This is a genomic window from Streptomyces prasinopilosus (assembly GCF_001419695.1).
Taxonomy (GTDB): domain Bacteria; phylum Actinomycetota; class Actinomycetes; order Streptomycetales; family Streptomycetaceae; genus Streptomyces; species Streptomyces prasinopilosus.
The window spans coordinates 1-45,895 of record NZ_LIRG01000007.1; the positions used below are offsets into that span (position 1 = coordinate 1).

Sequence of the window (45,895 nt, forward strand, 5' to 3'; positions counted from 1 at the left end):
GGGACGCGGAACGAGCCCTGGCTGCCACAACCCGCGGACTGGGCCTTCTATGCGGTCGACCGGCAAAGCGGTGACCCGGGTTCGATGCTCACTCTCTACCGTCAGGCCCTGCGCCTGCGCCGTACCGAGCCTGGCTTCGGCGACGGTCCCATGACATGGCTGGCCACCGGGGAGGATGTCCTCGCCTTCCGCCGGGACCATGACTTGGTCTGTGTCGTCAACCTCTCCGAAACACCTGCCACCCTACCGCCGCACGAGCGGCTGCTCCTCGCCAGCGGCCCGCTGCACGCCGACGGAACGCTGCCGAAGGACACGACCGTGTGGCTGCGTGCCTGATTCGCCCGCTGCCTCTCACCCTTGTCCGCGCCAGGCGACGCGGACAAGGCGACGCATGTCCGAGCGGCCTCCCGACCCACACACGTGCCTCCCCCTCCCGCACGGCCTTCCCCACCCGAGACAGGAGCGAGCCCCGATGTCCCTCGCGATGCGCACGCTCAGGACGCTCCTCGTCCCGGACAAGCGACTACGAGCGGTGTGAACCGGTGCCCCTGAAGTGGTTGGCCGAGTGGCTTGCGCCCGCTTGCGTACGGAGAACGATGCGTCTGGGCCAGGTCCGGTTCGACCAGTGACCGGAAAGAAGACAGGAACAGAGAGAGAAGCTGCAACAGCTTGCGGATTTTGCGTTACTCTTGCATGCATGACGCGACGACTGGCCCAGGTGGCGAAGAAGGTGGGGGTCAGCGAGGCCACGGTGAGCCGTGTCCTCAATGGCAAGCCCGGTGTCTCCGACGCGACGCGACAGTCCGTTCTCACCGCCCTGGACGTGCTCGGATACGAGCGTCCGACGCAGCTGCGGGGAGAGCGCGCCCGGCTGGTCGGCCTGGTCCTGCCGGAACTGCAGAACCCGATCTTCCCTGCTTTCGCCGAGGTCATCGGGGGCGCGCTCGCGCAGCAGGGGCTCACGCCCGTGCTGTGCACGCAGACCAAGGGAGGCGTGGCCGAGGCGGATTACGTGGACCTGCTGCTCCAGCAGCAGGTCTCCGGGGTGATCTTCGCCGGTGGCCTCTTCGCCCAGGCCGACGCCCCCCACGAGCACTACCGCCTGCTGGCGGAGCGCAAGGTGCCGGTCGTCCTCGTCAATGCTCCGATCGAGGGCCTCGACTTTCCGTGTGTCGCGTGTGACGACGCGGTCGCCATCGAGCAGGCGTGGCGCCACCTGGCGTCGCTCGGACACGAACGCATCGGCCTGGTCATCGGTCCTGCCGACCACATCCCCTCTCGCCGCAAGCTCGAGGCCGCCCGGACCACGGCCCGGTCTGCCGGAATGAGCTTGCCGGACGAGTTCGTGCAGCGGTCCATTTTTTCGCTGGAAGGCGGTCAGGCCGCGACCGCGCGGCTCCTGGAGCAGGGCGTCACCGGCATCGTCTGCGGCAGCGATCCTCTTGCTCTCGGTGCCATCAGGGCTGCCCGCCGGCGCGGACTCTCCGTTCCGGCGGACGTGTCGGTCGTGGGCTTCGACGACTCGGCCTTCATGACCTGCACGGAGCCGCCCCTGTCGACCGTGCGCCAGCCCATCGAAGCGATGGGTCGCGCGGCGGTCGACCTCCTGCGCGCTCAGATCGAGGGCTCCCATTCCCCTCTCGGTGAGCTGTTGTTCGAGCCCGAACTCGTCGTCCGCGGCTCCACGGCGCCGCCCTCGGCGCGCTGAGCGCTCGCACCTGATCACACCCGCCGGCTGACCTCCCACTCCTGCTCCCCACCCCGACGGCACCGGTATCNNGATACCGGTGCCGTCGGGGTTTCCGGGCGATGTCGTCTGTCAAGTTCTCGACTGAACCATTGACAGATGCTTCATGCAGTAGAAACCTCTCACCTCAGCGATGCAAGCAAGTCACAGCGTTGCTTAAGAAATTGGCTTGATGCCGTTGTTCCTTGTCGGAGTCATGTTGGGCTCCCGGCGTGTGATTCCGCTGCCTTCCTCACCGGGCCCCTCAGGACTGCCGGCCCCGGCCGAAGGAGAGGCCAAAGGCGGGTCACGTGCAGCGCCCACATCGCGGAAAGGCCACCATGAGAGGTACACACATCAGCAGGCGATGGGGGGTCGGTCTGCTGGCAGCGGGCCTGGCCACCATCGGACTGCTTCCCGCCCCCGCACATGCTGCGGACGACGATCCCAACCTCGCACTTGGCAGACCGGCAACGGCCGGCGGAGTCCACGGCAACTACCCGGCGACGAACGTCACCGACGGAAGCCAGGCTTCGTACTGGGAGGGCCCGGCAGGCTCCTTCCCGCAGTGGGTGCAGGTCGATCTGGGCTCGCAAGTCCCCCTGGACCGCGTAGCGCTGAAACTGCCCACCGGTTGGGAAGGGCGCTCCCAGTCCCTGTCCCTCCTCGGCAGTTCCGACGGCAGCTCCTTCAACACCCTCGTCGGCGCGCAGGCCCGCGTGTTCGCCCCCTCCGAGGCGAACACCGTGAACATCGACCTGCCTTCTGCCACCGTTCGATTCGTCCGGGTGCAGGTAGCCTCCAACTCGGGCTGGAACGCCGCACAGCTGTCCGAACTGGAGATCTACGGAGAAGGCGGTGAAGATCCCGTAGACCCGCCCCTCGAGGGCACCAACCTGGCGCGGAACAAGCCGATCGAGGCAACGTCCACGACGCAGAGCTATGTGGCGACGAATGCCAACGACGACAATCTCAACACCTACTGGGAGTCAGCGGGATTCCCGTCGGACCTGACCGTGAAGCTCGGTGCCGACGCGGACGTCGAAGCCGTGGTCGTCAAGCTGAACCCGGATCAGGTATGGGCAGCACGCAAGCAGTCCCTGGAGGTCCTCGGGCGCGCTCAGGGGGCTTCCGCTTTCACCACGCTGAAGGCCCGGGCCGACTACTCCTTCAGCCCGTCGTCGGGTCAGAACTCCGTTGTCATCCCGGTGAAGGGCCGTGTCGCGGACGCCAGACTGGCCTTCCACTCCAACACCGGCGCTCCCGGTGCCCAGGTCGCTGAACTTCAAGTGATCGGCAAGGCGGCGCCGCATCCGGACTTCGTCGTCACCGACCTGACATGGTCTCCAGCTTCCCCGTCCGAAAGGGACGAGGTGACGGTCGACGCCACCGTGCGCAACGCCGGAACCGCCACCGCCCCCGCGACGACGGTGAACGTCAGTGTCGAGGGTGCCGTCGCAGGCTCTGCTCCGGTCGCCTCCCTGTCGGCCGGATCGTCCGCCACCGTCTCCCTCCCCGTCGGCAGGCGCCCGACCGGCTCCTACACCGTTTCCGCCGCCGTCGACCCGATGGACACCGTCGCCGAGCTGGACAACAGCAACAACAGCCGGACCGCGGACAAGAAGCTGACCGTCTCCCAGAGCCCGGGCCCGGACCTGCGGGTCACCGGCATCATCAGCAACCCGGCCTCACCTGCGGTCGGTTCCTCCGTTTCGTTCACCGTGACGGTCAACAACCGCGGTACCACCGCCGTCCCCGCCGGCACCATCACCCGCCTCACCGTCGGCGGGACCACCCTTCAGGGCACAACGGGAACCATCGCCGCCGGTGACACGGCCACCGTCGCCATCGAAGGCACCTGGAAGGCCACGAACGGTGGTGCCACCCTCACCGCGACCGCTGACGCCACCGCGAAGGTCGACGAGACCGACGAGAACAACAACGTCTTCGCCCGCTCCCTCGTCGTCGGACGCGGCGCCGCTGTGCCGTACACCGAATACGAGGCCGAAGACGCCCGCTACGACGGTACCCTCCTCAACGCGGACAAGCAGCGTACTTTCGGGCACACCAACTTCGCCACCGAATCCTCGGGGCGCAAGTCGGTGCGGCTCGACGACACCGGAGACCATGTGGAGTTCACCTCCACCCACGCCGCGAACTCCGTGGTCGTGCGCAACTCGATCCCGGACTCCGCCGCGGGCGGCGGACGCGAGGCCACGCTCAGCCTCTACGCGGACGGAAAGTTCGTCCGGAAGCTGACGCTCTCGTCCAAGCACAGCTGGCTCTATGGCAGCACCGACGACCCGGAGGGTCTGACCAACACTCCCGGCGGTGACGCGCGCCGGTTGTTCGACGAGTCCCACGCGCTGCTGACCGAGACCTACCCGGCGGGCACGAAGTTCCGTCTTCAGCGCGACGCGAGCGACTCGGCGGCCTTCTACATCGTCGACCTGATCGACCTGGAGCAGGTCGCCCCGGCGGCCCCCAAGCCCGCTTCCTGCACGTCGATCACCGAGTACGGGGCCGTGCCCAACGACGGCATCGATGACGCGGACGCCCTCCAGCGGGCGGTCACAGCCGACCAGAAGGGCGAGATCGACTGTGTGTGGATCCCGCCCGGCCAGTGGCGGCAGGAGAAGAAGATCCTCACCGACGACCCCCAGAACCGGGGCCAGCACAACCAGGTCGGCATCCGTGACGTCACCGTGCGCGGCGCCGGCATGTGGCACTCCCAGCTGTACTCGCTGACCCCGCCGCACCAGGCGGGCGGCATCAACCACCCGCACGAGGGGAACTTCGGCTTCGACATCGACCACAACACCAAGATCTCGGACATCGCCGTCTTCGGCTCCGGCACCATCCGGGGCGGCGACGGCGGAGCCGAGGGCGGGGTCGCGCTCAACGGCCGTTTCGGCAAGGGCACGAAGATCACCAACGTGTGGATCGAGCACGCCAACGTAGGTGCCTGGGTCGGTCGCGACTACTCCAACATCCCCGAGCTGTGGGGTCCCGGGGACGGCGTCGAGTTCACCGGCGTCCGCATCCGCAACACCTACGCCGACGGAGTCAACTTCGCCAACGGCACCCACAACTCCACCGTCTACAACTCCTCCTTCCGTAACACCGGCGACGACGCCCTCGCGGTGTGGGCCAGCAAGTATGTGAAGGACACCTCGGTCGACATCGGCCACGACAACCACTTCCGCAACAACACCGTCCAACTGCCCTGGCGCGCCAACGGCATCGCCGTCTACGGCGGTTACGGCAACACCATTGAGAACAACCTGGTCTCCGACACGATGAACTACCCGGGGATCATGCTGGCCACCGACCACGACCCGCTGCCCTTCTCCGGGCAGACCCTGATCGCGGGCAACGGTCTGTACCGCACCGGCGGAGCGTTCTGGAACGAGGACCAGGAGTTCGGCGCCATCACGCTTTTCGCGCAGGGACCGAGCATCCCCGGCGTCACCATCCGTGACACCGACATCCATGACTCCACCTACGACGGCATTCAGTTCAAGACCGGCGGCGGCGCGATACCGGACGTGAAGATCACCAACGTCCGCATCGACAAGTCGGTCAACGGCTGCGGCATCCTCGCGATGAGCGGGGCACGGGGCAGCGTGACGCTGACGGACGTGCACATCACCGACTCGGCGGAAAGCGACGTCTGCATCGAACCCGGTTCACAATTCGTCATCAACCGCAACTGACGCGCGCGGGCACCGGTACGGCGGCCCGATCCCCGGGCCGCCGCATCGGCATGCCCGCGCACCGGTTTGCTCGTGGATGTTCACGAGGAATGACAGCACTGCTGTGACAGATCGTGTGTCGTCTTGCCCATGCCAATATGACGCATTTCGGTGGCTCGAGTTCGGTCAGCAGCGGCAGGGAGGGATCGATGTCGTTCCATCGCAAATCCAGCTTCTCCAGCGATGGAAGCAGGGTGAGCCGGCCCGGCAACCAGCTGAGGTGGTTGCTCTGCAGGTCGATCTGACGCAGCCGCGGCAGGCCGGCCAGTGACGGCGGCAGTTCCGCCACGGAGTTCTCACGCAGATCCAGGTGACGAAGTTCGTGCAGTTCAGCGGTCGACGGCGGCAAACCCTCGATCGTGTTACCTCGGAGCCAGAGCTCACGCAGGTTGCGCCGCCGGCCGATCGAATCGGGCAACGTGGTCAACTGGTTGTGCTGTGCCCTGAACTCGATGAGGCTGGTCATTCTCCCCATGGCTTCGGGGAGGGCCGTGAGGATGTTCTCGCTGATGTTGAGGTAGCACAGTCCGGTCGGATTTCCCACGGCGTCCGGGATTCGTGACAGCTGATCATCGTGCAAGTGGAGGCAGTCGCTGAGCTCCGTCAGCCTGCCCAGCGCGTCGGGAATCGACGTGAGCGCGTTGTGGCCCAGGTCCAGGGTCATCAGCCGGTGCAGTCGTCCGATCCCTGGTGGGAGGGCCGTGAGTCCGTGATTCTCACCCGGAGTTCCGGGACAGGCAGCCAGTTCGGAACGAGATCGGCCAGCCTCGGCATGTCCAGTGCATGCGCGTGGAGCTTCCCCTGGGAGGTGAAGTGAGCCCTCGCCGCTGGGCCCACATCTCCGACAGCCGCACCGACTTCGGCGTCAACGGATCTGCCAGGTGCTCGGGGAGTCCCGGGCCGGCCACTACCGGTGCTTGGCCACCAAGCAGGCCCGCGTCGAGCGCCGGGCCGAGGAGAAGCGGACCGCGAGCGAGATCCGCGCCCTTCACACCGAGCGCCATGGCGTCCACGGTGTCCCGCGCGTCCATGCCAAGCTGTGGGCGGGATGGCGCAGGGCCAACCAACCGCAAGCGCGTCACCCGGTTGATGTGTGGATCAACCACATCGTCGGTCGGCACCTGCGGACGAAGAAGCGGACGACGATGGCGGACAGGACCGCGCCGGACCCGGTGATGCGCGGCTTCACCGCGGACGCCTCGAACACCGGGTAGTGCGGCGCCATCACCTCCATAGTTGTCGGCCCGTGCTGGCTCTCCCTCGCCACGGTGATCGACCTCTGCTCGAGGAAGGTCGTGGGCCGGCCGATCGCCGGCCACATGCACACCGCGCTGGCCACCGACGCGATCGAGATGGCCGTGGCCGCCCGCTCGGTGCCGCGGCGGACGGTGCGACGCAGGCGGTTTCGGGGAAGGTGAGCCGGTCGTCGATGCAAGGCATAACGCGGTTTGCCGATCGTCATACCGGACCCAGATCCTGGTCAAGGGTGTTCTCTCCGGGGAAGAGTGCGCGGACGGGATGCCACACCTGGGCAAGTAGCAGGCATCGAGTGCGGCGGATCCCACTCGACCCAGGCTCCTACCTTCCGGGCCGGTCCCGGTTCTGACCCTGTCATGCTCCCGAGGCCTCCCCCTCCGACTTCGTGACGGAGAGCGGGGTGGCGATGTCCTCCAGGGAGCGGCGTTCCGCGTTCACCGCGAGGAAGGCGGCCACGATGCCGGCCGCGCACATCAGGCCGGCGCCGATCTGGAAGGCGAGGACCGTGTCGCCGACCACGCCCGTGTTCGTGAGATCGGCGAAGATCAGGGGGCCGCTGATGCCGCCGGTGGCGGTGCCGATGGCGTAGAAGAAGGCGATGGCCATGGCCCGGGTCTCCATCGGGAAGATTTCGGAGACCGTGAGGTAGGCGCTGGAGGCGCCGGTCGAGGCGAAGAACAGCACCACGCACCAGCAGGCCGTCATCGTGCTCGCGTTCAGCGAGCCCTGGTCGAACAGCCAGGCCGTACCGAACAGCAGCACGCCGGAGAGCAGGTACGTCCCGGAGATCATGATGCGGCGGCCGACCGTGTCGAACAGTTTGCCGAGCAGCAGCGGGCCCAGGAAGTTGCCGGCCGCGATGACGGCGAAGTAGTAGCCGGTGTGGCCGGACGGGACGTCGAAGAACTGGATGAGGATCGCGCCGTAGCCGAAGGTGATGGCGTTGTAGAGGAACGCTTGGCCGACGAAGAGGGCGAAGCTGAGGGTCGAGCGCCGGCGGTACTGGGCGAAGACCGTCCGGGCGATCTCGGTGAAGGTGGTGCGCCTGCGCTGGTGGATGGTCATCTGGCCCTCGGCACGGGGCAGCGGCTTGTCCGTCTCGGCCATGACCTGCTGCTCGACGCCGTTCACGATCCGTTCGGCCTCCTCTTCCCGGCCGTGGATCAGCAGCCAGCGCGGGCTTTCGGGGACGTGACGGCGGACCAGGAGGATCACCAGGGCGAGGACGGCGCCCAGGGCGAAGGTCAGCCGCCAGCCGACGTTCGCTGGGAAGATCGACGTGTCCAGCGCGACGATCGACAGCAGGGAGCCACCGACCGCGCCCAGCCAGTAGCTGCCGTTGATCACCAGGTTGACGCGCCCGCGGTAGTACGCCGGGATCAGCTCGTCGATCGCGGAGTTGATGGCCGCGTACTCGCCCCCGATGCCGAAGCCGGTGAGGAACCGGAAGAGGAAGAACCACCAGGTCTCAAAGGCGAGCGCGGTCAGGGCGGTGGCGCCGAGATAGACCGCGAGGGTGATCAGGAAGAGCTTCTTGCGGCCATAGATGTCGGTCAGCCGGCCCCAGAACAGGGCGCCCGAGCAGGCGCCGGCCACGTAGAGGGCGGCGGCGATGCCGGTGACCTCACCGGAGGTGATGGGCAGACCGCTACCGGGCTCGGAGAGCCGGCCGGCGACGTTGCCGACGATCGTCACCTCCATGCCGTCGAGGATCCACACAGTCCCCAGACCGATGATGATCGACCAGTGCCAGCGCGACCAGGGCAGCTGGTCCAGGCGTGCGGGAATACTGGTGGTGACGGTACGTCCGGCCTCGGATCGAGCGGTCCCCATGGTCAGCCTTCCTTGAGGAAGTGAACCCCCGCTCATTCTCCTCCGCGCACCGGTTCCACGCCCCTGGTGCCTGTGACGGCGTGGAGATCACCGGACCGGCCAGTCTCCGGTCGTTGTCGTGGGTCGGGACCGTCGAGCGGTGCGTGCAAGGGGTCAGGACCTCAGTCAGCTGGACGCGGAGAGCCGGCTCCCCGGGACCTTGGGGTGAAGATGCGCGCGGTCAGGACGTCGGGGATCAGTCGCTGAGTCCTCCGATCTGCCCCGCGGGACGAGGGGGCCGAGAGGGCCGGTGCGGGGTCCACCGTGAACCGGCTCTCGAACGCCGGGGTGAGCCTGCTCCTCCTGCCCCTCAGCCCGCTCGCCGGGCAGGGCCGCCCGGCAGCGAGTCCGCCACCGCCCGGGCCGCACCGGCGCCCCCGGCGGTGAAGGACGCCCCTCGCCACCGCGGCCAGGCATCTCCGAGGCTGCTATGTCATGTCAAGCCGCTTGAGGAAGCTCTTCTGCGTCCGGTTGACTCCTTTGTTCGATGATCTCGAAGGGCTGGCGGCAGATGGTGCGCTTGAGGCACCGTCGCGCGTCTCGGGGTTCTTGCCCTCGCCGGTACGGCGGGCGCCGGTAGACCGCGGGCGCGGATGGTCATGCGGTGCTTGGCGGAGAGCGCGGGGCGGTCGCGGAGGCCGGTGCAGCGTGGGACCTGTTGCGGTCGGCTGAGGCGTCGCAGTCCGGCGTGGAGGTCGTCCGGTGCGGAGACGATCAGAGTCCTGAGCCGGCTGATGGCTGCGGTGGAGGCGAGCTCGGCGCGGGTCGGCTCGGCACGCTCGGCGTTGGGCCGGGCGCCGGTATCCCTCGTCCGAGGCGAACGGGGGGTGCGGGGCCCCGGCCTTGTCAGTGCCGTCCGGGTCGGGCCGTTGGATCCGGGACGACTGACCGCTTCGGACCTGCTGAGGGTCCGCATCCCTGAGAGGATCGAGATGTGACACGTCCGTCCGCGGTACCGGCGTCCGATGTCGGTCAAGGCAGCGAGGGAACCATGCGGAGCCCGCAGGTCGTGGTGGTCATGGAGGTCACAGGCACCGGCAAGACCACCATCGGTGTCCTGCTGGCGGCCAGGCTCCGGGTCCCGTACGCCGAGGGCGACGACTTTCATCCGCAGGCCAACATCGCCAGGATGTCGGCCGGAGTGGCGCTCACCGACGAGGACCGAAGGCCCTGGCTGGACGCGATCGGCGCCTGGGCGCGCAAGCGGACGGGGCTCGGCGGGGTGATCAGCGGCTCGGCGCTGAGGAGGGCCTACCGCGACCGGGTGCGGGCCACGGCTCCCGGCATCGTGTTCGTGCACCTCACGGGTGACCGCGCGCTCATCGAGGAGCGGCTGGCCCGTCGGCAGGGGCACTTCATGCCCACGGCACTGCTCGCCTCCCAGCTCGCCTCGCTCCAGCCGCTGGAGCCGGACGAGGCGGGGGTCACGGTGGACGTGTCGGGCGATCCCGAGGAGATCACCGTTCGCGTCGTGGACGCACTGCGCGAGCTGGAGCGGTCCTCCGCCGAGCAGTAGGGCTCACTGCCCGGGCCGCCCGGCGCCGCTTGTCGTCCACCGCCCACTCCTGGGACAGGAACAGTTCCCACTCCCATGGGCAGGACGCGGCATCGGTGGCCGCGTGCACGCTGACCGCGACCTGGCAGTCCGCCCGCTTGCCCAGCGCCCCGCAGTACTGGCGGGCCACCCCGGCCGACGCGATGCCGCACTGGGGAAACGACACGTCGTCGATGACCCGCACCTCCGGCTGGGTCGCCTCGCACAGCCGCCCGGCGAACCGCCGGCGCACCGGCGTCCACTCCCACGGTGACTGGTTCACGAACTGCTGCAGGGCCTGCATGTTCCCGTCCGGCAGCCGCTCGGCCATCGGCTGGATCGACTTGCGCCGCCCCTCCAGCATCAGGCCCCGCAGACAACATTCGCCCCATCACCGCTGGTCCCGCCGTGGCAGTGAGCCGGACACATCGGCAACGAACTCCGATAACTCACCCCGGAGCCGTTCCACCTCCCCGAGCTTCACATCCGACAGAATGCCCGTCACCAGGAAAGATCACTCAAGGTGACGAATCGCCACTAGGTGTGCTGTCCCGGGGTGTTGATGACGCGCGTACTGCGTGCTTGAACGGGCGAGGGTCTTCCGGGTCCGGTGCGGACTGCGACATCTACGCCCGACCGCAGGAGGCCCTCGTGTTCCACCGTAATGCTCCGCTGACGCGGACCGGCAGGCTGCGTCCGGCCCGGTGTGTCGTGGAGGACGGCCGGCCGTTGCGGCGGGCCGCGGGACGCTTCCAGGGCAGCCACACCACCGCCGCCCGCCGAGCCAGCCGCTACCGACCCCCGGGTGACGGGGGCATGCACGACCGTGCCGGCCGCCCGCACCGACGCACCGCGCCGGTGCGACACCCCCCGGGCGCCTGTTCGACGGGCGTCCCGCGCCGCGACCGGGCGGAACGCCGGTCCGGCCGGACGTCCGCGACGGGCCCCCGCCGCATCGCCCGCGGGAGCGCGGGAAGGCGGGGACGGCGATGGGCCGTGGCGTTCACGCGCCGCGACCGGGCCCCCGAGCGGTGTCCAGCGGTCGGCGCAGGAACGGCGCGAGGAGGTTGCGGTAGCCGCTGGTGGGCACCAGGCCCAGTTCGTCGCGCAGTTGCCGGCGGTAGGTGCCGTAGAACCGCAGGGCGTCGGCGATGTTCCCCTCGGCGAGGTGGATCTCGCTCACGCAGCGGTGGGCGCTCTCGCGCAGGGGGTCCGCCTCCAGTGCGGCCATGGCGAACTCCATGGCCGCGTCCATGTGCCCGGACGCGCGCAGTCGTTTGCTGCAGGCCTCCAGGGCGTGCAGCCGCGTCTGACGGAAGTGTTCGCGCGCCACGAACAGCCAGCTCTCGCTCCAGTCGGGCAGGAGGTCCTGGCGCAGGTGGCCCGGCACCGCCGGCGGCTGGACGGCGCACCGGTCGGTGGTGAGGTCGCGCACGATGTCGTGGGCGGTGTGCAGATCGACCCGGACGTTCCGGTCCAGCCGGAGGTGTTCGCTGTCGCTGACGACGACCTGGCAGGTCCCGCCGGCACGGGACAGGCGCCACAGGGCGGAGCGCAGGCTGGCGGCGGAGCGCCGGTCGGGCAGGTGCGGCCAGAGCAGTGCGGCCGCGCTGCTGCGGGCCAGGCCCTGTGCGTGGATCGCCAGCAGCACCAGCACCTTCTGCGTGGTGGGCGCCAGGTAGACGTGTCCGTGGGGGAGACGGAGCGCGAAGTGGCCGAGCAGGGACACGTCCGCCCAGGGCCGGGGCGGATGATTGCGGTCGGCAGGGGGGAGGGGCATGCCGAGTTCTCCACATGGTTTCCAGGAGACGAACAAGAATGTCCGAGTTGCCTTGCATGGGGAGTTTCATGCATGCCCCGGTCGCCGACCCCCCGTCGCCGGGTGCCCCGCCGAGTGATTCCCGGCCCCGCGCGTAGGGATGGCGTCACCGGTGACTTACCGCGACGTCGTCCCGCGGTTCTCGCCGCGCGGGCCGGCCGCCGGGCGAGGACCGGCGGCCGCCGGTACGGCCGTGCGACGCGGTGGGGCGATCGCTGGTAGGCGCACGGACACATGACGGTGACGGAGACGGCCTAACGTCGTGGCACGGGCGGACGAGCGCCGGCACCGGGCTTGTCCCCGCCTCCGCCGAAACCGCACCTGCCATCAGGGGAACACCATGTTCCGACACACTCAGAAGCTTCAGTTCGAGGCCCGGCCGGAGAAGCCGGACCCCGCGTACGCGCACAAGCTGCAGGAACTCGTGGGCGGCGCCTACGGCGAAATGTCCGTGATGATGCAGTACCTCTTCCAGGGGTGGAACACTCGCATCCAAGGCAAGTACAAAGACCTGATCATGGACACCGCCACGGAGGAGATCGGTCACGTGGAGATGCTCGCCACGATGATCGCGCGCCTGCTGGAAGGGGCCCCCGCGACCGCGACCACCAAGATGGCGACCTCCGACCCGGCCGTCGGCGCGGTCCTGGGAGGCATGGACCCGCAGCAGGCCATCATCGCCGGTGGCGCGGCACTGCCCGCGGACAGCAACGGATACCCCTGGAACGGCCGCTACGCGGTCGCCAGCGGCAACCTCCTCGCCGACTTCTACGCCAACGTCGCCGCAGAGGCGCAGAGCCGTCTGCAGACCGCCCGGCTGTACAACATGACCGACGACCCGGGCGTGAAGGACATGCTCAAGTTCAACCTCGCCCGTGACACCGTGCACCAGAACCAGTGGCTCGCGGCGATCGAGCAGCTGCGCGAGGACGGCCTGGAGAACGTGGTCGTCCCGGGTGGGTTCGAGGACGTGGAGTACCGCGAACACGCCCAGACGATATGGCACCTGTCCGACGGGGCCGAGACCGAACTCGGTCTGTGGGCCAGCGGCCCGACCCCGGACGGCGACCACGAGTTCAGCGTGCTGCAGTCCCCCGAACCCCTCGGGGACCTCTCCGTGCCTCCGCCGCCCGACCCGAAGCTGTACGCCACCTACGACGGCAGCCGGGGTGAGCCCAAGGGGCCGGTGCTCGGCACCGAAACCGGCCTGAAGGGCAAGATCAAGGACGCGATGGCGCCGGACGAATGAGAGCGCGGGGCGGGCCCGTCCGCCGGCGGGCCCGCTTCGGCCGTCCTTCGAGAGGATCACCATGATGCGTCACTCCGTCGTCTCCGCACCACCGCGTCCCCTGGTGACCCGCCTCGTGCTGAGCGGCCTGTACGCGCTGTCCGCCGTCGTCGGACTCGTGTGCGGCGGCCCGATGCACCGGTTCCTGGCCGCGGTCCTCCTGATCACTGCCCTCGCGGGACTGCTGACGGCGCGGGCGGTGTGCCGCCCGGGCCCGTCGCGCGGCGGGCCCGGGCCGGGGAGGCGGCATGCTTGATCCGCTCTCCACCCGACGGGTGCCGGACACCCCGCTCGCTCCGCCGACCCGTACCGCCGAGCCCCTGGCGGAGCCCGCCGACAGGGGCCGGTCCGCGGCGGGGACCACGGCCGGTTCCCGACTGCGGATGACCCTGGCGATGCTCGGCCCGGCGTTCGTCGTGTCGGTCGCCTACGTGGACCCCGGCAACTTCGCCACCAACATGACGGCCGGTACCCGCTACGGGCCCATGCTGCTGTGGGTGATCGCCGCCGCCAACGTCATGGCCGTGTTCGTCCAGTACCTCGCCTGCAAGGCGGGCGTCGCCACGGGCAGGGACCTCCCCCAGCTGTGCCGGGCGCACACGCCCCGCCCGCTGAACCGGACGCTCTGGCTGCAGGCGGAACTCGTCGCGATGGCGACGGACCTGGCCGAGTTCGTCGGCGGTGCCGTCGCCCTGCACATCCTGTTCGGCATCCCCCTGCTGCCCGCCGCCTTCATCGTCGCGGCCACCTCGCTGCTGCTGCTGACCCTCGCTCCCGAGGGGCGGCGCCGCTTCGAGATCGTGACTGCCGCCCTGCTCCTGGTCATCCTTGCCGGCTTCGTCTACCAGGCGGTGGCCGCCGGCGCGTGGAGCGGTGCCCTGTCCGGCATGCGCCCCCGCTTCGCCGACACCCAGAGCATCCTGCTGGCCACCGGCATGATCGGCGCCACCGTCATGCCGCACGTCATCTATCTCCACTCCTCGCTGGCGCGCAGCCCCGCCCGGTCCTCCTGGGAACGCAAGCGCCGCCAGCTGCGCGCCCACCGCTCCGCGCTGTTCATCGCGCTCGGCATCGCGGGACTGGTGAACGCCAGCATGCTCACCATCGCCGCCGCGGCCCTGCACGGGACCGGCACGCAGGACACGCTCGAGGCCTTCCATACCGGCCTCGGCAGTGTCCTGGGTCCCGGCGCCGCGTTCGCGTTCGCGCTCGCGCTGCTCGCGTCCGGACTGGCCTCCTCGGGCGTCGGCACCTTCGCGGGACAGGTCATCCTGCGCGGTTTCCTCGGACGCCGCATCCCGCTGACGGTACGTCGCCTGGCGACCATGGCACCGCCCCTGGTCGTCCTCTCCCTGGGGGTCGAACCGACGCAGGCGCTCGTCCTCAGTCAGGTCGTGCTGTCCTTCGGCGTTCCCTTCGCGCTCGTTCCCCTGCTGGTCTTCACGGCCCGCAGGCGGATCATGGGGGACCTGGTCAACCGCTGTGCCACCACGGTGGCCGCCGTCGTGGTGAGCACCGTGATCAGTGTGCTCAACGTCCTGCTCCTCGTCCGCACCTTCGCGGGGTGACACCGGCCGCGGTCGGGCCCCCGGAGCGTTCCCCGCCGGTGCGCGGGCGCCGCGTGACGAAGACGAGCTCCCGGCCCGGGCGGCCGGGGGCGTCGCGCACCCCCTCCACCGTGAGGCCCGAACCGTCCAGGTCCGCCTCGACCTCCCGCCGTTCACGGAAGCGCAGCGTCGAGTCCGACGTCAGCACCTGCCCGTCCGCGCCGAGGACGTACGTCCACCGGAAGGCCACCAGCGGCCCGCCCACCTCGGTCGCCCCGCCCCGGCTCTCGACCGCGCCGACGCCCGGGACGTCCGTCACGCGGTGCGACTCCTCCCGGTTCCACTCCTCCCACGCCCGCCGGGCCGGGTCCCGGGTCTCGGACACCGGCCGGCCTCCGGACCGCAGGACCGTGTGGGCCCCGCGCAGGGTGTCCCGCCACGCCTCCGGGTCGATGATGGCCCGGGCGACGTTCGCCGTCATGGTCGCCGGATCGACCCGCGGTGGCGGGAGCGCCGTCACGTCGCAGTGGACCCGGCGCACCCGGTCGCCGCCCGGCTTGGCCCGGGCCACCTCGAGGGACGCCCCGGCGGGATCGACGCCGATGACCTCGATCCCGCGCTCGGCCAGGAACAGGGCGGGTGCTGTCACGTTGGCCGACCGGGTGGGATGATCTTCGGGTGGTCATGATGAAGGGGGGACCGCCCATGGACAGGGCGCCGTCGTGCAGGGGGCATCGGTACCCGGTCGAGGTGATCTCGCACTGCGTGTGACTGTACTTCCGCTTCCCGCTCAGTTTCCGTGAGGTCGAGGAGCTGACGCTGGAGCGCGGCGTGATCGTCTCGTACGAGACCGTCCAGCGCTGGTGCCTGAAGTTCGGTCAGCAGTATGCCAACGGGCTGCGCCGCCGACAGCCCCGGCCCGGCGACAAGTGGCATCTGGACGAGGTCTTCATCCAGATCAACGGTGAGCAGAAACACCTGTGGCGGGCTGTCGACCAGGGCGGGATGCTGCTGGACATCCTGGTGCAGAGCCGCCGGGACACGGCTGCGGCCAAGTGCTTCTTCCGCACGCTGCTGACGAAGACGGGCGAGGTGCCGCGGGTGATCGTCACGGACAAGCTCCGCTCCTACGGTGCGGCCCACCGCGAGGTCGTGCCCTTTCGTCGAGCACCGCTCGCACGAGGGGCTGCAGTGAAGCGGAACGCCCGCCGGGTCGGCGCCCCGGTCAGGCGCCGGCCCGGCGGTTGGCCACCGTGGAAGTTCGTTTCTTTTGGGGACTTGCCCACCGTCCCCGCCCTCCCCGGCTGCTCATTCCTGTCGCAGGGCCTGGCGCATCCAGCGGAGGTGGTCCAGGGAGTGGCGGCGCACCCGCAGGACCCAGAAGCACAGCGCGACCATGCCGACCGCGAGGAGAAGAGGGAAGACCAGAGAACCGCTGACGGCCCCCAGGACGACCATGCCGACCGCGAAGAGGCCCATGGCGCCGAGCCAGTACGGCAGCCACTTGCCCGCCCGCTCCATCTGGCCGAGCTGCTCGGCGACCAGCCGTCGCATGGCCGTCTGCTCCTCGGGATCCTGCGGCATCTCATGGTGCCGGATCTTCCGGTTCAGATCGGCGAGCCCGCCCGCGTCGGTGCCCGCGGCTCGGGCGGCCCGGCGGCGCTGGACGGCCAGGACCGCGACGGCGACCCCGGTGTAGAGAGCGCTCTGGAACACCCAGACAGCCGGGTGCTCGTCCCTGCGGATCAGGGCCGTGACGCCCAGTCCCAGCAGGAAGACCAGAGCCGCCTGCGCGGTCAAACTGCGGTCGAGTAAGCGCTTGAACGAGAGCACAGTGCAGACCTTCTCGAAGGGGAGTCGGGACAACGTCGTCGCCTCCCGGATACCCCGTGTTTTCCCCTCCATCGGGGCCGTGCGCAGCCGCGCTCACCGGCGACGGCTGGGCACGCGCCTGAGCGGGTCGACGGCCTCCCAGCGAACTCGTGCACGGTAGGCGGTGAGGCGCCGAAGACTTCGACATGGCTCCGTGTTCATGCCTGTCGTGCCGAGGCCAGGACCGCTGTCTGCTGGTGGGACAGCAGGCCGGCGATGGCCTGGACGGTGTGGCTCATGTGTTCGCGGCGGCCGAGGTAGCGGGTCAGGGTCCGCCAGTTCTTCAAGGGGGCGATGCCGTGCTCGACCCGGATCCGCCTCGAGGAGTGCGCCCTGCGCTGCCGCTCGTGCATCTTCTCGTATCAGTCGGGAGCGTTCTTCTTGAGCTTGCGGTGCGGCGGTGTGATCGCCCGGCCGCCGGTCTGCGCGCCCAGGCCCTGGTAACCGGCGTCGGCGAGGATCTCCACCGCGGGGCCGTCGGCCAGGAGCTCGACCAGCCCCAGCCGGCGGGCGTGGGTGATGTCCGCGCAGCTGCCAGGCTTGGTCGGGCTGCAGAAGAACACGCGGCCGTCGCCATCCGTGACGACCATGGTCTTGACCGCGTTCTGCTTGTTCATGCCGGAGATGAACCTGTCCCGGTCCTTGTGTCCAGCGGCCGGTCGGCGGACCCGAACCTCGGTGCCGTCGATGATGCCGGGCTTTCCGCTGGCGCCGAGGTGGTCGACGACCTCGGCCGAGGTCCGCAACCGCACTCCGGGACTGACGGTGCAGCCGCGCTCGACCAGCAGGGGTCGCACCTCACCGACGGCGCGGGTGATGGTGGAGCGATCCACCCCGAACCAGCAGGCCGGCACGTCATGTGTGACCCCGTGTCGGAGGTACACCAGGGTGGCCAAGAGCCGGTCGACGAAGACCAGCCGGTGCTTCACGCCGGCACCGATCACCCGCTTCCGCTACCTGGACGCAAGCCTGGCCTGGTGCCGTTCATGCCACAACGGACCAAGCTCAGTGCGATGGTCGCGCCGTCCGCCGAGACGCCGGGGGCTTCGGAGGACGGCGGGGCGGTGAGCGGGTGAGGTCACGGCTCACTCGAAGGCGGACGCGCTCTTCTTTCGGCTGGTCGTTGCCCACGGGCCGAGGGTGAACCCGTCACTGTCCCGTCGTATTTCCAGGGCCCCTGCGCCACCGAAGTGCGCGGGAACGAGCAACTCCCGTTCGTCGGCCGCCCGCCCGAGAATCCGACGGCGGCTGACCACCGCTTGTTCCGGTGCCAGGCAGGCGCTGCTGTTGCAGCAGGGGTACAGGATTTGCACCGGACTGTGCAGCAGATCCCCGACGAAGACTGCCCGGTCGCTGCCGGATGCGAGTCGCAGCACCGATGAGCCGGGAGTGTGACCGGGTGCGGATTCCAGGGTGAGGTGTTCGTCGATGCGGTGGAGGCCGTCCCACAGCACGGCCTGTCCGGCCTGGTGGATGGGCGCGATGCTGTCTTCGTAGATCAGGCGGTCGGCCTGCTGCGCGCCCTTCCCGTACGCGTTGTCCGGACCGTAGTGGAAGTCGTCGGCGGCCGGAATGAGGTACTGGGCGTTGGGGAACGCCGGTATCCACTGCCCGCCCACGTCGACGGTGTTCCAGCCGACGTGGTCGACGTGGAGGTGGGTGTTGACGACGACGTCGACATCCTGCGGGCGGACGCCGGCCCTCGCCAGGAGGCCGAGGAAATCACTCCGGGAGTGGTGGAACGGTCCCATGCCCGGTCGCTCGCGACCGTTCCCCGCTCCGGTGTCGACCAGGACGGTCCGGCCCGCGCTGCGCAGCACCCAGCTCTGCAAAGCAAGCACCGCCAAGTCGCTGTCCGGCTCCCAGTGGTCCGGTGCCAGCCAGTCCTCGTTGTCCTTCCATACATCGGCGGCAGCTCCCGGGAACATGCCGGAGGTGGGCAGGAACGGTTCGTGCCACTCGACAATCCGGATGACCTCGACGTCCCCCAGCACCATGTTCTGCACGCTCTCGTTCTCGTTCATCACGTGATCGACCTTAAGGGAGATCGAATGATCGCCCTGATATGCATTCGGCTCAAAGAAATACGAATACGTCTCATCCTTCATACGGCGCATATCTTGGACGGATGGATGTGGTGAGTGATGCGATCTCTGCCGTGCGCCTCGGGCACCCTTGGTTCCACCGGCTGCGGACAAGTGGGAGCTGGTCCGCGCGACTGGACCCGTACGACGGCGCGGGCTTCTACGTCGTCCTCAAGGGCCACTGCCAGCTACTGACCGACGGCAGCGCCCCCCTGCCTCTCAGTGCGGGTGACGCGGTGCTGCTGCCCCATGGCACAGGCCATGTGATCGCCGATTTCCCGGTTGACGCGGCGGTCGCGAAGAAGGAGGCGGTGCCGTTCGAGCAATGGCTTGTGGAGACGAAGCCGCGGACCCGGCCCGGCAGCTACGAGACAGAGGTGCTCTGCGGCAAGTACTGGCTGGACTGCAGCCGCATGCACCCGCTCATGGCAGAGCTGCCCGAGGTCGTCAGTCTTCCCGGCCGAGTAGGCAGCCACCTCGAACTCCGTGCCGCCGTCGATCTGCTCGCCGGTGAGCTGGACGAGATCCGACCCGGCTCCTGCGCGGCACTCCCGAGCCTGCTCGACCTCCTCCTCGTCTACATGATCCGCGCCTGGATGGTCGAGGCTCCTGGCGGAACCTGGCCCCGCGCACTGGGTGACCCGGTGGCGGCCGCCGCCCTGCGGGCGCTGCATTCGAACCCGGCCGCGCCGTGGAGCAATGACCGTCTGGCGGCGGAGGCGGGCGTCTCCCGTCCCACCCTGGCGCGCCGGTTCACCACCTTGGTCGGCCGCCCTCCGATGGCGTACCTCACCTGGTGGCGCGTGATCCGCGCTGCCACCCTGCTCCGCGACACCCAGGACACCCTGGCCACCATCGCCGACCGAGTCGGCTACGGCAGCCCGTACGCGCTCTCACACGCCTTCCAACGGGAGTTCGGCACCACACCGGGACGGTATAGGGCGCAGGCCGCGAGACGATCCTCTGACATCGAAACAAATTGACAGCAGACCCCAGTCAGAGGGTATTTGATCCAGGCGTACTGCCCTGTATGCCCTAATGGGTTCCTTGCCGAGTTGGTGTGCTCTCGTCCGTTATGCGCTTGGCGAGGTTGTCGATCGAGGCGCCATGGATCATCGCCTCGGAGCTGGTCGTGAGCGTCTCGTAGTCGCGGGCGAGGCGGCGGTGCATCATAATCGAGTCGATACTCCGCTCCACTACCCAGTGCCTTTTCGCGACATGGAATCCACGCTTTCCTGGATTGTGGTTGATGCCTTGTCAGGCGTGCGTGCCGATCTTGTTCCTGACGACCTGTGGGAGCGGGTTGCTCCACTGCTGCCGCCTGCTCCTGAACGGCGTCATCACCATCCCGAGCGGTTGCGTGTTCCGGACCGTGTGGCACTCGCCGGTGTGATGTACGTGCTGCGGACCGGTGTGGCCTGGCGTGACGTCTCAGCGGAGGCCGTGGGCTGCTCCGGGGTGACGGCCTGGCGCCGGCTGCGGGACTGGACCGGAGAATCCCGAGACGATGTCAGGGGCGTAGGGGTCGTGCGGTAGGGGGTGTAAGGGGCGTCAACCGATCGGTTGATCGCTGACGAGCGTGTTGGGTGATGTGCCGGCCCGAACCGGCCCGGCACTGTGGAAGCATGACTCTCACGAACGGTTGGGGCGCCGCCGCCGGGTGATCGAGCGCACCATGTCCTGGCTGTCCGGTTACCGGCGCTTGAACCCTCGCTACGAGCGCGATCCCCGTAATTACCTGTCCTTTCTCGGTCTCGCCGCAGCCCTGTGCTGCTACAAGCGGCTCATCCGCCTCACCACGTAGGACACGGTCTTATAAGTGGTTATGCGTACACGACGGCTCGTTGTCGGACCGTTCTTGTACGGTCCGCCCATGACATCAGGACCAGAAGACCGCTTCCGCCCTTTCCGGGAGAGGGCGAAGGCGAAAGGGATACCGGCTGACGATGTGGAGCGGTGGCTCACCCTGGTGCGGCCCTGCGCGACTCTGGCATCGACGGCGGATGACGAGTTCGGGCCCGTCGTAGGCAGGTTCGGTGGCCCCCTGCTGCTTCCGGACGGCATCCCGGATCCCGGGCACCCCTTCGTGGCCTCCATCGATCTTGCCGCTCTGCCGGCCGACGCGACGGATCTGCCCCTGCCGCCCGAGGGGCACCTGCTGTTCTTCGCCCTGGCCGACGACCAGAGGGACCACCAATCGGTCGGCTCCGTGGTCCATGTGCCCGTGGGCACACAGGTCTCACAGCGGGACAAGCATGCCTGGAACGTACACGAATACGAGGAGTGGGACAGGGAATTCGGCAAGCTCTTCGAGGGCTATCCGGAAGGCGAGCTGCGCGCGCGTGCCGAGGTGTCGCTCCCGCACCACACCTCTGTCTTCCCGGTCGGCCGGCAGCTGAGGGCCGACATCCCCGGTCACCCCCTGTGCGATGACCTCGTCGAGGCGTGGCAGGAGACCAAGGACGGCATCGTCCAAAGTGGCGAGATGCAGATCGGGGGATTCGGGGACGAGGAGGACGTCGACGTCGACCCCGTCGACGTGGCCGTACGCACAGCCCTGTACGCAGTCGAGATGGGTGACTGGGAGGGGCCGGTGTCCGACGACCCCGCCGACTGGGTGCTGCTCGCCGACTGGTACGCCCCCGGCCTCAGACATCGCGAGGGCTCCACCCTGCACTGGGTGATCCAGCGTGAGGATCTGATCGCGCGACGCTTTGAGCGCACCTTCACCACTTTTGCCTGGAACCCGTGAGTGGGCGCCGTCACGTCGGGTGACTGGGCGGGGTGATCTTCGAGTTGATCAGGCCGGGAGGAGTCCTCCGTAGACAGTGCGCCGCCGTACAGGGGGCACCGGTGTCCGGCCGAGGTGATCGTGCACTGCGTGTGGCTGTACTTCCGCTTCCCGCTCGGCTTCCGGGAGGCGGAGGAACTGATGCTCGAGCGCGGTCATCTCGGTTCGGTAGCCGGGGGCGGTCATCCGGTGGCGGGGCCGGAAGTGGGGGAGAGGCCGCTGAACGCGGCCAGGAACCGCTGGGCTCCGCCGACGCCACGGAAGCCTTTCATGGCGCGCTCGCGCTGCCGGGTGGGCCGGTCGGTTGTTCTCGGCCCGGTTGTTCAGGCTCTTGTGAGCACGGTGCTCGACCGAGGGCATGACCTGGCGGTGGGCGACGCCGTAGGAGCGCAGCTTGTCGGTGACGATCACCCGGGGCACCGTGCGCGTCGTCTTCAGGAGCTTGCGGAAGAAGCGTCGGGCCGTGGCCTTGTCCCGCCGGTTCTGCGCGGGGATTTCCAGGACGGTGCCGTCGGCGTCGACGGCCCGCTACAGGTACTTCAGCTCACCGTTGATCTTGATGAAGACCTCGTCCAGGTGCCACTTGTCACCCGGACGAGGACGCCGGCGGCGCAGCACGTTGGCGTAGGCCTGCCCGAACTTGGCGCACCACCGCCGGACGGTTTCGTAGGAGACGACCACGCCGCGCTCGAGCATCAGTTCCCCGGCCTCCCGGAACGACAGCGGGAACCGGTGGTACAGCCACACGCAGTGGGGGATGATCTCGACGGGGTACCGGTGCCCCCGGACGGCGATACGGACGCCACAAGCAGTCCCCTCCCCGATACGACCTCCACGAAGATCATCCCATGCCGGTCAGCCAACGTGACAACGTCGGTGCGGCCTCAAGGCCATTCGTCTTCGACTCCGCCTGCGGGCGCTCCGCCTTGCCTCCGTACCCTGGGATCGGCGCTGCCTGCAAGCGCCCGTAAATCGGAGAAAAAGGACGAGGATACCCTCTTGTCCACCCCGCTCCTTCAGGGATGACAGTGCCCGCTTGGACCATGTCGGGGCATGACGACTGGAATAGAGCTGCAGCCTGTGGTCGTTACCCCTGCACTTGGTGCTGCGAACATAAGGAAAATCCCACAGTGTCTGTGCCTTTGAACATTCTCGATCTGGTCTCCATCTCCGAGGGGTCCACCGCCCAAGAAGCCATCGCCGCCTCGATGGGATCGGCCCGCCTCGCCGATCAACTGGGCTATCGTCGGCTCTGGTTCGCCGAGCACCACAACACCCCGAATCTCGCTGCCAGCGCCACCGCGCTGCTGATCTCCCGGGCCGCCTCGGTCACCGAGCGGATCCGTCTGGGCTCCGGCGGGGTGATGCTTCCTAACCACGCTCCGCTCATGGTAGCCGAGCAGTACGGAACCTTGGCCAACATGCATGGGGATCGGATCGACTTGGGCTTGGGACGGGCTCCAGGAACAGACATGATGACCGCCCAGGCACTGAGCCGCTCCTCAGCTGAGCCCCAGGCCTTCGCCCAGAGCATCTACGACCTTCAGGGTTGGTTCAGTAAGATGGGCACCGCGCACAGCGTGAAGATTGTGTCTTCCGTTTCCGCCGGGACCGAGGTGCCCATCTGGGTTCTCGGATCCACCGTCAATGGCGCCTCCATCGCGGGCCAGCTGGGTCTGCCGTTTTCCCTTGCCTCGCATTTCGCGCCCGACCAGATCGATCAGGCGATCCAGGTATACAGGGAGGCATTCAATGCCGAAGCGCTCACCGCTCAGATCGAAAAGCCCTACGTGATGGCCGGCATCAACGTCATGGTTGCCGGCACCGACGAGGAGGCGAAGCGCGAATTCACGGTGGTCGAGCAGATGTTCCGCGACGTCATGCGCGGTCAGTCCCGCAAGATGCAGCCGCCGGTGGCCCCGGAGACGCTCGCAGGGCAGGGCCGACCAGACCGATCCATGCTGCGGATCAAAGCCGTGGGTGCCCCGCAGACGGTGAAGGCTCAGCTGCAGGAATTCGTGGAGCGCACCGGCGCCGATGAACTCATCACCGTCACCTACGCGTACGACCCAGCCGTACGAGACCGCTCACTGCGGCTGCTCGCCGAGACCTGGCTCTGAGCCTCACGGAACACCGCTCCGTGATCCCGCGGTGCCAGCGGAAAGACACCGGTCACGACACTGTCGCGTCGGCTGACCGGGTGGGATGATCTTCTGGTTGGTCATGCCGGGGAGGGATCGCCCGTGGACAGCGTGCCGCCGTCGTACCAGGGGCACCGCTTCCCGCTGTCGTACCGCGAGGCCGGGGAGCTGCTGCAGCAGCGTGGCGTGATCGTCTCCCACAAGACGGTGCGCCGCTGATGCGCCACGTTCGGACAGGACTACGCCAACGCCCTGCGCCACGGGCACCCCCGCCCTGGCGACAAGTGGCACCTCGACGAGGTCTTCATCACCGTCAACGGCGAGCGGAAGTACCTGTGGCGCGCGGGACCAGGACGGCAATGAGGATGATCCTTTGGAGTGGACACCCTGACAATGGATCTTGATGGTCCAGGGAGGGATGTCCAGGTGGGACGCAAGTCTCCGTATCCGGAGGAGTTCAGGAAGGACGCCGTCGCGCTCTACCGCGCCGCGGCCGGGAAGCGGACGTACTCGGCGGTGGCCGCGGATCTCGGGATCACCGCGGAGTCTCTGCGGAGGCGTTGTCACGTTGACGAGGATGTGATCACTTGACGCCATGTCAGGTGTTGTGGGGATCCGGGGGTCTGGGCTCAGGCCCCCACGGGCGGGCCGACGCTGCCGGTGATCTGAGCCCAGATCACGAAGCGGATAGTCGTCTCGGCGTGGTATGTGGTGGCGGTGGGGCCGGAAGTGCGGTGAGATGTCGCTGAACGCGGCCAGGAACCGCTGGGCTCCGCCGGTGCTGCGGAAGCCCTTCATGGCGCGTTCGCGCTGCCGTGTGGGCTGGTGGCTGTTCTCTGCCCGGTTGTTGAGGCCCTTGTGCGAGCGGTGTTCCACGCAGGGCATGACCTCGCGGTGGGCCGCGCCGTAGGAGCGGAGCCTGTCGGTGACGATCACCCTCGGCACCGTGCGGGTCTTCTTCAGCAGCCTGCGGAAGAAGCGCCGGGCCGCGGCCGTGTCCCGGCGGGACTGGACCAGGATGCCGGGCACGGTGCCGTCGGCGTCGACGGCCCGCCACAGGTACTTCCGTTCCTCGTTGATTTTGATGAAGACCTCGCCCAGGTGCCATTTATCCCCGGGCCGGGGCCGTCTCCGGCGCAGGCCGTCGGAGTATGCCTGCCCGAACTTCGCGCACCAGCGCCGGACCGTCTCGTGGGGGACGAGCACGCCGCGCTCGAGCATCAGCTCCTCGACCTCGCGGAAGCCGAGCGGGAAGCGGAAGTACCGCCACACCCAGTGTGCGATGACCTCGACCGGGTACCGGTGCCCCTTGTAAGACGGCGGCGTACTGCCCACGGATAACCCCCTCCGCGCGACGACACCCGGGCGGTCGAGGCCATCGGTGCGGTGATCATGCAAGCGGTCACTCCGGCGAGCCGGCCGTAGCGACGAGCTTGTGACGGGGACCCGCTGGGTGCGACGAGCCGGGTATGGCTTCGGCATCCGGCGGGTTCACCCCTTGCCTGCGCGACGCACACGAATATCTGGTGCACCGCCGAGTTCGCGAGGGAGCGGCAGCGCTGCTGTCGGCACGACCGGGAGCCCGGCCGCTCCGAATGCCACGACGACGGACCGGTCCCGCCGCGGACCGGCGGGGCGACGCGCTGGTCACGCCGGGGTTGCCTCCGGGGGCGGACGTGTGAGGGATGCTGCCAGGTCGGCGGTCGGGGAGCTTGGAACACGGCTGGTCGTCGGGTTCGCGCCCCCCGCTGAGCGTCCGTCGCGCTCACACCGCCGTCGCGTCCGTCGCGAGGGCGCGGTCGACCTGGGCGGGGGACAGCGCGTGCTCGATCGCCAGGATGCCGGCGCCGATCGCGCCCGCGTTCTCGCCGATCCGGCTCGGCTCGATCCGCAGGACGTTGGTCGCCAGTGGGTTGGAGCGGCCGTAGACCGCCTCGCGGACGCCGGCGAGCAGTTGGTCGTGTACGGCGGAGAGGGCGCCGCCGACGACGACCGTCTCCGGGTTGAAGAAGTTCACCAGTCCGGACAGCACCTCGCCGATCGCGCGACCGGCCTCGCGGACTGTGCGGACGGCTTCGCGGTTTCCTTCCCTGACCAGTCGGACGACGTCGAGGCTCCCGATGGCCTCCAGCCCCACATCCCGCAGCCGGGCCGCCATTGCGGCACCTGCTGCGACGGCCTCCAGACAGCCGGAGTTGCCGCAGTGGCAGGGCTCGTCGCGCTCGCCGACACGGATGTGCCCGATGTCCCCGGCCGAACCCTGGGCGCCTCGGTGGATGTGGCCGTCGGCGACGATGCCGCAACCGATGCCCGTGCCGACTTTCAGGTACAGCAGGTGCAGCGCGTCGGAGAATGCCCGGCGCTGCTCGGCCAGTGCCATGACGTTCACGTCGTTGTCCACCAGTGCCCTGACGCCGAAGCGCTCGCCGAAGAACTCGGGAACGGGGTAGTGGTGCCAGCCCGGCATGATCGGCGGATCCACCGGGCGTCCGGTGGAGAACTCCACCGGGCCGGGCACACCGACGCCGATGGCCCGCAGCGTCCGCGGGGCCGTCCCGTCGGCTACTTTGAGCAGCCTGGGCAGGGTCCGCTCGACGTGTCCGAGGACGGCCTCGGGCCCGTCCGCGATGGTCAGCGGGTCCTCGCGGACCGCGAGCAGGGTGCCCTTGACGTCCAGCAAGCCGACCCGGCAGTGCGAAGCCCCGATGTCGACACCGGCGATGGCATGTCCGTGGGTCCGCAGGGAGAGCCGGCGCGGCGGACGGCCGCCGGTCGAGGGCGCCTCGGTGTCCTCGTCGACGAAACCATGGGCGATCAGGGCGTCGACGCGGTGGGAGACGGTGGAACGGGCGAGCCCGGTGTGCCGGGCGATCTCGGCGCGCGTGACGGCGACGCCCGAACTGATCAGTGCCAGCACCTCGCCGGGGGTCTGGCCCGGGGGCGAACTCGGTCCTGGGCTGGGGTCCGATGTCAGGGACGGCGAGGAGAAATGGGAGCTCACAGAAGCAACGATAAAGATCACCTTGCCTATGGGCCATACTTTGTTCGGTGAACGATCAAAATGCGGGGACTATTGCTTCTCAGTGATCCGTGCTTTATGTATTGACAGGGGAAAGTCAGGTCGCAATTCTGCCGGGCATGCTGACGATGAGCAGTGTCTCGAAGAGCTTTCTCGGGGCGCGTGTGTTACACGGGGTGTCGCTCGACCTGGAACCGGGCGAGGTCCACGCCCTGGTCGGGGAGAACGGCGCGGGCAAGTCCACGCTGATGAAGGTCCTTGCCGGGGAGTACACCCCGGACGAGGGCACCATCACCCTCGACGGCACCCCCCGCGCCTTCTCCCACCCCGTACAGGCACAGGCCGCCGGAATCGCCCTCATCCACCAGGAGTTCGCCCTCCTCCCGCACCGCACCGTCGCGGAGAACGTCTTCCTCGGCCGCGAGCCGGTGCGCCGGGGACTGGTCGACCGGCGGGCGATGGAGCGGCGTACCGCCGAGCTGCTCGCCGAGCTGGACGAGACCGGGATCGACCCTCGCATGCAGGTCAGGGAGCTGTCGGTAGCCCGGCAGCAGACCGTGGAGATCGTCAAGGCGCTGGCGGCCTCCGACGTCCGAGTTCTTGTCATGGACGAGCCGACCGCACCCCTCGCCGACCACGAGGTGGAGCTGCTCTATGCGCTGGTCCGGCGGCTCGCCGCCCGCGGCATCGGGATCCTCTACATCAGCCACCGCCTGCGTGAGGTCTTCGACCTCTCCCGGCGCATCACCGTGCTGAAGGACGGGCGCAAGGTCGCCGCCCTCACCACCGCCGAGACCACCCCCGACGAGGTGGTGCGGGCCATGGTCGGCCGTGAACTGCGCTCCTACTACCCACCCCGCGCCGAGCCCGGGGAGATCGGCGAGCCGCTCCTGACCGTCACCGACGCCGGCAACGAGCGCCTCACCGGCATCGGGCTGACCCTGCGTGCCGGCGAAATCACCGGGGTCGCCGGCCTTCAGGGCTCGGGCCGCACCTCGCTCGTGCGGGCCCTGTTCGGCGCCGCGCCCTTCACCCACGGCCGGATGACCGTCACCGGCCGGACCCTGCTGCCCGGCAGCCCGCGGCAGGCGATCCGCGGCGGCATCGCGCTGGTCACCGAGGACCGCAAGGCCGAGGGCTTGGCGCTGCGTCAGTCCGTGCGGGACAACGCCCTGCTCGTCACCCGGGCCGTGTCCGGGGTCGGAACACGGGAGGTCGGCGGACTGCTGGAGCGGGTCGCGCTGCGCTCCCGCGGCCAGGGCCAGGAGGTGCGCTACCTCTCCGGGGGCAACCAGCAGAAGGTGGTCATCGCCAAGTGGCTCGCCGCCCGCCCCCGGGTGCTGCTGTTCGACGAACCGACCCGTGGTGTGGACGTCGGCGCGAAGTCCGCGATCCACACGCTCGTGCGCGAACTCGCCCGGGAGGGCCTCGCGGTGCTCATCGTCTCCTCCGAACTGCCCGAGCTGATCGGGATGAGCGACCGGATCCTGGTGATGGCCGACGGAGCGTTGGTGGGCGAACTGCCCGCGGGCGCGGCCGAGGAGGACGTCATGCGGCTGGCGACCGGCGACACCGCCGGCCCCTACGAGGGGAGCGCCGCATGACGGCCGTCCCCAGCGGATCCGCGGCACCGGTCGCGACCCACAGACCGCACGCCCTGGGCCGCGTCCGCCTCGGCGACCCGGTGGTCGCCGTGTGGCTGGCCGCCCTCGCGGTCACCCTCGTCGGCTGGATCGTCGTGGTCATGGACGGCGGCGAGTTCATGACGCGGTCCACCGTCACGGGCATCCTCCAGAACTCGGTCGCCCTGGGCCTGGTCGCGGTCGGCCAGTCGGTGGTGATCCTCACCGGGTCCCTCGATCTCTCCGTCGCGTATCTCGTCAGCCTCGGCACCCTGGTCGCAGCGGAGATGATGGAGAGCGGCAGCGTCCTCACCGCGGTCCTGGCGGTCCTCGCGCTGTCCGCCGCCGTCGGCCTCGCGAACGGGCTGATCGTCACCGGACTGAAGGTCAACGCGTTCATCGCGACGCTCGGCATGGCGTTCATCCTGCGCGGCTACATCGAGGACACCTACACCGGCCCCGCCGGCCACGTGCCCGCTTCCTTCCGGCGTCTGGGCTACGACCGCATCGGCTTCGTGCCGGTCTCCGTGCTTCTGCTGCTCGCGGTCGCCGTCGTCGCCTGGCTGATCACCCGGCGCACCCGCGTCGGCCACCACATGTACGCCACCGGCGGCGACGAGCACGCCGCCCGGCTGTCCGGCGTGCGCACCGGACGCACTGTCGTCCTCGCGCACGTGCTGTGTTCGCTGTGCGTCGGCGCCGCCGCCCTGTTCCTCGCCGCCCGGCTCGGCGCGGGCGCCCCCTGGGCGGGCACGGACGCCCGCTACGACCTGGAGTCCATCGCCGCCGTCGTGCTCGGCGGTACGGCCCTCGCCGGCGGACGCGGGGGAGTGACGGGCACCCTCGGGGGCGTCCTGGTCCTCTCCGTGCTGGACAGCATCTTCAACCAGCTCTCCGTCGACCCGTTCTTCAAGAACGTCGTCCGCGGCGTCGTCATCATCGCCGCCGTCGCCCTCTACGCCCGGCCCCGCTCGGACCGGGCCGCCGGACGGCCGCGACGCGCCGGCCGGGGACGGGTGAAACCGGGCGGGGCGCCGGGCCTCCCGGGGCAGGAGCAGTCCGCATGACCACCACCACGACCACCACCGAGTCCCCCATCCCGAACACCGCAGTCCGGGCGGTCCGGCGCCTGGGCACCGGCGCCCCCGTCTACGCGCTCCTCGTCGTCCTGCTCGCCGCCCTGGCGATCACCGACCCCGGCTTCTACGAGCCCGACAGCTTCCTCGCCTTCGTCAAACGCGCCGCCCCGCTGGTGATCCTCGCCGCAGGCCAGTACCTCGTCATCGTCTCCGGCGGCTTCGACCTCTCCGTCGGCGCCGTGGTGACCGCCGGAGTGGTGGCCGGGGCCGAGTTCTACGGCTCCTACCCGGACGCCCACTGGCTGCTCGTCACCGCCGGACTGCTGGTCGCCGGGGCGGTGGTGGGACTGGCCAACGGGCTCATCACCACCAGGCTGCGGGTGCCGTCGTTCATCACCACCCTCGGCATGATGCTGATCCTCGAGGGCGCCGTCTTCTACTGGACCGGCGGCTCCCCACAGGGCGTACTGCCCCAGAGCTTCCGGGAGTTCGGCCGCGGCACCGCGGGCGGCTGGCTGCCCTGGGCCGTGCCCGCCTGCGTCGTGGTCGGCGCGGCCGCGGTATGGCTGATGCGCTCCGACTTCGGCCGCACGCTCCTCGCCACCGGGGACAGTGAACGCGCAGCGAACCTCGCGGGCGTACGCGTCCCCCGCGTCCGCACCCTCGCCTTCGTGCTCTCGGGTGCGGCCGCCGCGCTGGCGGCGGTACTCGTCGCGGGCTTCTCCGGCGTCTCCGCCCAGGCCGGCCGCGGCCTGGAGTTCGAGGCCATCACCGCCGTCGTGCTCGGCGGGGTCCTCCTCGGCGGCGGGCGCGGGTCCGTCGTGGCCGCCATGGTCGGGGCCTTCTCCCTCCAGGCGCTGTTCACACTGCTCAACCTCCAGGGCATCTCCGGCGCGCTGGAATCCACCGTCCAGGGCGTCATCGTCATCGCGGCCGTCGGGCTCGGAGCCACCGGGCGTCCGGGACTGAACCGCCCGCGCCGTCACCGTTCACAACCCTCCGGAGGCACCTCCTCATGAGCCGCGCACTTCGTACCGGACGCCCCGGCGGCCACGCCCGCCTGGCCGCCCCCCTCGCCGCGCTGTTGGCCGCGGCACTGCTGTCCTCCTGCTCCTCCGACCTGCCCGAGGACGAACCGGCGGGCGGCGCCACCACCTCAAAGCAGTCCCAGAACAGCGGCGAGGAGTCGAAGTTCTTCGACCCGGCCGCATACGAGCGCCAGCTCGCGCTCGCCGGGACGACACCTCAAGGCCCCGCGGACAAGCCGTGGGAGCAGATGCTGAACCCGGAGATGACCGACACGTCGAAGTACGCCAAGAAGGGCGGCGCCAAGGACGTCCACCTCTGCTTCTCCAACGCGGGCGTCTTCAACCCCTGGCGGCAGGTGGGGCTGAAGAGCATGAAGGCGGAGGTGGAACTGCACGACGAGATCACCGACTTCACCGTCCTGGACGCGCAGGGCAAGGACGACAAGCAGATCTCCGACATCCAGGAGCTGTCAGGCCAGGACTGCGACGCGCTGATCGTCTCGCCCAACACCACCGCCACCCTCACCCCCGCGGTGCAGGAGGCGTGCGGCAAGCTCCCGGTGATCGTCTTCGACCGGGGCGTGCAGACCGACTGCGGGGTCACCTTCATCAGCCCCATCGGCGGCTACGCCTACGGCGCCGCGGCGGCCGACTTCCTCGTCGACGAGGTGGCCAAGGGCGGCAAGATCGTCGCACTGCGCATCTCGCCCGGTGTGGACGTCCTGGAGACCCGCTGGGCCGCCGCGAAGAAGGCGTTCGACAAGGCCGGACTCGAAGTGGCCGAGGTGAAGTTCACTGACGGCGACCCCTCGAAGACCAAGTCGATCCTCTCCGACGCCATCGCCCGGCACGGCACGATCGACGGGGTGTGGATGGACTCCGGTGCCACCGCCGTCGCCGCCCTCGAGGCATTCGAGGACGCCGGCAAGGACGTCCCCCCGATCACCGGCGAGGACCAGCAGGACTTCCTCCAAGCATGGAAGGACAAGGACCTGACCGCCGTCGCACCGACGTACCCCACCTTCCAGTGGCGTACACCCGTGATCGCCGCGCTGCGCATCCTGGACGGTCAGGAGGTCCCGAAGCAGTGGACCCTGCCGCAGCCGGTCGTGACCAAGGAGAACTTCGACTCCTACTACAAGGACGGCATGCCACCCCTGCACTACGGCGCCTGCGGCTGCGAGAAACTGCCCGGCTACCCCGACGACTGGGGCGGCAAGTGAAACCCGTCGTACGGCGCCCGATCGGCGCCAACCCCTGGATCTGGCACTCACCGATCACCGAGAAGGTGCTGGCCGAGGTGCTGCCGCGGCTGGCCGGGTGGGGCTTCGACTGCGCCGAACTCCCGTTGGAGCAGCCCGGCGACTGGCAACCCGCCACCGCCGCCAAGATCCTGGACGACCAGGGCCTCCCACCCGCCGCGGTGATGGCGGTGATGCCGCCCGGACGCGACCTCGTACACGCCGAGCCCGCCACGGTCCGCCGCACCCAGGACTACCTGCGGCACTGCGTCGATGCGGCCGCGCTGATCGGCGCCCCCGTCGTGGCCGGACCCGTCTACGCCGCGGTCGGCCGCACCTGGCGGATGGACGAGGTGGAGCGGACGGCGGCGTACGAGCAGTGGCGGGAGAACATCGCACCGGTCGTCGCACACGCCGCCGAGGCGGGCGTCCGGATCGCCGTCGAGCCGCTCAACCGGTACGAGACGAGCCTGTTCAACACCGTCGCCCAGACGGTGACGGCGATGGAGGAGCTGCCCGCCCGCACCATCGGCGTCGCCCTCGACACGTACCACCAGAACATCGAGGAGCGCTCACTGCCCGACGCCGTACGCCGGGCCACGGGCCGCCTCTTCCACGTCCAGGTGTGCGCCAACGACCGGGGCGCCCCGGGCGACGACCACCTGGACTGGCCGGGCTTCCTCGACGCCCTGGACGACGAGGGCCACCAAGGGCCGCTGTGCATCGAGTCGTTCACCGCCCACAACGCGACCATCGCGGTCGCCGCCTCCATCTGGCGGCCGCTCGCCCCGAGCCAGGACGCCCTCGCCACCCGGGGCCTCGCCTTCCTCCGCGAGGCCGAACACCGCCCAGCCCGCCCCACCTTCCCCAGCCCGCCGCCGGCCTGACACGCCGGTCCGGCGCTCGTGTTCCACGCACCGCGAAGTCCGCAGGGTCCCCGTATCCGATCCCACGACCGCAGGAGCCGCACATGAGATCAAGAACGGCGAGATGGGTGCTGAGCTTAGTCAGCTCGGCCCTCCTCGTGGCAGGCCTGGCCGCGCCGGCCACCGCCCATCCGGAGGGCTTCCACGTCCTGTTGTTCACCAAGACCGCGCCAGGCGCCTACCGGCACGACTCCATCCCGGCCGCCATCACGATGTTCGACCAGGTCGCCGCCGAGCGCGGATGGGAGCTGACCAAGAGCGAGAACGCGGCGGTCTTCAACGACGCCGACCTCGCCGAGTACGACGTGGTCGCCATGGTCCAGACCTCCGGCATGGTCTGGCAGACCGACGCCCAGCGCCAGGCCGTGCAGAAGTACGTGCGCAACGGCGGCGGCATCGCGGCCGTCCACAACACGCTCGACATGGGCATCGAGAACGACTTCCCCTGGTGGGACCAACTGGTCAACGGCGGCGCCCACATGCCCGCCCACTCACCCGGCAGCCTCAAGGGCACCGCCAAGGTCGCCGACCGGGTCCACCCCTCCACCGCGCACCTTCCCGACCGCTGGGAACGCACGGAGGAGTGGTACAACTTCGACCCGAACCCGCGCGGTGACGTGCACGTACTGGTCACCGCCGACGAGACCACGTACAACCCGGGCAGCGAGGCCATGGGCCCCGACCACCCGATCTCCTGGTGCCGCGACGCCGAGGGCGGCAGCGTGTGGGCCACCGCCATGGGCCACGACGCGGCCAGCTACTCGGACCCGAACTTCCGCAACCACGTCGTGGGCGGCGTCGAGGCCGCGGGCGGCAAGGTCAAGGCGGACTGCGGCCCGACGACCTGGGCCGCCTACGAGAAGGTCCCGCTGGACGAGAACACCGTGGGCCCGGCGGCCCTGGACATCGCCGACGACGGCCGGGTGTTCTACGCCGAGTACGGCGGCAGGGTGAAGGTCCACAAGCCCGGCACCGGCGATGTGCTCACCGCCGCCACTCTCGACGTCTACACCGGCGGCGAGGACGGACTGACCGGCCTCGCACTGGACCCGGACTTCGCCACCAACCACTGGATCTACCTGATGTACTCGCCGGCCGGCGGCAACGAGGACATCGCACGCGTGTCGCGGTTCACCGTCAACGGCGACACCCTCGACAAGGCCAGCGAGAAAGTCGTCATGAAGGTCCCCTCCTCACGCCAGTCCCCGGAACCCGGGCACACCGGCGGCTACATCACCTTCGGGCCGAACGGCAACCTCTACATAGGCACCGGCGACGACACCGAACCGTTCCGCTCCGACGGATACGCCCCGATCGACGAGCGCACGGGACACGCCGACAACGACGTCCAGCGCACCTCGGCCAACACCAACGACCTGCGCGGCAAGATCCTGCGCATCCACCCGGAGGACAACGGCACCTACACCGTCCCGTCCGGCAACATGTTCGCGCCGGGCACGGCGAAGACCAAGCCCGAGATCTACGCCATGGGCTTCCGCAACCCCTTCCGGTTCTCCGTCGACCCGGCCGACGGCACCCTGTACGCCGCCGACTACGGGCCGGACGCCGGCTCCGACAACACCGCCCGGGGCCCGGCGGCGATCGTCGAGTGGAACATCATCGAGCAGCCCGGCTTCTACGGCTGGCCGTACTGCGTCGGCGACAACATCCCCTACCGGGACTACGACTACGCCACCGGCCGGTCCGGCCCCGACTTCAACTGTGAGGCCCCGGTCAACAACTCGCCCAACAACACCGGCCTCACCGACCTCCCGGCGGCCAAGAAGGCGGACGTCTGGTACGGCAACGGCGCCAACGGCGGGAAGTTCCCGGAGATGGGCACCGGCGGTGAGGCGCCCGCCGCCTTCCCCGTCTACCACTACGACCCCGACAACCCGTCGGAGACGAAGTTCCCGGCCTACTTCGACAAGACGCCGTTCTTCGGCGAGTGGTCCCGCAACAACCTGCACGAATTCCGGCTGGACGACGACGGGAAGCTACTCAAGATCAACGACTTCCTGCCGAACCTGAGCTTCAAGTCCCCGATGGACATGAAGTTCGGCCCCGACGGAGCGATGTACCTGCTGGAATGGGGAAGCGGCTTCGGCCGGGACAACCCGGACTCCGGCCTCTACCGCATCGACTACAGCTCGGGTGACCGACGTCCCCTCGCCAAGGCCACCGCGACCCCGACGTCCGGACCCTCGCCGCTGACCGTGAAGTTCTCCAGCGAGGGCTCACGCGACCCGGAGGGCGGCACGATCTCCCACCACTGGGACTTCGGCGACGGCGCGACCTCCGACCAGGCGTCCCCCACGCACACCTACACGGCGAAGGGACAGTTCACCGCCCAGCTCACCGTCACCGACACCGGCGGCCGCACCGGCACCGCCAACCTCACCGTGACCTCCGGCAACACGGCGCCGACCGTCAAGCTCTCCCTGCCGAACGGCGGCATGTACGACTGGGGCGACCGCCTCCCGTACACGGTGGACGTCACCGACCCGGAGGACGGCACGATCGACTGCACCAAGGTCAGAACCGTCCCCTCACTCGGACACGACGAGCACGCGCACGACACCGACGCGATCACCGGGTGCTCGGGCACCATCGTCCCGGAGACCGACACCGGCCACGCCGACCTGAACGTGTCCTACGTCGCCTCCTCCAGCTACACGGACAAGGGGGCCTCCGGAGCGCCCGTCCTGACCGGCAGCGCCAAGGCGGTGCTCCAGCCCAAGCACAAGCAGGCCGAGTTCTACACCCGGCAGTCCGGGATCCGGGTCGTCTCCCAGGGCGGCGCCGAGTCCGGTGGCCGGCTCGGTGACGTCAGCAACAACGACTGGGTCTCCTACTCCCCGGTCAACTTCACCGGCATCGACAAGGTCTCGCTGCGGCTCTCCTCACCCTCGGGCGGCGGAACGGTCGAACTGCGCGACGACTCGCCGACCGGCGCGCTGATCGCCTCGGTACCGGTCCCGAGCACCGGCGGCTGGGATACCTACCAGAGCACACCGGCGGTCGACGTCACCAAGCCCGACGGAACGACCGAGCTGTACCTGGTCTTCAAGACGACCTCGGACAACTCGTACGACATCGACTCGATGACCTTCGTCGGGAACGGCGTCGGCCAGGGCGGCCCCTCCGCCCCGAAGCAGATCGCCGGCATCGGCGGCAAGTGCGTCGACGTGGACGGCTGGGGCGCGACGAACGGGGCCAAGGTGCAGCTGTGGGGCTGCAACAGCGGTGACAACCAGAGGTGGCAGACCACGGGCGCCACCCTGCGTTCGATGGGCAAGTGCCTCGACGTGGACGCCTGGGGAACGGCCAACGGGACCAAGGTCCAACTGTGGGACTGCCACGGCGGCACCAACCAGGACTGGTCCGTGCGGTCGGACGGCACCATCCGCAACCGCGGCACCTGCCTGGACACGGCCGGCGGCAGCGCGGCGGACGGAACCCAGCTGATCATCTCCCAGTGCAACGGCCGCGCGTCCCAGAAATGGACGGTGACCTGACCGAACCGGGCTGATCGACCGGCGCGGAGCGGGGACCGACCCCCGCTCCGCGCCTCCCGTGTCCGCTCTCACCGGCGGTCATCGAATCCCTTCCGCACCGGACTGAGGTTCCCCCGCTGTGCGGGAGTTGCTGACTAACGAGCTCGTGCACGGTAGGCGGTGAGACGTCGAGCCTGAATGGTTGATCATGGTCAGGTGGTGGGGAACTCGACGCGTGCGGTGATCATCGGTAATCGGAGGATCACGGGCCTGTCGGCCGGCGTGACTGCTGAGCTTGGTCCGTTGTGGCAGGAGCGTCACCAGGCCAGGCTTGCGTCCCGGCCGCGGAAGCGGGCCGTGGGCGCGGGTGCGAAGGTCGTCACAGACGGGGACGGCCGCGTGCTGTGGTGCAGCCCAGCTCGTCCCGCAAGCTGCGCGGACATCACCCACGCTCGCCAGTCAGGGCTGGTCAAGCTCCTGGCCGACGGACCCGCGGTGGAGATCCTCGCCGACGCCGGCTACCAGGGCCTGGGCGCCCAGACCGGCGGACGGGTGATCACACCACCACACCGCAAGTTCAAAAAGAACGCCCCGGACTGGTACGAGGAGATTCACGAACGACAGCGCAAAGCCCACTCCTCACGCCGCATCCGGGTCGAACACGGCACCGCCCACCTGAAGAACTGGCGGGTCCTGGCCCGCCACCTCGGCCGCCGCGAGCACATGAACGACACCGTCCAGGCCGTCGCCGGACTGCTGTCTCACCAGCAGACCGCGGACCTGACATCGGCACGGCAGATGTGAACATCAAGCCCCGCCGACATCCTCGACACCTTCCTGCCTACCGTGCACGAGCTCGTTAGGCCGTGTTTTGGAAGTGGTGCAGGATGGGGTCAACCGCGTGCCGATGGGAAGAAGCTCTCGTGGTTGACCCCGTGCTCAAGGTCGCCCTGCGTCACCTCCGTGCTGTGAAGTCGGAGCGGCCGACTGGCGCAGAGCCCGTCGAGTTTGCTGAATGGCGGGAGAGGATCGCTGCATCCCTGGACGCTTTGGCTCGCGTGCTCCGCTTCGAGGAGGACCGGGTCAGGGCCAGGGCGGAGGCAGCCGCGGCACGGGTTCAGGCGGACGAAATCCGGAGTCGTGGTGAGACCGTGCTCTGAACCGAAAGTGGATCAAGGCCGTGTCATGATCATCTATTGTGGCTCGGGGAGATCTGTCGGACGTTCAGCGGAAGGTGCTGGAACCGTTGCTGCCGGTAGGCGTCAAGCCTGGTCGGCCGCCGGTTCACGGCAAGCGGCAGCTGATCGGCGGGATACGGTTCCGCACGCGGACGGGCATACCGTGGCGCGACCTGCCCCAGCGATATGGGCCGTGGGAGACGGTGTACAGGCTCTTTCGCCGCTGGCAGCGCGATGGCACGTGGCACCGAATCTCCGAGCAGTTGCAGGCCGGGGCGGACGCGAAGGGCCTGATCACCTGGGACATCCCGGTGGACTCCACGATCGCCCGCGCACACCAGCACGCGACCGGCGCCCGCAAAAGGGGGATCTGCAGGTCGAGCCGCCCGGCGGAGCGTTCACCGAGTCCGCGGACCACGGTCTCGGACGCTCCCGGGCGGGCTGAGCACGAATATCCACCTGTCGGTCGAGCAGGGCCAGAAGCCGATGTCGCTGGTGATCACGGCCGGGCAGCGCGGCGACTCCCCTCAGTTCCAGGTCGTCCTGGGCCGTATCCAGGTTCCCCGGATCGGGCCGGGAAGGCCGCGCACCCGTCCGGGCAAGGTCCGCGCCGACAAGGCTTACGGCTCCCGCGCGAACCGCGCCTACCTGCGTCGACGTGGTATCCGCTGCACGATCCCGGAAAAGAAGGACCGGATTGCCAACCGCAAGAAGCGCGGCTCGCGCGGAGGGCGACCGCCGAAGTTCGACAAGGACGATTACAAGGAACGCCACGCTGGTCGAGTGCGGGATCAACCGCCTCAAGCGCCACCGCGCGGTTGCCACGCGATACGACAAGCTCGCGGTCCGCTACGAAGCGACCGTGCTGGTCGCGGCCATCAACGAGTGGCTGTGACCAGAACTTTCGAAAAACTCCCTGGCAGAAAGGCGATCCGTCCAGCGCCTCGACGAGATCCACGGGCACGTCCTGGCCCCAGCGTTCTCCAGGGCGCGCACGACCGCACGACGGGTGGGTAGTTTCTCCGGCCCGCACCCGGGTACTGCGATGTCTCGTTCCGCCCCGTGACCACGAGGAGGCCTCCCATGTCCGCTCCCACTCCCGCGACCGGCAAGGTCGCCGTGATCACCGGCGCCGACTCCGGCATCGGCAGGGCCACCGCCGTACGGCTGGCCCACGCGGGCATGGACATCGGCATCACCTGGCACCGCGACCACCGGGGCGCCGAGGAAACGGCCGAGGAGGTCCGGGCGCACGGGCGGCGGGCCGAGGTGGCCCCGATGGACCTCACCCGGCTGCCCGACGCCGCGGACACCGTCGACGAGCTGTGCGACCGTCTCGGCCGCATCGACGTGCTGGTCAACAACGCCGGCACAGGCACCATGACGCCCTTCCTCGACCTGGCGCTGTCCACCGTGCGTGAGGTTCTGGACGTCGATCTGGTGGGCCCGTTCCTGTGCGGGCAGAAGGCGGCGCGGCACATGATCCGGCAGGGCGGTGGTGGCCGCATCGTCAACGTGACCTCCGTCCACGAGCACCAACCCCGCGTGGGCGCCGCCCCGTACTGCGCGGCCAAGGGCGGCCTCGGGCTGCTCACTCAGGTCATGGCACTGGAGCTCGGCGAGCACGGCATCACCGTCAACGCGGTCGCCCCCGGCGAGATCGCCACACCGATGACCGGCCAGGAGGACACCGACCCGCACGCCGAGAGCCGTCCCGGCGTCCCGCTCGGGCGGCCCGGCGACGCCCGCGAGGTCGCCGCGGTCATCGCCTTCCTCGCCGGTCCGGACGCCTCGTACGTCACCGGCGCCTCCTGGAGCGTGGACGGCGGCATGCTCCGGATGGGCCCGCAGGCCGGGTCGCATCTGACGAACGACGACTGGCGGCGCCCCTGAGCGGGCGACGGACGCGAACGCCGTGTTCACGCGGTTTGCGTTCTTCTGCGACATCCCACGGGTTCGTCCTGGCTTTCCTCCGGCAGCGACCATGGACGTCCCGGCCGCGGCACTTCGGCTCCTTTGCGGCGCAGCATCGTGATCAGCTTGCGGAAGGCGCGCGGGTTCAGCCCGGTGAACGGGGCTGTCCAAGACGGCTCCGACGCCGTGATCACTGCTGTCACAGCAAGATCGTCGCACCATCCCGGAGCCCAGGCTTGCGGAGATCAGCACCTGCCAGTATTTCGCTGGGCGGTCCCGTCGGCGGCCGGTGCCGTGCGGCGCAGAGCCAAGGGGGGGAGCTGGTGCGCCCAGTGCTGTTGGTGGATGTGGACGGACCGCTGAATCCGTATGCCGCCAAGCCACACCGGCGGCCGGAGGGCTATGAGACGCGGCGCTTGCCGATAACCTCATCTGCCCTGGTCGGAGCTGGTGTGCGGGGTGTGCGGGATGTCGAGTGCGGTCGGTCGAGTCTGTGCCGTCGCGCGTCTGTCGATCAACGCGGCATGATGACCGACCGTGCTGCTGCGACTGGCCTACTTGGGCATGGCGAACGCGTTCGCCGTGCTGCGCCTGCTACCGATGAGCGATCGGGACAAGGACATGGAGATCCTCGCCCTGCGCCACCAACTGTCGGTGCTGGAGCGCCGACTCGGTAAGGAGAAGGTGCGCTTCAGCCCGAGTGACCGGGCTTTCCTGGCGGCGCTGCTGTACCGGCTGCCGCGGGACGTGCTGCGTAGGCTGCTGATGCGGCCGGACACGGTGCTGCGTTGGCACCGTGACCTGGTCGCCCGCCGCCACACCGCCGAGTCCAAGCCGAAGCGCCCGGGCCGGCCCCGCACCGTGCGCTCCATCCGCGCCTTGGACGGGAGAATCCCGCGTGGGGCTACCGGCGCCTCCACGGCGAGCTGCTGGTGCCGGGCGTGAAGGTCGCCGCCTCCACGGTCTGGGAGATCCTGCGGGAGGCCGGGATCGACCCGGCGCCCGAGCGGACCTCCAGCACGTGGGCCGACTTCCTGCGCTCCCAGGCCGACGCGCTGCCGGCCTGCGACTTCTTCGAGACGGTCACCCTGACCGGGGCACGACTGTACGTGTTCGCCGTGATCGAGCACGCCGGCCGACGGATCCGGATCCTGGGCGCGACCGCGCACCCGACGGCCTCGTGGATGGCGCAGGCCACGAAGAATCTCGTCATGGACCTCGAGGACGCAGGCCTGCGGGTGCGGTTCCTGATCCGGGACCGGGACGGGAAGTTCCCCGCCCTGTTCGACGCGGTCCTTGCCGATGCGGGGATCGAGGTCGTGCTCAGCGGTGTCCGGACGCCGCGGATGAATGCGGTCATGGAACGCTGGGTGCAGACCTGTAGGCGCGAGCTGCTGGACCGGACCTTGATCTGGGATCAGCGGCATCTGCTCCACGCCCTGCGGGAATTCGAGCGTTTCTACAATGTGCACCGACCCCATCAGGGCATCGCGAACGCCCGCCCGTTGAACCCGTTGCCTCCGCCGATCGTCGATCCGGACCAGATCGCCTGCCTCGAGGTACGACGACGCGATCGCCTCGGCGGCCTGCTCCACGCGTACGAGCATGCCGCCTGACCTGCCAGGACGAGGATTTCGGCAAGGGCAGCCTCATGCGCACACGCAACGTAAGCGTGTGGTCACTTTCCAGGCGAGCGGGCACGTACCCCTCGGGGCGGACGGCACCCTGTCAGCGGAGCACCGGTGGTGCGATGCTGGAGACAGCAGCGATCTCCTGTCGGTCCGTGGGGTGAGGAGTTCCGCCGTGTTGCGTGTCGCCGTCGTAGGTTCCGGACCGAGCGGGTGCTACACCGCACAGAGTCTGGTCCAGCAGGATGCCCAGGTGCGCGTCGACGTCCTGGACCGACTGCCGTGCCCGTACGGGCTGGTCCGCTACGGCGTGGCACCGGACCACGAGAAGATCAAGTCGCTGCAGAACAACCTCCGCGCGGTCTTGGAGCACGAGCGGGTGCGCTTCCTCGGCGGGGTGGCGGTCGGCCCCTCAGGAGTGTCGGTCGCCCGGCTGCGGGAGTTGTACCACGCGGTGGTGTACTGCGTGGGCGCCGCCACCGACCGACGGCTGGGCATCCCCGGTGAGGACCTGCCGGGGAGCTGGTCGGCGACCGAGTTCGTGTCCTGGTACAGCGCCCACCCGGACTTCCCCGGGCAGGGAGGCACCCCCACCGACGACGGGTTCCTGCGCGGGGTCAGGTCGGCCGTGGTCATCGGCGTGGGGAACGTCGCCGTGGACGTCACACGGATGCTGGCCCGGGGGGTGCCGGAGCTGAGCCCGACCGATGTGCCGCACGCCGCCCTGACCGCGCTCGGGGTGAGCCGGGTGACGGACATCGCCATGGTGGGCCGGCGCGGTCCGTCCCAGGCCCGCTTCACCACCAAGGAACTGCGCGAGCTGGGCATCCTGCCGGACACCGGGATCGCCGTGGACCGGGCCGAGTTGGCGCAGGATCCGGCCTACGCCGATCCCTCCGGGCTGCCCGCCCCGCAGCGCCGCAACGTGGAGGTGCTGCGCGGCTGGGCCGAGACCCCCGCACCGAGTGCCCGGCGGCGGATCCAGCTGCGTTTCTTTCTCCGCCCGGTCGAACTGCTCGCCCGGGACGGCCGCGTGGGCGCGGTGCGCTTCGAGCGGACGGTGCCGGACGGGCACGGTGGCGTGACGGGCACGGGAGCGTACGAGGACATCGAGGCGCAACTGGTGCTGCGTTCGGTGGGGTACCGCGGAGTGGCGCTGGAGGGTCTGCCGTTCGACGCCTCGGGCGGCACGGTGCCACATCTGGCCGGGCGGGTGCTGCGGGAGGGTGCCGTGGCGCCGGGCGAGTACGTGGCGGGCTGGATCAAGCGGGGCCCGACGGGTGTCATCGGTACGAACCGGCCGTGCGCCAAGGAGACGGTGGCCTCCCTGCTGGCGGACACGGCCGCGCTGGTCCGCCGGGACGTGCCCGGGGATCCGCTGGTGGCGCTGCGTACCGAGGGGATCGAGCCGGTCGAGTGGGCCGGGTGGCGGGCGATCGAACGGGCCGAGGCGGAACTCGGCGCCTCGCTGGGCCGGAACGTGGTCAAGCTGCCCGACTGGGCCTCGCTGCTCGATGCGGCGCGGAGGACGCGAGCGTAGCGGCTCGGCGGGCGCCGCCACCTGGCCGACCCCCAAGGACGGCCAGGGCTCGCGGCCCCCGCGGAACATCCCGATTGTCCGGAACAGCGACAAGCCGCCGTCTCAGGTACCGCCCACACGCGCGCGTACCTCCCCGGTCAGCTCCCGCTGATAGTCGGCGTACGCGGCCCGCAGTGCGTCAGGCGTTGTCACGTTGGCTGACCGGCCTGGGATGATCTTGGAGTTGGTCGTGCCGGGGAGGGGGTCGTTCGTGTCGTCCGCGCCGCCGTCGTACAAGGGCCACCGGTACCCGGTGGAGATCATCTCCCACTGCGTGTGGCTGTACTTCCGCTTCCCGCTGTCGTTCCGTGAGGTGGAGGAGTTGATGCTCGAGCGCGGTGTGCTCGTCTCGTACGAGACGGTCCGGCGCTGGTGCGCGAAGTTCGGGCAGGCCTATGCCGACGGCCTGCGCCCGAGGCGGCCCCGGCCCGGGGATAGATGGCACCTGGACGAGGTCTTCATCAAGATCAATGGAGATCAGAAGTACCTGTGGCGGGCCGTCGACCAGGACGGCACCGTGCCCGGCATCCTGGTCCAGTCCCGCCGGGACACGGCGCGGCCCGGCGTTTCTTCCGGCGCCTGCTGAAGACGACCCGCACGGTGCCGCGGGTGATCGTCACTGACAAGCTCCGCTCCTACGGCGCCGCCCACCGCCAGGTGATGCCCTCCGTGGAGCACCGCTCCCACAAAGGCCTGAACAACCGGGCAGAGAACAGCCACCAGCCCACCCGGCAGCGCGAACGCGCGATGAAGGGCTTCCGCAGTGTCGGCGCAGCCCAGCGGTTCCTGTCCGCGTTCCGCGGCATCTCACCCCACTTCCGGCCCCGCCGCCACCTGATGACCGTCTCCGGCCACCGGGCCGAGATGGCCCTCCGCTTCGCGATCTGGGACCAGATCACCGGCGCCGCCGGCCGGCCCACCACGGCCTGAGCACAAGCCCGGGCCGCCGGCCACCACGCCCCGACGCGCCATCAGACAGTCACCCAACAACGTGACAACGCCCTGTCGAGGGTACAGCGTGACGTCAGCCGTCCAGCCCTCGTTGAACCGGCTGGTCAACGAAGTGCACCGCAAGACCCCGGCCGCCTGCCATGGCAAGGCCGGGGTCTCGTGCCACCGGACGCGGCGCCGCGAGCAGTAGCTGCTACAAACCCGGCGCCGCAACACACAGCTGTTCATCGGCCGAGCCCGGCGGCGCCTCAGCCGAATCACGTAGCAGGATAGGGCCGCGAGAAGACCCGGCGGACATAGCCCTCAGCCGACGCAGCGCTTCAGCGTGGCCACGGCGCCGTCGTCGCCGGTGAGCACAGCGGCCGTCAGCACGGTCACCAGGAGCACCGGGAGCAATGGCAGCAGCCGCAGGATGATGAGGGTTGGGCGCGGGAGCCACCTGGGGACGCCGAGCGCCCGTGACCGGCGCGGAGGATCTACTTGTCTGGTTGCCGGGTGCGATGCCGGTCATCTGGACCTGCCTTGCTCATGAGCCGACGGTAGGTTCCATTTCTCAGGTGTCCGTAAGAGCGCGGTACCCAGCGACGCTCTAATCCTGGCCTCAGGTTGATCGGGGACAATGAGCGGCAAAAACATCGACTGGAAGGGGGCGGGCCGGCGTGCGGATCATGATCGCGGATGATGAAGCGGCCATCCGTGAGTCGCTGGAGCGGGTGCTCCAGGTCGAGGGTTACGACACCAGCACCGTCGCCAACGGTTTCGCCGTGCTCGACGGGGTCGGCGGGGCCGACGGCGACACGCTGGATCTGCTGATCCTCGACGTGATGATGCCCCGCCTCGGCGGGTTGGAGACCTGCCGGCGGTTGCGGGCCGCGGGTCAGGATCTGCCGGTGCTGATGCTGACCGCCCGTGACCAGGTCTCCGACCGGGTCACGGGGCTGGACGCGGGCGCCGACGACTACCTGCCCAAGCCGTTCGCCACCGAGGAGCTGCTGGCCCGGGTGCGGGCCCTGCTGCGCCGGCGCACGCCGACCGACGGGGAGTCGCAGATCCTGTCGTTCGCCGACGTCCGGCTCGATCCCGACAGGTTCGAGGCGTGGCGGGGCGGGCGGCCGCTGCGCCTGACCCGGACCGAGTTCTCCCTCCTGCAGGTCCTCATGAGCAACGCGACCCGGGTCCTGACCCGCGACGCGCTGTTCGAGGCGATCTGGGGCTTCGACATGAGCGCCACCGCCAACAACCTCCAGGTGTATGTGAGCTACCTGCGCCGCAAGATGGAGGCCGAGGGTGAGCCGCGATTGATCTACACGCTGCGCGGCCTGGGTTACGTGCTGCGGGAGACTCCTCCGTGAGCAGGCCCGCCGGCCGGGAACCGCGCCGTCTGACCCGATGGTGGCGCCGGCGGTCCCTGCGGGCCAGGCTGACGGTGATCGCGGCGACGGCCATCGCGGTCAGCGTGTTCGTGGCCTTCCAGGTGGCCAGCGAGCTACTGGGCTGGGAGCTGCAGGACAGCGCCAAGAATCAGCTGCGCGCCGATTCCCGCGTCCTGGCGACGAACGCGCAGCGCGCCGGTCTGGCGCAGGTCCAGCTACCGCCGTATCCCGGATCCGGTCGGCTGGTGCGGGTCATCCTGCCCGACGGCTCGACCCGGACGCCGGCCGGCCAACCCGCGCTGCCCCCCGTCAGCGAGCACGCCGAGCGGGTGGCGCAGGGCGCGTCGGCCGACCTGATGGAGTCCAACGACAGCGACGAGGACGGCTACCTCATCTACACGCTGCGGGCAGGCGACGGCGCGGTCCAGGTGGCCCAGGTCACCGACGACAGCCCGATCAACCAGTTCGGGTTCGGCATGCTGCTGATCGGGCTGCTCTGCGTGGCCGGCGGCGCCCTTGTCGGGCGGACCGTGGCGCGGACCGGGCTGGCACCGATCGACCGGCTGACCGCCGCCGCGGTACGTGTCGCGCACACCCGGGATCTCGACGCCGACATCCCGGACGAGGGCGGTGGGGAGATCCGGCGGCTGATCCAGTCGATCAACGACATGCTCGCCGCGCTCCGGAACTCCCGGCGGGCCCAGCAGCTGCTCGCCGAGGACGCCGCCCACGAGCTCAAGACCCCGCTCACCAGCCTGCGCCTCAACGTCGAGCTGCTGATCCGGCTCGATCGGCGCGGCACCCTGGACAGCGCACTGCCGGCGGAGAGCCGGACCCGGCTGCTCAACGATCTCGGCGCCCAGGTGGCCGAGTTGAGCACCCTATCCGCCGAGCTGACCGACCTGGCGCGCGGTGACGTCAGCGACGAGAACACCGAGCTGCTCGACCTCGCCGACGTGGTGGCGGCCGCCGCGATCCGGGCACGTTCCCGCACGCCCGACGTCGAGGTCGCGCTCGACGTGACCTCTGTGTGGGTGAGCGGGCGTCTCGCTGCGCTCCAGCGAGCGGTGCTCAACCTCATCGACAACGCCGGCAAGTGGTCCCCCGCGGACCAGCCGGTCCAGGTCCGGCTCCGTGCCGAGGGCGCGTCGGCGGTGCTCGAGGTCGACGACGC

The 45,895-nt window shown here is 69.5% G+C and carries 30 protein-coding genes and 16 pseudogenes; 32 read left to right on the forward strand and 14 right to left on the reverse strand.

What is annotated here, in order from left to right; genetic code table 11:
* The 3 genes from AOK18_RS00355 to AOK18_RS00365 form a co-directional block, all read left to right on the forward strand.
* Positions 1-336: DUF3459 domain-containing protein (locus tag AOK18_RS00355; RefSeq protein ID WP_157864983.1), on the forward strand; the 336-nt coding region annotated here is incomplete at its 5' end.
* A gap of 361 nt (positions 337-697) precedes the next feature.
* Positions 698-1,708 (forward strand): LacI family DNA-binding transcriptional regulator, encoded by a 1,011-nt coding sequence (locus AOK18_RS00360; RefSeq protein WP_055572438.1) that lies wholly within the window; start codon positions 698-700, stop codon positions 1,706-1,708.
* Positions 1,709-2,067: 359 nt separating this feature from the next.
* Positions 2,068-5,442 carry a CARDB domain-containing protein gene (locus AOK18_RS00365; protein ID WP_055692919.1) on the forward strand — a complete coding sequence of 1,125 codons (3,375 nt, stop codon included), beginning with the start codon at positions 2,068-2,070 and terminating at the stop codon, positions 5,440-5,442.
* Here AOK18_RS00365 and AOK18_RS00370 read toward each other — a convergent pair.
* The gene (locus AOK18_RS00370) at positions 5,429-6,145 is read right to left on the reverse strand and encodes a leucine-rich repeat domain-containing protein (protein ID WP_079104770.1); all 717 of its coding nucleotides are present in this window, start codon (positions 6,143-6,145) and stop codon (positions 5,429-5,431) included. The genes AOK18_RS00365 and AOK18_RS00370 overlap by 14 nt on opposite strands.
* Positions 6,146-6,285: 140 nt before the next feature.
* Between AOK18_RS00370 and AOK18_RS35280 the strand changes: the two are divergent.
* A pseudogene (locus tag AOK18_RS35280) lies at positions 6,286-6,851 on the forward strand (IS3 family transposase); the annotation flags it as partial.
* 241 nt (positions 6,852-7,092) lie between these two features.
* Here the strand turns inward: AOK18_RS35280 and AOK18_RS00380 are convergent.
* Entirely contained in the window at positions 7,093-8,571 is a 1,479-nt protein-coding gene (locus tag AOK18_RS00380) for an MFS transporter (RefSeq protein ID WP_055692921.1), read from the reverse strand.
* A 1,030-nt stretch (positions 8,572-9,601) separates the two neighbouring features.
* On the opposite strand from AOK18_RS00380, the gene AOK18_RS00385 reads away from it, so the two are divergent.
* Positions 9,602-10,126, forward strand: coding sequence for a gluconokinase (locus tag AOK18_RS00385; protein ID WP_055692922.1), 525 nt, complete (start codon positions 9,602-9,604; stop codon positions 10,124-10,126).
* A 19-nt stretch (positions 10,127-10,145) separates the two neighbouring features.
* Here AOK18_RS00385 and AOK18_RS30105 read toward each other — a convergent pair.
* Positions 10,146-10,628 (reverse strand): annotated as a pseudogene (locus AOK18_RS30105) (IS701 family transposase); the annotation flags it as partial.
* Positions 10,629-10,795: 167 nt separating this feature from the next.
* On the opposite strand from AOK18_RS30105, the pseudogene AOK18_RS30110 reads away from it, so the two are divergent.
* Positions 10,796-11,072 (forward strand): annotated as a pseudogene (locus tag AOK18_RS30110) (leucine zipper domain-containing protein); the annotation flags it as partial.
* 75 nt (positions 11,073-11,147) lie between these two features.
* Here the strand turns inward: AOK18_RS30110 and AOK18_RS00390 are convergent.
* On the reverse strand, positions 11,148-11,924 hold the full coding sequence (locus AOK18_RS00390) for an AfsR/SARP family transcriptional regulator (protein WP_055692923.1): 777 nt from the start codon (positions 11,922-11,924) through the stop codon (positions 11,148-11,150).
* A 379-nt stretch (positions 11,925-12,303) separates the two neighbouring features.
* Here AOK18_RS00390 and AOK18_RS00395 point away from each other — a divergent pair, with 379 nt between their 5' ends.
* The 3 genes from AOK18_RS00395 to AOK18_RS00405 all read left to right on the forward strand — a co-directional run bounded on the left by AOK18_RS00395 (position 12,304) and on the right by AOK18_RS00405 (position 14,819).
* Complete coding sequence (locus AOK18_RS00395; RefSeq protein ID WP_055572444.1) at positions 12,304-13,212, forward strand: manganese catalase; 909 nt, start codon at positions 12,304-12,306, stop codon at positions 13,210-13,212.
* 61 nt (positions 13,213-13,273) lie between these two features.
* A complete protein-coding gene (locus AOK18_RS00400) occupies positions 13,274-13,507 on the forward strand; it encodes a hypothetical protein (protein WP_240502989.1) in 234 nt (77 codons plus the stop codon).
* A complete protein-coding gene (locus AOK18_RS00405; protein WP_055692924.1) occupies positions 13,500-14,819 on the forward strand; it encodes an Nramp family divalent metal transporter in 1,320 nt (439 codons plus the stop codon). The genes AOK18_RS00400 and AOK18_RS00405 overlap by 8 nt, the downstream gene beginning before the upstream one ends.
* Here AOK18_RS00405 and AOK18_RS00410 read toward each other — a convergent pair.
* Positions 14,782-15,447, reverse strand: a complete 666-nt coding sequence (locus tag AOK18_RS00410) for a class I SAM-dependent methyltransferase (protein ID WP_107100314.1) — start codon at positions 15,445-15,447, stop codon at positions 14,782-14,784. The genes AOK18_RS00405 and AOK18_RS00410 overlap by 38 nt on opposite strands.
* A 56-nt stretch (positions 15,448-15,503) precedes the next feature.
* Between AOK18_RS00410 and AOK18_RS30115 the strand changes: the two are divergent.
* A pseudogene (locus AOK18_RS30115) lies at positions 15,504-15,987 on the forward strand (IS6 family transposase); the annotation flags it as partial.
* Between the two features lie 119 nt (positions 15,988-16,106).
* Here AOK18_RS30115 and AOK18_RS00415 read toward each other — a convergent pair.
* The 4 genes from AOK18_RS00415 to AOK18_RS00425 form a co-directional block, all read right to left on the reverse strand.
* The gene (locus tag AOK18_RS00415) at positions 16,107-16,664 is read right to left on the reverse strand and encodes a hypothetical protein (RefSeq protein ID WP_420865550.1); all 558 of its coding nucleotides are present in this window, start codon (positions 16,662-16,664) and stop codon (positions 16,107-16,109) included.
* Between the two features lie 164 nt (positions 16,665-16,828).
* Complete coding sequence (locus AOK18_RS33785) at positions 16,829-17,023, reverse strand: transposase family protein (RefSeq protein WP_240502991.1); 195 nt, start codon at positions 17,021-17,023, stop codon at positions 16,829-16,831.
* Positions 17,024-17,032: 9 nt separating this feature from the next.
* Positions 17,033-17,614 carry a transposase gene (locus tag AOK18_RS00420; RefSeq protein ID WP_240502993.1) on the reverse strand — a complete coding sequence of 194 codons (582 nt, stop codon included), beginning with the start codon at positions 17,612-17,614 and terminating at the stop codon, positions 17,033-17,035.
* Positions 17,615-17,755: 141 nt separating this feature from the next.
* Positions 17,756-18,694 (reverse strand): MBL fold metallo-hydrolase, encoded by a 939-nt coding sequence (locus AOK18_RS00425; RefSeq protein ID WP_206281480.1) that lies wholly within the window; start codon positions 18,692-18,694, stop codon positions 17,756-17,758.
* A gap of 104 nt (positions 18,695-18,798) precedes the next feature.
* On the opposite strand from AOK18_RS00425, the gene AOK18_RS00430 reads away from it, so the two are divergent.
* A complete protein-coding gene (locus tag AOK18_RS00430) occupies positions 18,799-19,737 on the forward strand; it encodes an AraC family transcriptional regulator (RefSeq protein WP_055692927.1) in 939 nt (312 codons plus the stop codon).
* Between the two features lie 52 nt (positions 19,738-19,789).
* Here the strand turns inward: AOK18_RS00430 and AOK18_RS30120 are convergent.
* A pseudogene (locus tag AOK18_RS30120) lies at positions 19,790-20,005 on the reverse strand (IS5/IS1182 family transposase); the annotation flags it as partial.
* On the opposite strand from AOK18_RS30120, the pseudogene AOK18_RS30125 reads away from it, so the two are divergent.
* The 4 genes and pseudogenes from AOK18_RS30125 to AOK18_RS33790 form a co-directional block, all read left to right on the forward strand.
* Positions 19,973-20,245 (forward strand): annotated as a pseudogene (locus tag AOK18_RS30125) (transposase); the annotation flags it as partial. The pseudogenes AOK18_RS30120 and AOK18_RS30125 sit on opposite strands and share 33 nt — an antisense overlap.
* 136 nt (positions 20,246-20,381) lie before the next feature.
* Positions 20,382-20,558: pseudogene (locus AOK18_RS30130) on the forward strand (IS5/IS1182 family transposase); the annotation flags it as partial.
* Positions 20,559-20,627: 69 nt separating this feature from the next.
* A complete protein-coding gene (locus tag AOK18_RS00440; protein ID WP_157864986.1) occupies positions 20,628-21,506 on the forward strand; it encodes a DUF1963 domain-containing protein in 879 nt (292 codons plus the stop codon).
* 78 nt (positions 21,507-21,584) lie between these two features.
* Positions 21,585-21,701, forward strand: a pseudogene (locus tag AOK18_RS33790) (IS6 family transposase); the annotation flags it as partial.
* A 9-nt stretch (positions 21,702-21,710) separates the two neighbouring features.
* On the opposite strand, the pseudogene AOK18_RS00445 reads toward AOK18_RS33790, so the two are convergent.
* Positions 21,711-22,340 (reverse strand): annotated as a pseudogene (locus tag AOK18_RS00445) (IS6 family transposase); the annotation flags it as partial.
* 341 nt (positions 22,341-22,681) lie between these two features.
* Between AOK18_RS00445 and AOK18_RS00450 the strand changes: the two are divergent.
* The 3 genes and pseudogenes from AOK18_RS00450 to AOK18_RS31635 form a co-directional block, all read left to right on the forward strand.
* Positions 22,682-23,665 carry an LLM class flavin-dependent oxidoreductase gene (locus AOK18_RS00450; protein WP_240502995.1) on the forward strand — a complete coding sequence of 328 codons (984 nt, stop codon included), beginning with the start codon at positions 22,682-22,684 and terminating at the stop codon, positions 23,663-23,665.
* Positions 23,666-23,788: 123 nt separating this feature from the next.
* Positions 23,789-24,062, forward strand: a pseudogene (locus AOK18_RS33795) (DDE-type integrase/transposase/recombinase); the annotation flags it as partial.
* A gap of 50 nt (positions 24,063-24,112) precedes the next feature.
* Positions 24,113-24,241, forward strand: a pseudogene (locus AOK18_RS31635) (transposase); the annotation flags it as partial.
* 165 nt (positions 24,242-24,406) lie between these two features.
* Here the strand turns inward: AOK18_RS31635 and AOK18_RS30145 are convergent.
* Both AOK18_RS30145 and AOK18_RS00465 read right to left on the reverse strand, forming a co-directional pair.
* Positions 24,407-25,021, reverse strand: a pseudogene (locus AOK18_RS30145) (IS6 family transposase); the annotation flags it as partial.
* Positions 25,022-25,451: 430 nt separating this feature from the next.
* A complete protein-coding gene (locus AOK18_RS00465; protein WP_240502997.1) occupies positions 25,452-26,603 on the reverse strand; it encodes an ROK family transcriptional regulator in 1,152 nt (383 codons plus the stop codon).
* Positions 26,604-26,824: 221 nt separating this feature from the next.
* On the opposite strand from AOK18_RS00465, the gene AOK18_RS00470 reads away from it, so the two are divergent.
* The 9 genes and pseudogenes from AOK18_RS00470 to AOK18_RS00510 all read left to right on the forward strand — a co-directional run bounded on the left by AOK18_RS00470 (position 26,825) and on the right by AOK18_RS00510 (position 39,169).
* Positions 26,825-28,309: a sugar ABC transporter ATP-binding protein gene (locus tag AOK18_RS00470; RefSeq protein WP_055692930.1), complete on the forward strand. Its 1,485-nt coding sequence runs from the start codon at positions 26,825-26,827 to the stop codon at positions 28,307-28,309.
* Positions 28,306-29,394 (forward strand): ABC transporter permease, encoded by a 1,089-nt coding sequence (locus AOK18_RS00475; RefSeq protein WP_079039972.1) that lies wholly within the window; start codon positions 28,306-28,308, stop codon positions 29,392-29,394. Before AOK18_RS00470 ends, AOK18_RS00475 begins: the two co-directional genes overlap by 4 nt.
* Positions 29,391-30,425 carry an ABC transporter permease gene (locus AOK18_RS00480; RefSeq protein ID WP_055692931.1) on the forward strand — a complete coding sequence of 345 codons (1,035 nt, stop codon included), beginning with the start codon at positions 29,391-29,393 and terminating at the stop codon, positions 30,423-30,425. The genes AOK18_RS00475 and AOK18_RS00480 overlap by 4 nt, the downstream gene beginning before the upstream one ends.
* Positions 30,422-31,657 (forward strand): substrate-binding domain-containing protein, encoded by a 1,236-nt coding sequence (locus AOK18_RS00485; protein ID WP_055692932.1) that lies wholly within the window; start codon positions 30,422-30,424, stop codon positions 31,655-31,657. The genes AOK18_RS00480 and AOK18_RS00485 overlap by 4 nt, the downstream gene beginning before the upstream one ends.
* Entirely contained in the window at positions 31,654-32,562 is a 909-nt protein-coding gene (locus AOK18_RS00490) for a sugar phosphate isomerase/epimerase family protein (protein WP_055692933.1), read from the forward strand. Before AOK18_RS00485 ends, AOK18_RS00490 begins: the two co-directional genes overlap by 4 nt.
* Before the next feature lie 83 nt (positions 32,563-32,645).
* Positions 32,646-36,119 carry a ThuA domain-containing protein gene (locus AOK18_RS00495; RefSeq protein ID WP_055692934.1) on the forward strand — a complete coding sequence of 1,158 codons (3,474 nt, stop codon included), beginning with the start codon at positions 32,646-32,648 and terminating at the stop codon, positions 36,117-36,119.
* Positions 36,120-36,296: 177 nt separating this feature from the next.
* Positions 36,297-36,902 carry a transposase family protein gene (locus tag AOK18_RS00500; RefSeq protein WP_055692935.1) on the forward strand — a complete coding sequence of 202 codons (606 nt, stop codon included), beginning with the start codon at positions 36,297-36,299 and terminating at the stop codon, positions 36,900-36,902.
* Positions 36,903-37,293: 391 nt separating this feature from the next.
* Positions 37,294-38,171: pseudogene (locus AOK18_RS30150) on the forward strand (IS5 family transposase).
* Positions 38,172-38,359: 188 nt separating this feature from the next.
* Positions 38,360-39,169, forward strand: coding sequence for an SDR family oxidoreductase (locus tag AOK18_RS00510; protein ID WP_055692936.1), 810 nt, complete (start codon positions 38,360-38,362; stop codon positions 39,167-39,169).
* Between the two features lie 68 nt (positions 39,170-39,237).
* Here AOK18_RS00510 and AOK18_RS30155 read toward each other — a convergent pair.
* Positions 39,238-39,393 (reverse strand): annotated as a pseudogene (locus AOK18_RS30155) (IS5/IS1182 family transposase); the annotation flags it as partial.
* Positions 39,394-39,727: 334 nt separating this feature from the next.
* Here AOK18_RS30155 and AOK18_RS30160 point away from each other — a divergent pair.
* The 5 genes and pseudogenes from AOK18_RS30160 to AOK18_RS00540 form a co-directional block, all read left to right on the forward strand.
* A pseudogene (locus AOK18_RS30160) lies at positions 39,728-40,806 on the forward strand (integrase core domain-containing protein).
* A 187-nt stretch (positions 40,807-40,993) separates the two neighbouring features.
* The gene (locus tag AOK18_RS00525; RefSeq protein WP_055692939.1) at positions 40,994-42,358 is read left to right on the forward strand and encodes an FAD-dependent oxidoreductase; all 1,365 of its coding nucleotides are present in this window, start codon (positions 40,994-40,996) and stop codon (positions 42,356-42,358) included.
* A 211-nt stretch (positions 42,359-42,569) separates the two neighbouring features.
* Positions 42,570-43,327: pseudogene (locus AOK18_RS00530) on the forward strand (IS6 family transposase).
* A gap of 680 nt (positions 43,328-44,007) precedes the next feature.
* Positions 44,008-44,700 carry a response regulator transcription factor gene (locus AOK18_RS00535; RefSeq protein WP_055692940.1) on the forward strand — a complete coding sequence of 231 codons (693 nt, stop codon included), beginning with the start codon at positions 44,008-44,010 and terminating at the stop codon, positions 44,698-44,700.
* Positions 44,697-45,895 (forward strand): sensor histidine kinase (locus AOK18_RS00540; protein WP_055692941.1); only part of this gene is annotated, 1,199 nt, incomplete at its 3' end. The genes AOK18_RS00535 and AOK18_RS00540, both read left to right, overlap by 4 nt.

Bases quoted from the DNA above. Each gene is read 5' to 3' on its own strand.
- AOK18_RS00360 (WP_055572438.1), top strand. From the start codon at position 698: ATGACGCGACGACTGGCCCAGGTGGCGAAGAAGGTGGGGGTCAGCGAG.
- AOK18_RS00365 (WP_055692919.1), top strand. From the start codon at position 2,068: ATGAGAGGTACACACATCAGCAGGCGATGGGGGGTCGGTCTGCTGGCA.
- AOK18_RS00370 (WP_079104770.1), bottom strand. From the start codon at position 6,145: ATGACCCTGGACCTGGGCCACAACGCGCTCACGTCGATTCCCGACGCG.
- AOK18_RS00380 (WP_055692921.1), bottom strand. From the start codon at position 8,571: ATGGGGACCGCTCGATCCGAGGCCGGACGTACCGTCACCACCAGTATT.
- AOK18_RS00385 (WP_055692922.1), top strand. From the start codon at position 9,602: ATGCGGAGCCCGCAGGTCGTGGTGGTCATGGAGGTCACAGGCACCGGC.
- AOK18_RS00390 (WP_055692923.1), bottom strand. From the start codon at position 11,924: ATGCCCCTCCCCCCTGCCGACCGCAATCATCCGCCCCGGCCCTGGGCG.
- AOK18_RS00395 (WP_055572444.1), top strand. From the start codon at position 12,304: ATGTTCCGACACACTCAGAAGCTTCAGTTCGAGGCCCGGCCGGAGAAG.
- AOK18_RS00400 (WP_240502989.1), top strand. From the start codon at position 13,274: ATGATGCGTCACTCCGTCGTCTCCGCACCACCGCGTCCCCTGGTGACC.
- AOK18_RS00405 (WP_055692924.1), top strand. From the start codon at position 13,500: ATGCTTGATCCGCTCTCCACCCGACGGGTGCCGGACACCCCGCTCGCT.
- AOK18_RS33785 (WP_240502991.1), bottom strand. From the start codon at position 17,023: ATGCACGAGCGGCAGCGCAGGGCGCACTCCTCGAGGCGGATCCGGGTC.
- AOK18_RS00425 (WP_206281480.1), bottom strand. From the start codon at position 18,694: ATGAACGAGAACGAGAGCGTGCAGAACATGGTGCTGGGGGACGTCGAG.
- AOK18_RS00430 (WP_055692927.1), top strand. From the start codon at position 18,799: ATGGATGTGGTGAGTGATGCGATCTCTGCCGTGCGCCTCGGGCACCCT.
- AOK18_RS00440 (WP_157864986.1), top strand. From the start codon at position 20,628: ATGACATCAGGACCAGAAGACCGCTTCCGCCCTTTCCGGGAGAGGGCG.
- AOK18_RS00470 (WP_055692930.1), top strand. From the start codon at position 26,825: ATGCTGACGATGAGCAGTGTCTCGAAGAGCTTTCTCGGGGCGCGTGTG.
- AOK18_RS00475 (WP_079039972.1), top strand. From the start codon at position 28,306: ATGACGGCCGTCCCCAGCGGATCCGCGGCACCGGTCGCGACCCACAGA.
- AOK18_RS00480 (WP_055692931.1), top strand. From the start codon at position 29,391: ATGACCACCACCACGACCACCACCGAGTCCCCCATCCCGAACACCGCA.
- AOK18_RS00485 (WP_055692932.1), top strand. From the start codon at position 30,422: ATGAGCCGCGCACTTCGTACCGGACGCCCCGGCGGCCACGCCCGCCTG.
- AOK18_RS00495 (WP_055692934.1), top strand. From the start codon at position 32,646: ATGAGATCAAGAACGGCGAGATGGGTGCTGAGCTTAGTCAGCTCGGCC.
- AOK18_RS00500 (WP_055692935.1), top strand. From the start codon at position 36,297: ATGGTTGATCATGGTCAGGTGGTGGGGAACTCGACGCGTGCGGTGATC.
- AOK18_RS00510 (WP_055692936.1), top strand. From the start codon at position 38,360: ATGTCCGCTCCCACTCCCGCGACCGGCAAGGTCGCCGTGATCACCGGC.